The sequence below is a fragment of the Nostoc sp. DSM 114159 genome (assembly GCF_053470285.1).
Genome location: NZ_JBPFEH010000001.1, coordinates 1,155,929 through 1,213,599, shown reverse-complemented (window position 1 = coordinate 1,213,599; position 57,671 = coordinate 1,155,929). Strand labels below are relative to the sequence as shown.

48 protein-coding genes and 5 pseudogenes (1 of these 53 cut by a window edge) are annotated in these 57,671 nt (G+C 44.3%); 39 read left to right on the top strand and 14 right to left on the bottom strand.

The window, feature by feature from the left end; all coding sequences use genetic code 11:
* Window positions 1-58: 58 nt before the first annotated feature.
* From ACR5KR_RS04875 to ACR5KR_RS04865, 3 genes and pseudogenes are all read left to right on the top strand, one after another.
* A pseudogene (locus ACR5KR_RS04875) lies at window positions 59-247 on the top strand (hypothetical protein); the annotation flags it as partial.
* Between the two features lie 52 nt (window positions 248-299).
* Complete coding sequence (locus tag ACR5KR_RS04870; RefSeq protein WP_448265683.1) at window positions 300-7,358, top strand: PAS domain-containing protein; 7,059 nt, start codon at window positions 300-302, stop codon at window positions 7,356-7,358.
* Window position 7,359: 1 nt separating this feature from the next.
* Window positions 7,360-7,989, top strand: coding sequence for a response regulator (locus ACR5KR_RS04865; protein WP_448265682.1), 630 nt, complete (start codon window positions 7,360-7,362; stop codon window positions 7,987-7,989).
* Between the two features lie 66 nt (window positions 7,990-8,055).
* Here the strand turns inward: ACR5KR_RS04865 and ACR5KR_RS04860 are convergent, their stop codons facing one another.
* Window positions 8,056-8,475 carry a hypothetical protein gene (locus tag ACR5KR_RS04860; RefSeq protein ID WP_086832656.1) on the bottom strand — a complete coding sequence of 140 codons (420 nt, stop codon included), beginning with the start codon at window positions 8,473-8,475 and terminating at the stop codon, window positions 8,056-8,058.
* Window positions 8,476-8,991: 516 nt separating this feature from the next.
* Between ACR5KR_RS04860 and ACR5KR_RS04855 the strand changes: the two genes are divergently transcribed.
* From ACR5KR_RS04855 to ACR5KR_RS04740, 24 genes and pseudogenes are all read left to right on the top strand, one after another.
* Window positions 8,992-9,597 (top strand): DsbA family protein, encoded by a 606-nt coding sequence (locus ACR5KR_RS04855; RefSeq protein WP_448265681.1) that lies wholly within the window; start codon window positions 8,992-8,994, stop codon window positions 9,595-9,597.
* 184 nt (window positions 9,598-9,781) lie between these two features.
* Window positions 9,782-12,571 carry a PAS domain-containing protein gene (locus tag ACR5KR_RS04850; RefSeq protein ID WP_448265680.1) on the top strand — a complete coding sequence of 930 codons (2,790 nt, stop codon included), beginning with the start codon at window positions 9,782-9,784 and terminating at the stop codon, window positions 12,569-12,571.
* The gene (locus ACR5KR_RS04845; RefSeq protein WP_448265679.1) at window positions 12,568-13,197 is read left to right on the top strand and encodes a response regulator; all 630 of its coding nucleotides are present in this window, start codon (window positions 12,568-12,570) and stop codon (window positions 13,195-13,197) included. Before ACR5KR_RS04850 ends, ACR5KR_RS04845 begins: the two co-directional genes overlap by 4 nt.
* A gap of 206 nt (window positions 13,198-13,403) precedes the next feature.
* Window positions 13,404-13,964, top strand: coding sequence for a DsbA family protein (locus ACR5KR_RS04840; protein ID WP_448265678.1), 561 nt, complete (start codon window positions 13,404-13,406; stop codon window positions 13,962-13,964).
* Window positions 13,957-14,826 carry an alpha/beta fold hydrolase gene (locus tag ACR5KR_RS04835; protein WP_448265677.1) on the top strand — a complete coding sequence of 290 codons (870 nt, stop codon included), beginning with the start codon at window positions 13,957-13,959 and terminating at the stop codon, window positions 14,824-14,826. Before ACR5KR_RS04840 ends, ACR5KR_RS04835 begins: the two co-directional genes overlap by 8 nt.
* 83 nt (window positions 14,827-14,909) lie before the next feature.
* Window positions 14,910-15,497: a Dps family protein gene (locus ACR5KR_RS04830; protein WP_445627542.1), complete on the top strand. Its 588-nt coding sequence runs from the start codon at window positions 14,910-14,912 to the stop codon at window positions 15,495-15,497.
* 76 nt (window positions 15,498-15,573) lie between these two features.
* Window positions 15,574-17,133 carry a GMC family oxidoreductase gene (locus tag ACR5KR_RS04825; protein WP_448270094.1) on the top strand — a complete coding sequence of 520 codons (1,560 nt, stop codon included), beginning with the start codon at window positions 15,574-15,576 and terminating at the stop codon, window positions 17,131-17,133.
* Window positions 17,134-17,344: 211 nt separating this feature from the next.
* Window positions 17,345-17,884, top strand: coding sequence for an SgcJ/EcaC family oxidoreductase (locus ACR5KR_RS04820; RefSeq protein WP_448265676.1), 540 nt, complete (start codon window positions 17,345-17,347; stop codon window positions 17,882-17,884).
* 132 nt (window positions 17,885-18,016) lie between these two features.
* A complete protein-coding gene (locus ACR5KR_RS04815) occupies window positions 18,017-18,766 on the top strand; it encodes a glucose 1-dehydrogenase (RefSeq protein ID WP_448265675.1) in 750 nt (249 codons plus the stop codon).
* 262 nt (window positions 18,767-19,028) lie between these two features.
* Entirely contained in the window at window positions 19,029-20,468 is a 1,440-nt protein-coding gene (locus ACR5KR_RS04810) for an FAD-dependent oxidoreductase (protein ID WP_448265674.1), read from the top strand.
* A gap of 326 nt (window positions 20,469-20,794) precedes the next feature.
* The gene (locus tag ACR5KR_RS04805; protein WP_448265673.1) at window positions 20,795-21,790 is read left to right on the top strand and encodes an alpha/beta hydrolase; all 996 of its coding nucleotides are present in this window, start codon (window positions 20,795-20,797) and stop codon (window positions 21,788-21,790) included.
* Window positions 21,791-22,000: 210 nt separating this feature from the next.
* Window positions 22,001-22,396, top strand: a complete 396-nt coding sequence (locus ACR5KR_RS04800; protein WP_448265672.1) for a DUF6130 family protein — start codon at window positions 22,001-22,003, stop codon at window positions 22,394-22,396.
* A gap of 512 nt (window positions 22,397-22,908) precedes the next feature.
* On the top strand, window positions 22,909-23,388 hold the full coding sequence (locus ACR5KR_RS04795) for a nuclear transport factor 2 family protein (RefSeq protein WP_448265671.1): 480 nt from the start codon (window positions 22,909-22,911) through the stop codon (window positions 23,386-23,388).
* Window positions 23,389-23,440: 52 nt separating this feature from the next.
* Window positions 23,441-23,845 carry a DUF302 domain-containing protein gene (locus ACR5KR_RS04790; protein WP_445627548.1) on the top strand — a complete coding sequence of 135 codons (405 nt, stop codon included), beginning with the start codon at window positions 23,441-23,443 and terminating at the stop codon, window positions 23,843-23,845.
* A 106-nt stretch (window positions 23,846-23,951) separates the two neighbouring features.
* Window positions 23,952-24,317: a hypothetical protein gene (locus tag ACR5KR_RS04785; RefSeq protein ID WP_448265670.1), complete on the top strand. Its 366-nt coding sequence runs from the start codon at window positions 23,952-23,954 to the stop codon at window positions 24,315-24,317.
* A 166-nt stretch (window positions 24,318-24,483) separates the two neighbouring features.
* Window positions 24,484-25,878 (top strand): mercuric reductase, encoded by a 1,395-nt coding sequence (locus ACR5KR_RS04780; protein WP_448265669.1) that lies wholly within the window; start codon window positions 24,484-24,486, stop codon window positions 25,876-25,878.
* Window positions 25,879-25,941: 63 nt separating this feature from the next.
* Window positions 25,942-26,901, top strand: a pseudogene (locus ACR5KR_RS04775) (L-lactate dehydrogenase); the annotation flags it as partial.
* A 234-nt stretch (window positions 26,902-27,135) separates the two neighbouring features.
* Window positions 27,136-28,578 carry an alpha-L-fucosidase gene (locus tag ACR5KR_RS04770; protein ID WP_448265668.1) on the top strand — a complete coding sequence of 481 codons (1,443 nt, stop codon included), beginning with the start codon at window positions 27,136-27,138 and terminating at the stop codon, window positions 28,576-28,578.
* A gap of 345 nt (window positions 28,579-28,923) precedes the next feature.
* Entirely contained in the window at window positions 28,924-30,468 is a 1,545-nt protein-coding gene (locus ACR5KR_RS04765) for a prenyltransferase/squalene oxidase repeat-containing protein (protein WP_448265667.1), read from the top strand.
* A 16-nt stretch (window positions 30,469-30,484) separates the two neighbouring features.
* The gene (locus ACR5KR_RS04760) at window positions 30,485-31,189 is read left to right on the top strand and encodes an HAD family hydrolase (RefSeq protein ID WP_448265666.1); all 705 of its coding nucleotides are present in this window, start codon (window positions 30,485-30,487) and stop codon (window positions 31,187-31,189) included.
* Window positions 31,190-31,611: 422 nt separating this feature from the next.
* Window positions 31,612-31,974: pseudogene (locus ACR5KR_RS04755) on the top strand (ISL3 family transposase); the annotation flags it as partial.
* Window positions 31,975-32,007: 33 nt separating this feature from the next.
* Window positions 32,008-32,814: a methyltransferase domain-containing protein gene (locus tag ACR5KR_RS04750; protein WP_448265665.1), complete on the top strand. Its 807-nt coding sequence runs from the start codon at window positions 32,008-32,010 to the stop codon at window positions 32,812-32,814.
* 247 nt (window positions 32,815-33,061) lie between these two features.
* Window positions 33,062-33,955 carry a 4-hydroxybenzoate solanesyltransferase gene (locus ACR5KR_RS04745; protein ID WP_448265664.1) on the top strand — a complete coding sequence of 298 codons (894 nt, stop codon included), beginning with the start codon at window positions 33,062-33,064 and terminating at the stop codon, window positions 33,953-33,955.
* Between the two features lie 184 nt (window positions 33,956-34,139).
* Window positions 34,140-34,994, top strand: coding sequence for an SDR family oxidoreductase (locus ACR5KR_RS04740; protein ID WP_448265663.1), 855 nt, complete (start codon window positions 34,140-34,142; stop codon window positions 34,992-34,994).
* Between the two features lie 440 nt (window positions 34,995-35,434).
* On the opposite strand, the gene ACR5KR_RS04735 is transcribed toward ACR5KR_RS04740, so the two are convergent.
* Together ACR5KR_RS04735 and tnpA are read right to left on the bottom strand one after the other, a co-directional pair.
* Complete coding sequence (locus ACR5KR_RS04735; protein WP_448265662.1) at window positions 35,435-36,346, bottom strand: IS982 family transposase; 912 nt, start codon at window positions 36,344-36,346, stop codon at window positions 35,435-35,437.
* A gap of 334 nt (window positions 36,347-36,680) precedes the next feature.
* The gene (tnpA, locus tag ACR5KR_RS04730) at window positions 36,681-37,073 is read right to left on the bottom strand and encodes an IS200/IS605 family transposase (protein ID WP_445627553.1); all 393 of its coding nucleotides are present in this window, start codon (window positions 37,071-37,073) and stop codon (window positions 36,681-36,683) included.
* Window positions 37,074-37,222: 149 nt separating this feature from the next.
* Here tnpA and ACR5KR_RS04725 point away from each other — a divergent pair, with 149 nt between their 5' ends.
* Both ACR5KR_RS04725 and ACR5KR_RS04720 read left to right on the top strand, forming a co-directional pair.
* Window positions 37,223-38,428: an RNA-guided endonuclease InsQ/TnpB family protein gene (locus tag ACR5KR_RS04725; RefSeq protein WP_448265661.1), complete on the top strand. Its 1,206-nt coding sequence runs from the start codon at window positions 37,223-37,225 to the stop codon at window positions 38,426-38,428.
* 278 nt (window positions 38,429-38,706) lie between these two features.
* Window positions 38,707-40,203, top strand: a complete 1,497-nt coding sequence (locus tag ACR5KR_RS04720) for a S10 family peptidase (RefSeq protein WP_448265660.1) — start codon at window positions 38,707-38,709, stop codon at window positions 40,201-40,203.
* Window positions 40,204-40,297: 94 nt separating this feature from the next.
* Here the strand turns inward: ACR5KR_RS04720 and ACR5KR_RS04715 are convergent, their stop codons facing one another.
* Window positions 40,298-41,194, bottom strand: coding sequence for an alpha/beta fold hydrolase (locus tag ACR5KR_RS04715; protein WP_448265659.1), 897 nt, complete (start codon window positions 41,192-41,194; stop codon window positions 40,298-40,300).
* Between the two features lie 453 nt (window positions 41,195-41,647).
* Between ACR5KR_RS04715 and ACR5KR_RS04710 the strand changes: the two genes are divergently transcribed.
* The 3 genes from ACR5KR_RS04710 (at window position 41,648) to ACR5KR_RS04700 (ending at window position 43,425) form a co-directional block, all read left to right on the top strand.
* Entirely contained in the window at window positions 41,648-42,571 is a 924-nt protein-coding gene (locus ACR5KR_RS04710; protein WP_445627559.1) for a methyltransferase domain-containing protein, read from the top strand.
* Between the two features lie 43 nt (window positions 42,572-42,614).
* On the top strand, window positions 42,615-42,854 hold the full coding sequence (locus ACR5KR_RS04705) for a helix-turn-helix domain-containing protein (protein WP_448265658.1): 240 nt from the start codon (window positions 42,615-42,617) through the stop codon (window positions 42,852-42,854).
* A gap of 136 nt (window positions 42,855-42,990) precedes the next feature.
* Window positions 42,991-43,425, top strand: coding sequence for a hypothetical protein (locus ACR5KR_RS04700; RefSeq protein ID WP_448265657.1), 435 nt, complete (start codon window positions 42,991-42,993; stop codon window positions 43,423-43,425).
* 221 nt (window positions 43,426-43,646) lie between these two features.
* Here the strand turns inward: ACR5KR_RS04700 and ACR5KR_RS04695 are convergent, their stop codons facing one another.
* Window positions 43,647-44,099 (bottom strand): Hsp20/alpha crystallin family protein, encoded by a 453-nt coding sequence (locus ACR5KR_RS04695; protein WP_448265656.1) that lies wholly within the window; start codon window positions 44,097-44,099, stop codon window positions 43,647-43,649.
* Window positions 44,100-44,426: 327 nt separating this feature from the next.
* Window positions 44,427-45,458, bottom strand: a complete 1,032-nt coding sequence (locus ACR5KR_RS04690; RefSeq protein WP_448270056.1) for an IS701 family transposase — start codon at window positions 45,456-45,458, stop codon at window positions 44,427-44,429.
* Between the two features lie 124 nt (window positions 45,459-45,582).
* On the opposite strand from ACR5KR_RS04690, the pseudogene ACR5KR_RS04685 reads away from it, so the two are divergent.
* Window positions 45,583-45,936, top strand: a pseudogene (locus ACR5KR_RS04685) (IS1 family transposase); the annotation flags it as partial.
* Window positions 45,937-46,276: 340 nt separating this feature from the next.
* Here ACR5KR_RS04685 and ACR5KR_RS04680 read toward each other — a convergent pair.
* Window positions 46,277-46,954 carry a class I SAM-dependent methyltransferase gene (locus ACR5KR_RS04680; protein ID WP_445632173.1) on the bottom strand — a complete coding sequence of 226 codons (678 nt, stop codon included), beginning with the start codon at window positions 46,952-46,954 and terminating at the stop codon, window positions 46,277-46,279.
* A 211-nt stretch (window positions 46,955-47,165) separates the two neighbouring features.
* Here ACR5KR_RS04680 and ACR5KR_RS04675 point away from each other — a divergent pair, with 211 nt between their 5' ends.
* Window positions 47,166-47,393 carry a competence protein CoiA family protein gene (locus ACR5KR_RS04675; protein ID WP_448265655.1) on the top strand — a complete coding sequence of 76 codons (228 nt, stop codon included), beginning with the start codon at window positions 47,166-47,168 and terminating at the stop codon, window positions 47,391-47,393.
* A 608-nt stretch (window positions 47,394-48,001) separates the two neighbouring features.
* Here the strand turns inward: ACR5KR_RS04675 and ACR5KR_RS04670 are convergent.
* A pseudogene (locus ACR5KR_RS04670) lies at window positions 48,002-49,182 on the bottom strand (zinc-dependent alcohol dehydrogenase).
* 607 nt (window positions 49,183-49,789) lie between these two features.
* On the opposite strand from ACR5KR_RS04670, the gene ACR5KR_RS04665 reads away from it, so the two are divergent.
* Window positions 49,790-50,203, top strand: a complete 414-nt coding sequence (locus ACR5KR_RS04665; RefSeq protein WP_448265654.1) for a response regulator — start codon at window positions 49,790-49,792, stop codon at window positions 50,201-50,203.
* A gap of 170 nt (window positions 50,204-50,373) precedes the next feature.
* On the opposite strand, the gene ACR5KR_RS04660 is transcribed toward ACR5KR_RS04665, so the two are convergent.
* From ACR5KR_RS04660 to ACR5KR_RS04650, 3 genes are all read right to left on the bottom strand, one after another.
* Complete coding sequence (locus ACR5KR_RS04660) at window positions 50,374-51,546, bottom strand: zinc-dependent alcohol dehydrogenase (protein WP_448265653.1); 1,173 nt, start codon at window positions 51,544-51,546, stop codon at window positions 50,374-50,376.
* Between the two features lie 5 nt (window positions 51,547-51,551).
* Window positions 51,552-52,046: an SRPBCC family protein gene (locus ACR5KR_RS04655; protein ID WP_448265652.1), complete on the bottom strand. Its 495-nt coding sequence runs from the start codon at window positions 52,044-52,046 to the stop codon at window positions 51,552-51,554.
* 521 nt (window positions 52,047-52,567) lie between these two features.
* Window positions 52,568-53,134 carry a type 1 glutamine amidotransferase domain-containing protein gene (locus ACR5KR_RS04650; protein ID WP_448265651.1) on the bottom strand — a complete coding sequence of 189 codons (567 nt, stop codon included), beginning with the start codon at window positions 53,132-53,134 and terminating at the stop codon, window positions 52,568-52,570.
* Between the two features lie 280 nt (window positions 53,135-53,414).
* Here ACR5KR_RS04650 and ACR5KR_RS04645 point away from each other — a divergent pair, with 280 nt between their 5' ends.
* The 4 genes from ACR5KR_RS04645 to ACR5KR_RS04630 all read left to right on the top strand — a co-directional run bounded on the left by ACR5KR_RS04645 (window position 53,415) and on the right by ACR5KR_RS04630 (window position 55,759).
* Window positions 53,415-53,666 carry a hypothetical protein gene (locus tag ACR5KR_RS04645; protein WP_448265650.1) on the top strand — a complete coding sequence of 84 codons (252 nt, stop codon included), beginning with the start codon at window positions 53,415-53,417 and terminating at the stop codon, window positions 53,664-53,666.
* A gap of 127 nt (window positions 53,667-53,793) precedes the next feature.
* Window positions 53,794-54,912, top strand: coding sequence for a tetratricopeptide repeat protein (locus tag ACR5KR_RS04640; RefSeq protein ID WP_448265649.1), 1,119 nt, complete (start codon window positions 53,794-53,796; stop codon window positions 54,910-54,912).
* 255 nt (window positions 54,913-55,167) lie between these two features.
* Window positions 55,168-55,359: a hypothetical protein gene (locus ACR5KR_RS04635; RefSeq protein WP_448265648.1), complete on the top strand. Its 192-nt coding sequence runs from the start codon at window positions 55,168-55,170 to the stop codon at window positions 55,357-55,359.
* A gap of 154 nt (window positions 55,360-55,513) precedes the next feature.
* Complete coding sequence (locus tag ACR5KR_RS04630) at window positions 55,514-55,759, top strand: DUF7219 family protein (protein ID WP_448265647.1); 246 nt, start codon at window positions 55,514-55,516, stop codon at window positions 55,757-55,759.
* Window positions 55,760-56,227: 468 nt separating this feature from the next.
* On the opposite strand, the gene ACR5KR_RS04625 is transcribed toward ACR5KR_RS04630, so the two are convergent.
* The 3 genes from ACR5KR_RS04625 to ACR5KR_RS04615 form a co-directional block, all read right to left on the bottom strand.
* The gene (locus ACR5KR_RS04625; protein WP_448265646.1) at window positions 56,228-56,449 is read right to left on the bottom strand and encodes a hypothetical protein; all 222 of its coding nucleotides are present in this window, start codon (window positions 56,447-56,449) and stop codon (window positions 56,228-56,230) included.
* A 40-nt stretch (window positions 56,450-56,489) separates the two neighbouring features.
* On the bottom strand, window positions 56,490-56,708 hold the full coding sequence (locus ACR5KR_RS04620) for a hypothetical protein (protein WP_448265645.1): 219 nt from the start codon (window positions 56,706-56,708) through the stop codon (window positions 56,490-56,492).
* A 110-nt stretch (window positions 56,709-56,818) separates the two neighbouring features.
* Window positions 56,819-57,671, bottom strand: partial view of a potassium channel family protein gene (locus tag ACR5KR_RS04615; protein ID WP_448265644.1) — the 3' portion only. Its footprint extends 23 nt past the window's final position; 853 of the gene's 876 nt are visible here — the last part of the coding sequence; its start codon lies beyond the right edge, outside the window; the stop codon is at window positions 56,819-56,821.

Sequence of the window (57,671 nt, the reverse complement as noted above, 5' to 3'; positions counted from 1 at the left end):
CAGTGCAGTTAAGCCTACAGGTTCAAACCAAAAGCTTGATTTGGTAAGGAGAGTATAAATTTGGAGAACCCTAGCCTCCCAATGTAAATCTGCTCAATTATGCAAAACTCAAGTGATTACCTCTTCGGGTAATCTGTTATGGCTTGCTAAAGGACAAGTGATTGAGTTCTACGGTTATGCACAGTACTGGAATAATCTCAGCAAGGATTCTGTTTTACTTGCTCTACAACAGGGACAAGCTCTAACAGAATTGGTGTATAGTTTGAGTTATGCCAGATTATCCTCTCAAGAGTTGCTCTATGATTGCTCTACCTGGTATTGCCATCCAAGAGAAGATATACGAAAGTTCTAATTCTCTAGTTTATCGCGGCATCAGAGACGATGGAGTAGGGATCGTGGTAAAAATACTCAAGCAAGATTATCCCTCACCTCAAGAACTGACCCGCTACAGACAGGAATATAAAATTACCCGTTCCCTCAACTTGGAAGGAGTAGTGAAGGCATACAGCCAGCAAGAGTATCAACGCACTCTGGTGATTATCTTAGAAGATTTTGGGGGAGAGTCCCTAGAGCAATGGATGCACAAGCGCCCAGATATGTTTTGCCCTATGCCCTTATCCCAATTTTTAAGTCTGGCGATCGCCCTCACCGATATTCTAGGCAGAATCCACGCAGCCAATGTCATTCATAAAGATATCAACCCTGGAAACATAGTTCTCAATCTGGATACTGGCGTTATCAAAATTATTGACTTTGGAATTGCCACCCAATTTAACCGCACAAATCCGACTTTCAAAAGTCCTCATGTTTTAGAAGGCACACTTGCATACTTGTCTCCAGAGCAAACCGGGCGGATGAACCGTTTACTCGACTACCGGACTGATTTCTACTCCCTTGGTGTGACATTTTACGAACTGCTTACCGGACAACTACCATTTTCCACCACAGATGTGCTGGGGCTAGTCCATTGTCATATTGCCAAAAATCCTATTCCGCCTAATGAAATAAATACAACGATTCCCAAGCCAATTTCAGATATCATTCTCAAACTGATGGCGAAAAATGCTGAAAATCGCTATCAAAGTGCCTGGGGCATCAAAGCGGATTTAGAAATGTGTGCTGAACAATTAGCACAAATCGGTCAAATCTCTAGCATTCAACTGGCGCTTCAAGATGTTTGCGATCGCTTTCAAATTCCCCAAAAACTGTATGGGCGGGATAAGGAAGTTGCAATGTTACTGGCGGCGTTTGATCGTGTAGCCTGTCCAGAGTCAAATCCTGTTGCTGCTTTACCAAACAATTCAGAAACAACTTCACAAACCCAACAAACGGGCAACCCAAAATTCCAAGTTGAAATGATGTTGGTATCTGGCTATGCTGGCATTGGCAAATCTGCGTTAGTGCAAGAAATCTATAAACCAATTACCCAAAAGCGTGGCTATTTTATCTCTGGTAAATTCGATCAATTTCAGCGCAATATTCCCTACAGTGCGATCGCGGTTGCCCTGCAAAAATTGGTACGGCAATTACTTAGTGAACCAGACGAGTATGTACAACAGTGGCGATCGCGCCTACTTGCAGGGTTGGGCAGCAATGGACAACTGATCGTTGATGTCATCCCTGAAGTGGAATTGATTGTGGGCAAGCAGCCGCCTGTCTTAGAAGTGGAAGCTGCGGAAGCTCAGAATCGTTTCAATCGCGTCTTTGAGCAGTTTATCCGAGTGTTTTGTTCCAAGGAGCATCCGCTAGCGATCTTCTTAGATGATTTGCAATGGATTGACTCCGCGACGCTGAAGTTAATCGAGTTGATGCTGCTGGATGAGCAAAATCAATTCCTGTTTTTGATTGGAGCCTATCGAGACAATGAAGTGACTCCAACGCATCCACTGCTCTTAACGCTAGAGAGGCTGCAAAAAAAAGGGGCAGTGCTTCAAGAGATGATCCTGGCACCTTTAACGCTCTTGCCATTGAGTCAGTTGATTGCCGAAACGCTACATCGAGATGTGGACACTGTTCGTTCCTTTGCTGAGTTGGTGCTGCGTAAAACCGAGGGCAATCCTTTCTTTGTCAGTGAATTTTTGAGGATGCTGTATAGCGAAAATCTGCTGACCTTTGACCCCCCTCAATCCCACGCCAGATGCTACCCTGCGGGAACGCTAAGAGCGAACAAGTCGGCAGAGCCGACGACAGTCGCCTCAAGTCGGGAAACCCGCCCACGGCGCTGTCTCCCCAACGCACTGGCTCCCCTTGCTAAGGGGGGAAGTAAAGGGGGGTGGCAGTGGGACATTGCTCAACTTCAAACCCAAAATATCACTAATAATGTTGTGGAGTTGCTGCTCTTAAAGTTAAAGAAACTACCAGAAGAAACCCAGCAAATTCTCCGCTTAGCCGCTTGTATCGGAGCTGAATTTGATTTAGAGACGTTAGCGATCGTGTGTGAGAAATCACCCAAAACGGTTTTTCAGGATTTACTACCAGCGATACAAGAAGGATTCATTCAAACCCTGTCTGAATTAGACGAAGACTTGTTAGTTCAAGAGTATAAGTTCTTGCATGACCGAGTACAGCAAGCCGCCTATGCTTTGATTTCTGAGGATCAAAAGCAAGTAACGCACTACTGCATTGGACAACTCCTGCTGAACAAGCTGTCTGAGGTCGAACAAAGTGAAAAACTTTTTGATATTGTCAACCACATCAACTATGGTCAATCCCTTTTGACACAGAAAGATGAAAAAGAGAAACTAGCACGACTCAACTTGGCTGCCGCTCAAAAAGCCATCGCCTCTACTGCCTATGAAGCTGCGATTCGGTATCTTGAGACTGGCATTGGCTTGCTCAAAGAGGAGGCTTGGATGAGTCAGTACGACTTGATGTTCCACCTGTATCGGACTCTCTGCACAGCACAGTTGAGCAATGCTAGCTATGAGCAATTAAGCGCCACAACCAAGGTTGCTTTAGAACACATTTCTTCTGCTGTCGATCGCGCAGATATTCGTGTATTTCAAATAACTCAATATACCCTACAAGGCGAATGTGAGAAAGCAGTTCAAACAGGTCTAATCGGATTGCAGGAGCTGGGGATTGAGATTAAGGGCAAAAATTTGCCAGAATTAGTCCGGGAAGAGTTTGCTGCTGTTGCCAAAAGCTTAGAAAATCGCTCAATTTCCTCACTTTTAATTTTACCGACAGTGAGCGATCGAGTCATCCGAGCAATGATTAAATTGCTAATTGCTGTAGATATACCAACCTACATTACGGCTAATATTGAACTTTACTGCTTTGTCAGTTTAAGAGTAGTTCGTCTTTCCATTGAACATGGAAATATTGCTGAGTCTATTAAGGCTTATGCAAACTATGGTCTTCTTCTAGGTTTGATGGAAGGGCAATACCAACGAGGCTATGAGTGTGCAGATTTAGCGGTACAACTTAGCTACAAACTAAACAGTAAATCTCAGCAGTGTAAGGCACAGATGTTGTTTGGAAGCTTTATTCAAGTTTGGTCAAAGCCTATAGCAGGGGCGGCCACGATCAATTACAAAGGTTTTCTGGCAAGCATGGAGTCGGGAGACGTTCAATTTGCAGCCTATAACGTAGTCGGTAATATTTTTAATCGCTTATTTCAAGGAGAAAATTTAACAACCGTTGCAGAAGACAACGAAAAATATCAGTTGGTGGCAAAGCAGATTCAGGACGAGCTTGCGAAGGTGGCACTGGCTGGAGCTAAATTTTTTATCGCAAAACTTGCTTTAGGGCAAGCGGCACAGGAACACGAGCAATTGCTCAGGGAGACAGAAAAAATAGTTCATCGGGGTGAAACCTCACAAATACGGTTTTCAATTTGTCTTTATTACATCCTCAGAATGCATCTTTCCTGTTTAACAGCAGATTTTGAGCAAGGCTGCCATTATTTCGTTGAAGCGGGGAAGATTCTAAATTCTATCGTCGGGTTTACAACCTATAGTGGTTATTTCTACTATGGTTCTCTGATTCTACTCAACCTGTATTCCGGTCTATCTCAAGCAGAACAAAGTCATGCTTTGGAACAGATCCGATTAAATCAGGAGCGCTTGAAAGCATGGTCGGATAGCTGTCCAGAAAATTTTTTACACAAGTTTCATCTCGTTGAGGCAGAGAAAGCACGAGTCTTAGGGCAAGTTCTTGAAGCCGAGGAGTTCTATGAACAAGCCATTCAAGGAGCCAAGGACAACGAGTATCTTCAAGAAGAAGCATTAGCCTATGAATTAGCCGCCAAACATTACTTAGCTCGTGGTAGAGAAAAGTTTGCCCAAACATACATGAAAGAAGCTCACTATTGCTATAAACGCTGGGGAGCAATGGCAAAGGTTAAAGATTTAGAAACTCGTTATCCTCAACTATTTCCTCAGTTGTCTAACGTAGTTTCTACACCAATTCGCACCACGGCTGTAACTACCTCAAATACCTCACATATTGCTCTCGACTTAGCAACGGTGATGAAAGCAGCTCAAGCAATTTCGAGTGAGATTGAATTGGAGCGATTGCTTAGTTCTCTAATGCAAATTTTAATTGAAAACGCGGGAGCACAAACTGGATTTTTGATTTTGGAAAACTCAGGAAAATGGGCGATCGAAGCTTATTGCGAACTCAATGACGATGAGAATGTCTATGCTACGCAAGTGTTGCAATCGCTCCCAATTGCAAATCATTTACCTGAATCAATTATTAATTATGTTATCCGTACTCATGAATCTGTCATATTAAATGATGCAACTCGTGAAGGTCATTTTATCAATGAGCCATATATTCAGCAGAACCAAACGAAATCACTTCTTTGTTTGCCGCTATTGAATCAAAGTAAACTTGTTGGCGTGTTGTATCTGGAAAATCAATTAGCAACTGGAGTATTTACACCAGAGCGAGTCTCCGTTCGCGCAAGCGTGCCGGAGGCATTAGGAGACGCTACGCGATCGCAAGTTCTGAATCTACTTTCTACTCAAGCAGCGATCGCAATTGAAAATGCCAAACTCTACTCGAAACTACGCGACGGCAAAAATCAGATAAATCAATTTCTAGAAGCGGTTCCAGTGGGAATTGGGGTCTTGGATGCGACTGGTCGCCCTTACTATGTCAATCAGCAGGGAATTGATCTGATGGGTAAAGGCGTCGATCCTAACGCGACATCAGATCGTCTTGCAGAGGTTTATCAAGTTTACCTGGCTGGAACGGATCGAAACTGTTCCCCTGAGGATATGCCAATCGTCCGAGCGTTAAAAGGCGAACGTACAAGAACGGATGATTTAGAGATTCACCAAGGCGAGACTATTATTCCCATTGAGGCATGGGGAACGCCAGTCTTTGACGAACATGGGAACGTTGCTTACGCAATTGTAGCCTTTCAAGATATCACTAAGCGCAAACAAACCGAACATCTCTTAGCCAATTACAATCGTACCCTAGAGCAACAAGTAGCCCAACGAACGGCAGCTTTAGAGCAAAGTGAAGCGGAATTGCGCCATCGCGAACAGGAATTACGACTGATTGCCAACGCTCTACCAGTTCTGATTAGCTATGTAGATGCCAATCGATGTTATCAATTCATCAACCATACTTATGAGGTCTGGTTTAACCGTAGCCGCGATGAAATTTTGGGCAACCCTGTTCGCCAACTGCTCGGTGAGGCGGTTTATCAACGAGTTGAGCCGTACATTAATCGGGTGTTTGCAGGGCAAACGGTATCTCTAGAAACAGAGATCCCTTTTCCGGACGATCGGCGGTGCATCAGCGCGACCTTGATCCCTGATTTCGATGACAATGCTCAGGTAAGAGGCTTCTACAGTATCATGACAGATATTAGCGAACGCAAACAAGCAGAAGAAGTGTTGCGTCAGTCCGAAGCTCAATTTCGGGAACAGGCAATCCTCTCCGATTTTCGCGCCGATGTAGATAGTGCCTTGGCTCAAAGTGCTAGTTTGCCCTTGATGCTGCATCGCTGTGTCCAAGCCGTTGTTAAGCACTTTAATGCGGCATTTGCTCGGATTTGGACGCTAAATAAAGACAAGAATGTTTTGGAGTTACAAGCCAGTGCGGGGATGTATACCCGTCTTGACGGTGAGTACAGTCGAATTCCTGTAGGTAGCGTCAAAGTTGGACAAATTGCTCAGGAACGCCGTCCTCTGTTGATTAACAATGTGTTTGATGAATCATCCATCGATCGAGAATGGGCAAAACGAGAAGGCATGGTGGCATTTGCAGGCTATCCGATATTGCTGGATGAGCAGCTTGTTGGAGTTATAGCGATGTTTACTCGACATCCCATTCCGTCGTCCAACTTTGAGGCGTTGGAGTTTTCAGCCCGCGAGATTGCATTAGGAATTAGACGCAAACAGGCAGAAGAAGCGTTGCAAACCTCCGAAGCAGAACTTCGGGCGCTCTTTTGTGCAATGCCCGATCCGCTTTTGGTAGTAAATGCACAAGGGCGGATTTTGAGAGCAACCCTGCTTGAGTCAGAGAAATTATCTAACCCGATTGACGAACAGGTGGGTCGAACATTTTCCGAAATTTTTGAGCGATCGCAAGCCGATACATTTCTTGGCTGTATTCGGCAAGCATTAAGCACTCAGCAGCCCCTAACGATTGAGTATAGCTCGATTCTGGGAGGGTGGAAAACCTGGTTTGCAACTCGCATCTCGCCCATCTCAGAACATTCTGTCATTTGGCTAGCAAGAGATATCACCGATCGCAAACGAGCCGAAGAAGCCTCCATTCTAGAAGAGCGCAATCACATGGCACGGGAAATTCACGACACTTTAGCCCAAGCGTTTACAGGTATTATCATTCATGCTCGCTCTGCCTCCAATAAAGTAACGGCAGACCCAGAAAAAGCGCAAACTCTCCTCACTCAAATCCTCGACTTAGCCCGTTCTGGGCTTGCGGAGGCACGTCGTTCAGTAGAGGCATTACACCGCCCATACCTTTTAGAGAGCAGTAACTTACAGGATGCCTTAAGCCGTCTTGCTGCTCAATTAGATTCCTCCATCGCCACCCAAATTGTCTACGAAGTCATGGGTACACCCTATTCCCTATCCTCGGATCTGGAAAATAATCTGTTTCGGATTGGGCAGGAAGCTTTGACAAATGCAATAAAATATGCTAGAGCAAGTGAAATCCACATTGAACTGATCTATGAACCGACCCAATGCAGCTTGCGAATTAAAGACGATGGGCAGGGATTTAATGTAGAAAACCAGGCGATGCGGAATGGCTTTGGTCTACTGGGGATGGCAGAACGGGCTGAACGCATTAGAGCTGAATTAAAGATTCAAAGTGACTTAGAGCAAGGGACAGAGATCGTGGTATCTATTCATCGGGGACTAAGTTAGTATGAATCAGCCCGGTAGCATTCGCGTTCTGGTTGTGGACGATCATCCTGTTGTCCGCCAGGGTTTGATCGGAATGTTAGAGGAGGCTCCAGATATTGTCATTGTTGGTCAGGGGCGAAATGGGCATGAGGCGATCGCAGTTTTTCAGCAACAGCAACCTGATGTGACTTTGATGGATTTACGGATGCCTGAGATGGGAGGTGTTCAAGCGATTACGGTTATTTGCAATCAGTTTCCCAATGCCCGAATTATTGTGCTGACCACCTATGACACCGATGAAGAAATTTATCAAGGATTGCGAGCCGGGGCAAAGGGGTATTTACTCAAGGACTCTGAGCCAGAGGAACTATTGACAGCAATTCGGACAGTGAGCAGGGGACAACAGTATATTCCCCCCAACGTGGCTGCCAAGCTAGTCCAACGGATGACTGCTCCAGAACTGAGCGATCGTGAGTTAGAAGTTCTCCAGTTAGTCGGACAGGGCATGAGCAACCAGGAAATTAGCACTGCTCTCAATATTAGTGAAAGTACAGTGAAGACTCATATCAACCGAATTTTAAGCAAGCTAGATGTCAAAGATCGCACCCAGGCAGCCATTATTGCGTTGAAACGTGGAATTGCTAGCTTGTGAACTACCTACACCGACCTTATGGCTGCCTAACGAACCGACGTTCAGCGGCCGGTTAGCCGCAGCAAGTCATGCCACCTGATAGAACTCCTGCGCCTGTCGGAGGGCGCGCCCGACCGAGAAGTCGGCGAAGTCGCGGTCACATCGGGCGATGTACTCCAACGCATCCTGTGCCGGGTCACTGCCGTGGGCGCAGAGGAACTCCTTGGTCTGCTTCAAACCCGCTCCACATAGGAACTGGACATCAATCCCGCAGTGTGTATCGAAGTTGCAGGACTTCGCCTCCCAAACCAACAGGGAGTCTTCGACCACACCCAGCGAGAAAAGCTGGGCGCACAGAAGGCGCATCAGGAACTGGTCGCCGACCTCATTGGCCTCAAGTCGGATCTGCTCACGCAGTGCCGCGACAATCGCCGGGCGGTCGGCGTGCTTCGCCGGGAGCCCAAAGCGCCTCAGCGCCTCGTTGACACCTTTCCAACCGTCATCCATCACGCTGCCTAACTATTTATTATGCGGAAACTTTCTATATAACATTCATATTCGGGTATAATAGGTAACTTTTCCGTATAACTACCTTAAGAGGGTGTTTAAAAAATTATGTAGGGTGCAAAAAAGCTCTCTAGGTATAAGCTGTGAATGGATAATAAACAGCACTGAAAGAGCAACATGAGTAAAGCATATCCCAGTAACCTGACTCGCGATCATCAATAAGAATTTCTCCTTCTCGCTGTTTAAGGTAAAAACAAAGATGTACTTCTGCCTGGGTTAACCATCATATTTTAGTCTGTGAAGCAATCAAACCTGAGTTTGATTCGTTCTACTACCTCAAATTGACTCATCCTCAATCATTTTGTTGATTAAAATACAAACCCTGAATTGACGACAAGCCTAAGCAAATCCCATACATTAAACTCATACAAACAGATTATAGGCTTGAAGAGAAGAAATTTCAGAGGGCACACGATGAATCTCTTTTCTTCAAGGATTTAGAAATAAGAGTTTAGAATGAGCGATGTTATTCCTGACGACACACCCGGCGCCTCTTGCGGTAACTGCGAAGCAGAGCGCAATCAATTAGTTGTACTTCCTTCTGAGCAAGACCATCGACAAGGATCGTTGAATGCTCGCGTTGTGCTTGTTGAGTATGGGGATTATCAGTGTTCCCAATGTAGCGAACTTTATACCTCAATTCAGGCAATTCAACGCCAGCTTGAGGCGACCTTATTCGGGAGAGATTCTCTATGCTTTGTATTCCGACATTTTCCTCAACCTCAAATCCATCCTCAAGCTCAAAAGGCAGCAGCAGCGACAGAAGCAGCAGCAACACAAGGGCAGTTTTGGCAGATGCACGAGATGTTATTGAAGCATCAGCAAAAGCTAGAAGATGGGTATTTAGCAGAATACGCTGACAATTTAGGGCTTGATGTAACTCAGTTTATTCGAGACATTGCCCAAAAAGTGTATGTCGATCGCATCAATAGAGACATTGCCAGCGGAATGCATAGTGGGGTAATTAGCACTCCAGCTTTATTTATCAATGGTGTGCGTTATAGAAACGCTTTAGAGCTTGAGCCGCTACTTATTGCGATCGTTGGAGCTGCTCATGGCTAGTAGTTCGCCAAGTTCACTTGGCGGGGGAAAGGGGAAAGGAAAAAGGGGAAAGGTTTTAAATCCCTTACCCTTTACCCCTTGCCCTTTACCCCGCCCTCACCCAGCATTTTTGGGTTGGCAAACCATTAGTATTTTCGTCAATGGACTAACGCGCGCGAACTACCGTAAATGAGGAGTCTGATTGATGAGCAGTCTTCTCAAGCAAGTTGTAGCTCAAGTTTCCAGAACGGTGCCATTGCAGACGGTTTTGATTGTGCCGTTTGTGCTGCAAACTTTGGTGACAGTCGGCTTAGTGGGGTATTTTTCCTTCAAAAATAGACAGGAAGCCATCAACGATCTCGCCAGTCAACTGCGGCGCGAACTGACGAACCGGATCGAAGGCAAACTACAAACCTATACCGAGATACCCCATAACATCAATCGGCTCAATGCCAGCACCTTCGCTCAGGGAAAAATTGACCCTAGCGCAGTCAAAGGTGAGTTTCCACTCTGGCAGCAAATCCAGATTTACCCAATGGTGAGTGATATCTACTGTGGCGATCGCAATGGCTCTCTTCTAGGGGTACGACGTAGCCCTGCCGATCGCTCAATTGAACTGCGATCGAGTAATGTTGCTACAGATCGTAAACTCTACGGCTACAGCCTCGATCGCAATGGTCAGCGAGGCCAGTTAATCAGTCAAGGCAACAAAGCCTTCGATGCGCGGGTTCGTCCCTGGTATAAAGCAGCAGTGACGGCAGGCGAACCAATCTGGAGTGGAATCTATGCCGACTTTGCTAGCCAGTTGCCAACGATCACCGCCAGTACGCCTGTCTATAGCACTGCCGAGCAATCGCTGTTGGGAGTCTGTGCCACCGATGTATTTCTGCCTAATGAGATGAGCCGTTTTTTGGCTAGCCTGCAAATTGGCAAGACAGGCATCGCCTTTATTGTAGAGCGATCGGGACGACTGGTTGCGACCTCAACCGCAGAGGCGATTATGAGTAGCGAGGCTAATTCTACTCAGTTGCTTGCAATTAAGAGCCACAATCCCACTGTACGAGCCACTGCTGCCTATTTGCGCGACCATTTTGGCGATTTGCAGCAGATCCAGTCTGCGGAACAGCTTGACTTTAACCTGGACGGCAAGCGGCAGTTGGTTCAGGTCATGCCATTCCAGGATATTCGCGGGCTAAACTGGCTAATTATCACAGTATTGCCCGAATCAGATTTCATGGCGCAAATTAATCAAGACATTCACGCAACTATTCTACTTTGCGTTGTAACTTTGTTACTTGGCATGATTATCTGCATTTTGACTGCCCGCTGGATTACTGAACCGATCGTCAACGTTAGTCAATCGGCAAAGGCACTGACTCGCGGCGAATGGAAGCAGACGTTAGAAATTGAGCGATCGGGCGATTTGGGCGAACTGGCTCGATCGTTCAACCAGATGGCACAGCAGCTTCAAATCGCATTTGCTAAAATGCAGTCTTTAAACCAGACCCTCGCCCAAAGTGAAACCCGCCTCCAGAAAATTTTAGAGTCTGTTCCGGTAGGAATTGTGGTTATGGACGCAACAGGTCGCCCTTATTACGCGAATCAGAAGGCAATCCAACTCTTAGGCAAGGGCGTGCTGCCTTCTGTCACCCCAGAGCAAATTGCCGAGGTCTATCAACTCTATGTGGCAGGAACCGATCGCCTCTACCCAACCGAACAACTGATGATTAGGCGAGCGCTAAACGGCGAACAGGGCAGTGTGGATGATATCGAAATTCACCAGGGGAATCGCATCATTCCAATCGAAAGTTGGGGAACTCCAATTTTTGATGAGTCTGGCAACATTCTGTATGCGATCGCAGCCTTTCAAGACATCACCGAACGCAAACAAGCAGAGAAGCTTTTAGCAGAATACAATCGCACCCTAGAGCAACAAGTTGCCCAACGAACGACAGCATTGCAGGCAAACGAAGCAGAGCTGCGCGGTGTCTACGACGAGCTTCGCTTACAGGAGCAGGAATTACGACTGATTGCCGACGCTCTACCCGTTCTGATTAGTTATGTAGATGCCAATCGATGTTATCAATTCATCAACCGTACCTATGAGGTTTGGTTCAACCGTAGCCGCGATGAAATTTTGGGCAACCCTGTTAGTCAACTGCTCGGTGAGGCGGTTTATCAACGGGTTGAGCCGTACATTGATCGGGTGTTTGCAGGGCAAACTGTCCCTCTAGAAGCAGAAATCCCTTTTCCAGATGATAAGCGGTGCATCAGCGCGACCTTTATTCCTGATTTCGATGACAATGCTCAGGTAAGAGGTTTCTACAGTCTCATGACAGACATTAGCGATCGTAAACGAGCTGAACACACTTCTATCTTAGAAGAACGCAACCGAATGGCGCGAGAAATTCATGATACACTAGCTCAATCTTTCACAGGTATTCTGCTTCAGGTTGGAGCAGCAACACAAGTGCTGGCGGATGACCCCCAAGCAACCCAAGTACATCTGGAAATGATTGAGGAACTAGCACGCGCTGGGCTAGCAGGGGCAAGGCGCTCCGTAGCAGCACTCCGTCCGCGGCTACTAGAAGAAGGTAATTTAGAGAGTGCCCTGCATCGTATTGTGGCTCAAATGCGAGCAACGACCGACACGGCTCTGATTTGCGAAACTCAAGGTATAGCCTATTCCTTACCAACCGAAGTGGAGAATAACTTACTCAGAATTGGGCAGGAAGCATTAACCAATGCGATTAAATACGCAAGTGCTGGCGAAATTCGGGTTGAGTTGGCGTACAACGAAACACAGTGTATCTTACGGGTTAAAGACGATGGCAGGGGCTTTGGAGTAGGTAGCACTCCTTTTAGCGGTGGGTTTGGCTTATTAGGAATGAGCGAACGAGCAGAGCGCATTGGTGCACAACTAACAATTCAAAGCCAACCAGGTCAAGGAACAGAAATTATTGTCACTATCAATCGAGTGGGAGAATTACAATGAGCCAATCCACTACGATTCGAGTGCTGATTGTTGACGACCATGCCATAGTCAGAAAGGGTTTAGCAACCATCATTAACCGCGATCCAGAAATGACAGCGATCGCTCAAGCTGAAGATGGACAGCAGGCGATCGCCGCGTTTCGAGAACACCAACCTGATGTCACGCTAATGGATTTACGAATGCCCAAAATGGGGGGTGTTGAAGCCATTATGGCGATTTGTGCCGAATTTAAGCAGGCTCGAATTGCGGTACTTACAACCTACGATGGCGATGAAGATATCTATCGCGGCTTGCAGGCGGGCGCTCAAGGCTATCTGCTTAAAGATGCTAAACCTGGCGAGCTTTTGAATGCGATTCGCGCCATCTATAATGGTCAGAAATACATTCCGCCAGAAGTGGGCGCAAAATTATTGCAGCGAATGAGCAATCCAGAACTCAGCGAACGAGAGTTGGAAGTGCTGCGTTTGATGGCACAAGGAAAGGGTAATCAAGAAATTGGCACTGCTTTGAATATTGGTGAAAGTACCGTCAAATCCCATGTAAATCGGATTTTGAGCAAACTGGGCGTGAGCGATCGCACACAAGCAGTGATTACTGCTGTTAAGCGTGGAATTGTCAGTTTGTAAGCTGTACTCAAGTTGGTATCCAAATTCCAACTTTAGTTGGAGACAACCTTCCACTACGAGATGAACAGGTTCATCCATCACTAGATTGTATAAAAATGTCAACTCAGAGTGGATGACAACAGAAGGTCAATTATCTATATTAAATCCATAGCAACGTTAGCGCAGTTGGGTTGTAAGGCTTAAGTTTGCTTAATACAAACCGAAACATGACTTACGACCACGATCGTTATATTTCTTTATTCGTTCTGCCTTCAACCCAGGATCATATTCAAGGTGTACTGAATGCTGCTGTAGTCTTCGTCATGTATGGAGATTATGAATGTTTTCAAAGTGCCAACGTCTATCGATTGATTAAAGTTGCTCAACAGCAATTGAAGGTTTCGTTTGGAGAAAACAATTTAGGTTTTATCTTCCGTCATTTTCCTCAGATACAGATTCATCCCCATGCTCAACGGGCAGCGCAAGCTGCGGAAGCAGCAGCGGCTCAAGGACAGTTTTGGCAAATGCATGAGATATTGTTCATTCATCAACAAGAGTTAGAGAATGGCTATCTAGTAGAGTACGCCAATCGCTTAGGACTTGATATTTCTCAATTTTTGCAGGATTTATCGAGGGGAACGTATGTCGACCGCATCGATGCGGATATCGAAGGTGGACTGCGAAGTGGAGTGGAGGCCGCGCCCGCTTTGTTTATTAATGGAATTCGCTATCTCGATCGCTGGACTGTTGAGCAGATAATGGCAGCCATTGTTGCTGCAAATGATTAACGACAAGAATCAGAGATTTCAGCAATTTAGTAAGAATACAGAGGCGATCGCAATCATGGTTTTTACACTGAAAAAAGTTCAAAAATTATTGCTGTGGTTATTAGCATTAAGTGTTGTTGTTGGAATATCAATGCATTCAACACCAGCCACCTCCAAGGAATTACCTCAAGCATCCAACTCTAAACCTGCGATCGTTCTCGTTCATGGGGCTTATGCTGACGGTACATCATGGCAACACGTTATTCCATTGTTAGAGCAAGATGGCTATAGAGTGACTGCTGTGCAGATTCCCCTCACCTCGCTTGCTGATGATGTGGCAACGACGAAGCGGGCGATTAATAATCAAAAAGGTTCTGTTGTAGTAGTTGGACATTCCTATGCTGGAAATGTGATTACGGGTGCAGCAGCTGGCAATCCACAGGTGAAAGCTCTGGTTTATGTTAATGCTTTCGCACCAGATGTTGGTGAAAAGACGAGCGATTTGAATAAAAGGTACGCTGCACCTCCGATTAGTACGGCGATCGTGTCTGATGCGGCAAACTTTCTCTATGTCGATCGCGAGAAGTTTCACGAATTTTTTGCCCAGGACGTATCGAAGGCTGAGGCGCGAGTAATGGCAGCAACTCAAAAGCCGATCGCCAGCGCAGCCTTTGAGCAATCAGTGAATGAAATCGCCTGGAAAACGATTCCTTCGTGGTTTATCGTGACTCAAAGCGATCGCGCCATCAACCCTGAACTTCAACGATTTATGGCTAAACGGATTGGTGCTAAGACAACCGAAGTTAACTCCAGTCATGTTCCTTTTATCTCTCATCCAAAAGAGGTTGCCAAAGTGATTGAAGCAGCAAGCACGGCTCTGTGAAGTAATCCCAATCTTTAAGAGAAGCAGTTTCTCGGTACATACAAATAGAACATACCTAATTATTGACTCTAGGAGATTCGATCGTGGCGACTCAAAATACAGCTATCACTGAAGTCGATCGCAGTCAACCCTTACTGCATCAACATGGATATGAAATTCAGCAGTATGGTACTCTTCGTGATTTGCCAATTGTTCTCAACACTAGTACCCGCAGCGAAAGCTGTGTTTTAGTCAATCAAATTTTGGCAGATACGATTATTCTCTATCACCTTTACAAGAAACATCACTGGTTGATGCGCGGACATACGTTTTATCAACTGCATCTGTTGCTCGACAAACACGCCAGCGAACAAATTGAGTTAATTGATGCACTAGGTGAACGAGTACAAACTCTGGGAGGCGTGGCGATCGCTGACCCGCGTCATGTAGCAGAAGTCACTAAGATTAAGCGTCCGCCCAACGGCGTTGAGGAAGTACCCGTGATGTTGTCGCGGTTACTAGAAGCCCACGAGCAGATTATTGAGGAATTGAGATTAGCGATCGATAAAACAGCAGCGAATCAAGATAGTAGCACTAACGATTTGTTAGTGAGCCAAGTCCTGCGAACCAATGAGACGCAAGTTTGGTTTCTGGCAGAACATTTGGTGGATACACCTGTGGTACGCAGTTAGCCTCAGCCATTCAAAAGCTACATTCATTGGCATTGCACTAACCATTCGCACATCAGGGAGATGAACGATGAATGCTATGAGTCACTATGACTACATTGTAATCGGTGCAGGTTCGGCTGGTTGTGTGGTTGCCAATCGTCTAACCGAAGACTGTGACACAACCGTATTACTCCTCGAAGCGGGCAACCCAGCTACAAAACCAGAAATTCAAATTCCGGCGCAATGCTTTAGTCTAATAGGCTCTGAAGTTGACTGGGGTTACTTTTCTGAGCCGGAACCCTACCTGAAGGGCCGCAAAATGTTTTGTTCCCGTGGCAAAGTCTTAGGGGGCAGCAGTTCGATTAATTTCATGATGTATGTCCGGGGCAATCCTCACGATTACGATCGCTGGCAGGAATTAGGAAATCCCGGTTGGTCGTACCTTGATGTATTGCCCTATTTCAAGAAATCAGAACACCAGCAGCGAGGCGCATCAGAATTTCACGGGGTTGATGGGGAGTTGAGCGTTACCGATTTAATATCCCCTGCTGTGGTTTCTCAACGCTTTGTAGATGCTTGTGTGTCAATGGGATACAACTACAATCCTGATTTTAATGGTGTACAGCAAGAAGGGGTAGGATTCTATCAGTTAACGGTCAAAGATGGTAAACGGCACAGTGCTGCCTCTGCTTTTCTCCTACCTATTCTCCATCGTCTTAATTTGACCGTAACGACAGGGGCATTGGTGACGCGATTGCTGTTTGAAGGCACTCGCTGTGTGGGAGTGGAATATCTGCATGAAAGTACGCTCCACCAGGTTAGAGTCAACTCCGAAGTGATTTTAAGTGCGGGTGCGTTTGATTCGCCCAAACTGCTAATGCTTTCTGGTATTGGGGATGCAGAATATCTGCAAGCGATGGGAATTTCTGTCATTGCAGATTTGCCGGGTGTCGGTCAAAACCTTCAGGATCACATTCTCACTTCTGTCGTTCAAGAAGTTACTCAAGATATACACCCCGCCATCACTAGTAATGGAGTTGAAGCTGGATTATTTTTGCATAGCAAGGAGAATGCAAAGGTTGCGCCCGATTTGCAGTTCTTCTTCGGCCCGATTCAATTCTTGTCACCTGGTTATACTCCTGCTGATTTTGGATTTACGGGTGCAGTCTCTCTTACCCGTTTCCAAAATGTTGGCAGTGTTAGTTTGCGGTCAATCGACCCTAAAGATCCACCAACCATTCGGATGAATTATCTACAAAGTCAAGCCGATGTGCAAAAGCTGGTTGAGGGAATTAAATTAATGCGGCAATTGTTTAAGACCAGTGCTTTTGATAATTTTCATGGTGAGGAGATTGCTCCGGGTTCCCATGTTCAGAGCGATGCAGCACTCGAAGCTTACATTCGAGACACTTGCAGCACTGTATGGCATCCGGTTGGCACTTGCAAAATGGGTATTGACCGAATGGCAGTGGTCGATCCTAAGTTGCGGGTACATGGGGTTGAAGGATTGCGAGTTGTTGATGCTTCCATCATGCCAACAATTACTACGGGAAATACGAACGCACCAACCATCATGATTGGCGAAAAAGCGGCAGATTTAATTAAAGCGGAGCGTACCTCAAAAAGCATTGCTAATAAAGCCCTCTATGCTGCTTGAGAACTGGTTTATCACAAAGAAAAGGGTGTGGGGTGTGGGGTGTAGGGTGTAGAAATAAAAAACTTGAGTTCTGGGTCACAAGCCCAGTTTAAAAAAAAGATGTATTTCTCGCGCAGCGCGAGAAATACAGCGTCATTGCTTCAATCCCATGCTTTTAAACGTGGGTTCCCTACACCCCACACCCTCTGAATTAAAAGGAAAACTCAAAACTATGAATTTACAAACAGCTCAAACCACCACTATTGCTGACGAGTCGGCAATTCGTACTTTCCCTCGCCAGATGATTGATGCTTGGAATCGAGGTAGCGGCGAAGGCTTCGCTGCCCCGTTCAGCGAAACTGCCGATTTCATCACGTTCGAGGGCACGCATCTTAAGGGTCGAAAAGAAATCGCTGCATTTCATCAGCAAGCGTTCGACACAGTTGTTAAAGGAACACGCCTGGAAGGTGAGGTAAATTTTGTCCGCTTCGTGAACTCGCAACTCGCGCTCATGCTCGTAGCGATCGGGGTAATACTGCCCGGACAAACCGAAACTTCATCGTCACGAGATTCGCTGCCGCTATACGTGGTAACGAAAGGCGACGAAGGTTGGCAGATCGAAGGGTTACTTAATACCCGAAAGTTAACGCTAGAACGTCAGTTCTTCTTAGACGACTTTGACTCATTGAGCGCAGAAGCTCAACGTCAAGTGACTGACCTCGTTGTAAGTCTCAAGCAGCATCATCAAGCAGAGCAATCAAAGGAGATGTAAGGAATGGCACTAAGTTAAAATACAAAAGACGATCGCCCTTACTCCCCAATACGGGCTGACTATTCTTCCTCCTGACTCCGCTCTCCATAAGCAACTGACTGCTTTAAACCCAACAATCAAAGGATCGGCATAATGAAAAAATTAGAAGGAAAAATCGCCCTTGTCACGGGTGGCAACAGTGGTATCGGTCTTGCCACTGCCAAACAGTTTGTTGCTGAAGGAGCCTATGTTTACATTACGGGTCGTCGCCAAGCCGAACTGGATGCTGCTGTAGAAGCCATTGGTAAAAATGTTACGGCTGTGCAGAGCGATGTTTCTAATCTGGCAGACCTCGATCGCCTGTTTGCCATCATTGAGCAAGAGCAAGGACACCTCGATATCATCTTTGCTAATGCTGGCGTTGGAGAAATTGCCCCACTTGGAGCGATCGCTGAGGAACACTTTGACAAAACATTCAACACAAACGTCAAAGGTCTGCTGTTCACCGTACAAAAGGCATTGCCACTGTTGCCAGAGGGCGCTTCTATTATCCTGAATGCTTCGATTACTTCTATAAAAGGTACGCCAGCATTCAGTGTTTACAGTGCCTCCAAAGCCGCCGTCAGATCGTTTGCTCGGAATTGGATACTCGACCTCAGAGAACGCAAGATCCGAGTGAATGCCATTAGCCCTGGTGTGGTTCCGACTCCTGGTTACGATCATTTGGGACTCAATGACCAGCAGTTGCAAGAATTTGTGGACAGCCAAGCCAGCACCATCCCACTGGGACGAGTCGGCACACCCGATGAGATTGCCAAAGCGGTTGTTTTTCTCGCTTCAGATGATAGCAGCTTTGTGAACGGCATTGAGTTGTTTGTCGATGGTGGTATGGCACAGATTTGAAGTCCAAAAGGAGTTAAAGATGAAGGGAAAAGGGTAAAGGGTAAAGGGTAAAGGGAACCCCATAACTAAAGTTACGGGCTTAATACTATGAGGCTGTATTCCTCTTACTACGTATCTGGAAATACATCTTTTTTCCTTCTCTATGTTTAAAAACTCTTTCTTGCGCCCTTTCCCCCTTTCCCCTTTACCCTCTTTGGTCGTCAGGATGTGAGATAGATCGACCCGAATAAACAATCGCATTTCACTATCTGAGGAGATCGAGATGACAATAACGACTGATTCCGATTTTGCTGCCCGCGAGGCACTACGCCTGCTCGGCCCCGATCCTGAAAACTGGGTGCCCGATCGCCCTGGCATAGATCGCAATGTCACTATCATCGGTGGCAGCGGCAGCGGTAGCGCCTTTGTATTTGCGCTACGGCGTGCTGGTATCGGTCGCGTGACGGCGATCGATGCAGCCGATGACGAGGCTCATGCAGGCGTGTGGCTGACACGAGCGCGGATGGAAAAGCTCCGCACGCCGAAAAATGTGCCTGGCCCGGAACTAGGCATCCCAGAATTATCCTTTCAAGCTTGGTACGAAGCGCGGCACGGTACGGAAGCCTACGCAGCGATCGATCGCATTGGGCGAGTGATATGGGCTGAATACCTTAGTTGGTATCGGCACTTCCTCGGTATCCAGGTTCGTTACCGGACGAAGTTGGTGCGGATTGAGCCTGCCGCAGGTTTCTTCCGCATACACCTTGAGGTAAACGGTGTCCAGCAGGTAGAGACTACGCGCAAAATTATCTTCGCCAATGGTGTGGCTGGCACTGGTGGTGCATACATACCTCCAGTACTGGCTGACTTACCACGCACGCTGTACACACATACCGCCGATGCCATCGATTTTGAAGCACTGCGCGGTAAGACTGTGGCGGTGTTGGGTGGGGCGGCTTCAGCTTTCGATGCAGCAGGAGTGGCACTAGAATCGGGAGCTAAGGCAGTACACCTATTTGTACGGCGGTCGGCACTTCCATCTCTACCAATCCTTCGGATACGGGAATACCCTGGTGCTTACTGCAACTATCCCCAATTACCCGATGCAGCCCGCTGGTTTCAAGCTTGGCGCTTTCGTCAAGAAGGCTCCACGCCATCACGGAACGCGATTGAGCGAGCGATCGCCTTCCCGAACTTTCACATACACCTATCTGCACCTTGGAAATCGGCACGGGCAATGGGCGAACGCATTGTCATTCAGGTGAATGATGATGTTTTCGAGTTTGATTTTGCGATCGCTGGCACTGGTTACTTCGTTGACCCAACAAAGCGTCCCGAACTAGCCGACTTTGCCCAGCACATTGCCCTCTGGCGCGATCGCTACGAGCCACCAGAAGACCTGCGCGACGACTATTTGGGGACGCACCCTTACTTGGGTAACGCCCGCGAATACCTAGAAAAAGTACCTGGCACTGCCCCTTATCTCAAAGACATTCACGTATTTAATCCTGCTGGTTTCGTCAGCTTTGGCTTGCCAATTGGTGACATATTTAGCATCCGCCGCGACATACCTGGAATAGTATCGTGCATCAGCCACGACTTGTTCTTTGAGGACTGGGCGCATCATGAGGCACGTATCACAGGCGATATCGCCCCCGATTTTGAGAACTCGCTCTATGCTGCTGCGGTGTGGAAACAACCGATCGAGGCAGCGAACCGCTAGGTCAAAAGAGGCAGGGGAGCAGGGAGCAAGGGGGAAAACTGAGACAGAGCTTGTACTCCGCCCCAGTAAGAACGCACTAGAAGGGCGGGGCTTCTCTCCGAGACGCTCCGCGAACGTACCCATGCTCCGCTTCTCTACCAGACGCACTCGCGTTCGCTCCGCGCAGAGGAGAAGGGCTTGTTCCCCCTGCTCCCTGCCCCCTTCCCCTCTGCCTCTTCAGTGATTGCCATTCCACAATCACTGCTGAATCAAGTATCACTGTTAAATCAATTCACTTAACAGTGTCATTTCAACAGATTGTTTACTACTTATCAAAGGAGAATGTCATGGTTGCTCAAACAAACCTGCCAGCAGCAAAAATTTTGGAAGTTGCTGACGATCCACGTCTTTCTAGTGGGGTGAAGGAATTTTTGAAAGTGCTGAATTCAGGAGGTGTGCCGCTGGAGACACTCACTCCACTCGAAGCACGTCAAGTACTCGTGGATGCACAGGCTTCTGTTCCAGTAGACCTTTCAGGGATTGAAGAGTCTGAGAAGAAAATTATCGCTGACGGTTATTCGATTACGCTCAATATCGTGCGACCGGAAGGCGTTAAAGGCACGTTGCCTGTTTTCATCTTTATTCATGGCGGTGGTTGGGTGTTGGGTGATTATCCAACACACAAGCGTATGGTGCGCGATCTGGTTGTGCTTTCAGGGTTTGCAGGTGTCTTTGTCAACTACACGCGCACGCCAGATGCTCAGTACCCACAGGCGATTAATGAGATTTATGCTGCGACCAAATGGGTTGCCGAGCATGGTGAGGAGATTGGAGTGGATGGTAGGAATCTGGCAGTGGTCGGCAACAGTGTCGGCGGAAATATGACAGCAGTCACTGCTTTGAAGGCCAAAGAAAACGGAGGGCCACACATCAAGCTACACATCATGATGTGGCCGATCGTCGATGCCGATTTTGAAACGAATTCTTATCATCAATTTGGCGACAAACGGTACTTAAGCGCACCCGCGATGAAGTGGATGTATGACATGTACATCGCTGACCCAGAAAAGCGCAAAGACATCTATGCTTCTCCCTTACAGGCGACGGTTGAGCAACTCAAAGGCTTGCCTCCAGCATTAATTGTGGTTGCAGAGAGCGATATTTTGCATGACGAAGGCACAGCCTACGGACGCAAGCTTGATGAAGCTGGGGTAGAGGTGACAACGGTGCAGTACAACGGCATGATTCATGACTTTGGACTGCTCAATGGTTTAGCCGATCTGCCACAAGTGCGCTCTTTGTTTGTTCAAGCTGCTGCCCAATTGAAGAAATATCTGCAATAGGATGCGATCGATATTTTTGGGAAAAGGAAAAGACTCTCCTCCATCGCTTTGCTGCTTACGGAGTTAGCGTAGGAAAAAAGGGTAATTCGCAACTGCGGTCTGGGAACTCGCATCAAAGAAACGTTAACGTTTCTTTGATGCGATAACCCTGTGCCGTTTCACCTTCAAATGGCTCGTTATATTTAAACTACTATCAGGTACTTACCTGCTATGAACAGCCACACACCGACTGCTAGGGACATTATCGGATCGTCACCGTTGATTGCGATCGCAAACGAAGCACCACCCAAGTTGATTGTCGATCCACCGCTTCCCGAACCACTAGCTCAGGGTCGCGTCTTTATCCAGTACCGGACGGAGAATTTGCGTGTGTTGCCAGTGTTTGGCAAAGGTGCTCTCGAAGTATCGCCGCGCATCGGTCATATCCACATCACCGTTGACGATTTGCCGTGGCACTTTGTCGATTCCAGTGGCGAAACGATTATCCTGGTCGGACTGGAACCTGGCGCGCACAAGGTGCTGATCGAACTAGCTGACCCCACACACAAAGTCATCACTAGCGAAACTGTGGAGTTCACGCTGCCCGATCCTAAGAAATCATCATGAAAAAACTAGTAGTCTACCAACCCAAAAATGTTAGATGGAGGTTGGGTAAAGGTTAAAGGGAAAAGGGTAAGGGATTTAAACCCTTTCCACCTTCCCCTTTTCCCCGCTTGCGTTGCCTTGGCGTACCATTAGAGGGAAAATTGCAGTTGTGACGGAGGCATCTGGAAAAATGCTGCACATCGCGGGTGGTATTCATCGATCTGTATTAAACTGCTTTTGAGGTAATTCGGTCGGCAGGCACTTACAGCAGAATCCAGAAGTAAAACAAAGTTCATACCTGGCTTTGGGACTTATACCAATTCTCCAAAAGACAGCAACAGATGGAACCAAGGAAAGCCTTGCTAAATCTGAGTTTTTCAATTGCGAATTGCGAATTGCGAATTGCGAATTGCGAATTGGTATTAGTTTGTCTACTTCACCAACTTGAAATCTGCTGTAAATTTAATTCAACCGTGCTGAGACGCTGGCAAAGCCTCTCGAAACGAGAATCGCAATTCTAGCGCTTACATACTATGAACAACCCCGAAAATCCTCGACCACCCCTGCCACCTTTCGATCGTGAATCCGCCATCCAAAAAGTCCGAATTGCAGAGGATGCTTGGAACACACGTAACCCTGAACTAGTATCACTCGCTTACACGTCGGATAGCATTTGGCGCAACCGCTCAGAATTTCTATCTGGTCGTGAGGCGATCGCTCAGTTCTTAACACGTAAGTGGCTTAAAGAATTGGACTACCGTCTGATCAAAGAGCTTTGGGCTTTTCAAGACAACCGCATTGCTGTCCGATTTGCTTACGAATGGCATGATGATTCCGGCAACTGGTTTCGCTCTTACGGCAATGAGAATTGGGAGTTTGACGAACACGGATTCATGCGATGGCGTATTGCCAGCATCAACGACCTGCCAATTCACCAAAGCGATCGCAAATACCACTGGATACTAGGTCGTCGTCCCGACGAGCATCCAGGATTGTCAGACCTCAATCTTTGAAAAGCTCAACGAACCAGATCGTCCAGTTTTATCCTACAAGAAATCCACTGCTATGAATGCAAACAACGGCATCATTAGCCAGCTCAGTCAATATTCAGTGCCTGTAACCATCGATCGATTAGAAGCCGTCCTTCAAGTAAAAGGCATCACCATTTTTGCCCGCATCGATCAACAGGCTGAAGCCGCAAAAGTCGGACTAAGCCTGTGTCCTACACAGTTGTTGCTGTTTGGCAACCCGAAAGCCGGAACTTCCCTCATGGTAGCAGAACCCACGATCGCCCTGGATTTACCCCTGAAAGTACTGGCATGGGAAGCGACTGACGGCAAGGTTTGGGTGAGTTACAACGATCCTAATTACTTAAAACAGCGATTTTCTCTCTGTGATGAGTTGGTGAAAAATATCGCTATCATTGCACCTTTAATCGATCGAGCACTTAATTCTGCCGATCGCCAATAAGTCGCAGAATTAGCACGCGATCGCACCTTGGCGTTTTTGAAACAGCATTTAGCCACTGGTGTCAAAGTCTCAAATAAATGTCAAACTTATTAATTTTGCAAGATTTATGAAAACATCCGCGTTACTCCTGGCTCTGCCAATCAGTATCTTAGCTAATTTTTCCTTAAGAGCTTCTGCTGATTCTACTGCTGGCCTCCTCCTGAGTACAAAATGCCAGGGTGGGTACAACATCAATATTTGGCAGAATTATACTTCTCGTGAACTGCTTTATCGCGCGACCAGTTCCAACGGTAATTTAAGTTTGGGCAAAGGAACAAGCCAACCGACAGAAGGTGTTCGAGTGTATAAGTTTCGGAGTGGAATTTATGAATATTGGGTGTGGGATGGCACGTTAGATAACCCGCAGTCTGGTACTTTAGAGGTGTATAAAAACAAGCGTATCTTGATGAAGCAAGCTTGTACGAAAAGTTGAATCCTAAGCGCGGGTGTTATGCACTTTTTTGAAACCCAGTTACGGCAAGCATCTTGAATTACGCTACCCAAATACGTTATCGCTAAAACCCTCTTAGTAAGCCAGTTTTTTCTGAAATTCAGCACACCTTCTAGAAGTCGTATTCACCCGCTCGAACTCAAAGGATATGGAAGTGAACGCTCAACACTATGACGACATTATTATCGGCGGCGGCAAAGCAGGTAAAACACTTGCACCGGCGTTAGTCGCTGACGGACGTAAAACCGCTTTGGTTGAACGCAGCTTAAATATGATTGGTGGCGGGTGCATTAATATTGCTTGCATTCCTACTAAAACTATGGTGGCGAGTGCTAATGTGGCAAACACAGTACGAAATAGTGCCGTTTATGGTGTTAAAGCTAATACACCCATCGTTAATTTAGCAGAGGTGATCCAACGTAAACGATCGGTTGTGCAATCTGCGCGTGAAGTGAACTTGCACAATCTAGAAACGGCTCTGGATAACAACTTGATTATTGGCGAAGCAAGGTTTGTTGCTCCCAAAACAATTGAAGTGACGACGGCTGAGGGGAACAATCGCTTACTCACTGCCGAACGCTTATTTATTAATACAGGCATACGACCGTTAATTCCATCCATTCCCGGACTCGCTGAAGCTGGATTTTTAACGAGTGAGTCGATTATGGAGCTAGAACATTTACCTGAACACTTGATCGTTCTCGGTAGTGGCTATATTGGTTTAGAGTTTGCCCAGATGTTTCGGCGTTTTGGCTCTAGTGTTACTATCATTGGGCAAAATGAGCAAATCCTGTCACAGCAAGATCCAGATATAGCGATCGCAGTTCAAACACTGCTAGAAAAAGATGGTATTGAATTCTGGCTGAAGGCGAAGGTGTTGAGGGTTACTCGCACTGATAATCAAACCATCCTGCAAATCCAAGTTGGCGATCGGGAAATCACCCTCCAAGGGTCGCATTTGCTCGTCGCCGTTGGTCGTGCGCCCAATACCAATAGCTTAAATTTAGCTGCTGCTGGTGTGGCAACCGATATACGTGGATTTATTCAAGTCAACGATCGCTTAGAGACGAACATTCCGGGGATTTGGGCGTTAGGCGACATCAATGGCGGCCCGCAATACACTCATATATCGCTCGATGATTATCGCATTATCAAAGCTAATTTAATTGATGGAGGCAACCGGAGTACGCGAGATCGATTAGTTCCATCAAGTCTATTCATCGATCCAGAACTGGCTCATGTGGGTTTGACTGAAACTGAAGCACAGCAACAAGGATATGCTATCCGCGTGGCGAAGGTGGATGCATCAGCCGTTCCCAGAGCGAAAACACTCGGTCAAACCGATGGACTTTTGAAGGCGATCGTGGATACAGATACAGGTCGTATTCTAGGATGTTCCCTGTTGTGTCATGAAGCAGGTGAAGTGATTTCAACGGTGCAGATGGTGATGCAAGCTCAGATGCCCTACACCGTTCTGCGCGATGGTATTTTAACTCATCCCACGATGACCGAAGGATTAAATATATTGTTTTCCAAGTTGTAAAAAGACAGCAATTGCAGATCCAAAGATTTACCAAACAAACGACATTTCACTCTTGCAAAAAGTAGATATAGCATGATGAGTAAAACATCTAAAGTCGGTATTATTGGTGCAGGTAATGTAGGTGCAGATGTTGCAAATGCTTTAGTTTTACTTGGCAGATGTGTAAGGGTTGTCCTTTTTGACCGAACCTTATCAAAAGCTGAAGGACAAGTATGGGACATTGAAGACAGCATTCCCCTACTTAAGGAGATGGAAATCATACCATCAAATCAGTATGAAGACTTAGCTGATTCAGATATCATTATTGTGACTGCTGGGGTGCAGCCGAAACTTGGACAGACCCGATTAGATACATTGAGCAACAATGCAGAGATTATACGTTCAACAATCAAAGAATTGGATCGAGTTGCACCGAATTCAATTGTAATTATCATTAGCAATCCAGTGGATGTACTCACGCGGATTGCGATCGCTACTTCCACCAGGGCAGAAAACCTAATTTTCGGTTCGGGAACCGTTCTTGATACTGCTAGACTGAGATATCAACTTGGAAAGCAACTGAATGTTGCAAAACAAGACATTCATGCTTATGTAATTGGAGAGCATGGAGACAGTCAATTTGTGGTTTGGTCTAGTGCATTTATTGGGGGAATTTTGTTAACTGAATTTCCCATACCACAAGGAGCAACGCTAGAACAAATTCAGCAAGAGTACGCACAGTTAACTAGTAAGCGAGGATATAACATTTTTGAACGCAAAGGAAATACAAGCTATGGCATATCAACAGTAGTTTGTCAGTTAGTTGATACCATTCTGCGAGATGAAAAGCAGATATTTCCAGTATCCGTCAGAGCAGATTCTAACTATGGAGTTGGCAGTGAAGTTGTTCTTGGACTTCCATGTATCATTGGCTCAACAGGTATTGAGCGCCAACTGCTGTTATCAAGAAATGCTCATGAACAACGCTTATTAGAAGAATCAGCCAACAAACTCAATGAAGCCCATAATTTTCTGCATAATTAAAATTAATTGGGTGCAGTTGTGGTTGAAAATATAGTATCCTAAACAATACCTTTGCCATCAAGTAGAATAAGGCAGTACATGAGTTTAATATTCAGTAGATACTACTCAGGAAACAAATAGCTTTAGTTTCACTATTTGATAGATTTAAACTTAACATCCAGTGCTTGTTGATAAAAATGACTAAGTATACTTTCATTCTAAAGTTTGAGAAAGTTGTCAATAAGGAACCTTGTAATGATTAAGTTTTTAGTACGCGCGCTGTTTGCTACATTATCGTTAACAATATTTTTGAACTTGTTCACTTCTGTTGCCCTTGCACAAAGAACTTATGAGCCAACAACTGAATCGCTATCGAAGCATGAAGTTCCAGACTGGTTCAAGGATGCGAAACTCGGAATTTTCATCCATTGGGGGGTATATTCTGTACCTGGCTATGCACCACTAACTGGGGAACTGAACAAAGTCGTTGCAGAGCGTGGTTGGGAATATTGGTTTGAGAACAACCCTTACTCGGAATGGTATTACAACTCCATGAAACTTGAGGGCAGTCCAACCTATAAATACCATCGTACAACCTATGGTGAAGGCTTTACCTATGATGACTTTATTCCCAGATTTAATGCAGCCATAACAAATTGGAACCCCTCGAAATGGGCAAAATTATTCTCTAAAGTGGGTGCGCGGTACGTTGTATTAACAACGAAGCATCATGATGGCTTTTTGTTGTGGCCTAGTAAAACTATAAACCAGCCAGGGCGAGTGGCAACACGCGATATTGTAGGCGAACTAACACAAGCTGTTCGCAAAGAAGGTATGCGGATGGGTGTGTATTATTCTGGTGGTATTGATTGGTCTTTTAAAGATACAACAATCACAGACTTCAATACGTTAGTGGGAGCAATTATTCAGGAAAAAGCCTATGCAGATTATGCGAATGCTCATTGGCGCGAATTGATTGACCGCTATCAGCCATCTATATTATGGAACGATCTTGGCTACCCTATTGGGCAAGCGAATGAAATTATGGCCTACTTTTACAATCGCGTACCCGATGGTGTAGTAAATGACCGTTTTGATTCAGGTGGTCAGTTAGGGTTGCACTTTGACTTTTCCACACCTGAGTATAGCCAATCTACACAAATAAAACCTCTTAAATGGGAAAGTACAAGGGGTTTAGGTTACTCATTCGGCTATAACCAAAATGATACTGATTTGAACATGATTTCGGTAGATGAACTAGTTGATTTATTTGTAGATATTGTTAGTAAAAATGGGAATTTATTGCTGAACATTGGGCCAAAGGCTGATGGTTCAATATCCAAAGTACAACTTGAAAGATTAGAAGGCTTGGGTAAATGGCTAGATGTGAATGGTAAAGCAATCTTTGGCTCACGCTATTGGATACGAGCAGAAGATTTAACTCCAGAGCGTATTCGAGTGCGCTACACCACTAATAAAGGAAAATTATATGCAATATTGCTTGATGAGCCAACATTTGGGAAGGTTACTATTCCAGGAATAATTTTGCCGCAAAAAGCAAATATTACGATGCTAGGTGTTGGAGGTACACTGGAGTGGCAGCAGTACGGTCAGAATTTATCCATAACACTACCACACAAGTCTTTAGTCAAAAAATCACCAGCTTACACATTAGAGATCAACTGTATGCTTCTATAATCTGATTCAGAAGTTAGAAACATCTTTGATTAAAAAAGAAACAAGGCTTAAAGCTTCTTTTTTAATAGAAGATGTTTCCTGAAGCTAAACTTTTCAATTAAATATCATACTTATCAGTCAATACGGTTCAGTTAAGGCTATACAGTGCTAAGAATTAGGAAAATAGAGCAACAATTACGGTTACGGCTGTTGAAGTTCCAGAGTTGATAGAAGAAGAACAGCGCGATCGCTTGAATTTTTCACCCCGTAAGAGCGATGCCTTGCGATCGGAATTACACCTAACCTATTGACAAATCTATGGAAACTTTTAAAAAATTCTCTGATCCTATAGTCAGCTCTTCTGTTTTGCAACCTTTAATACTGGGTGAGCCAGAACTGCGTGGTCAAGTTATAGACTGCCAGAAGAAACTTACACGCTATCTAAAAGACCAAGTTAAAACAGACGGATCTGTTAGAGATGTTTGCAAGAGCCGTGTACTTGAATCCTCATTGATGCTCCACTTGCTTACTATCCAAGAAATATATCCAAATTGTCAGTATCAACTCACTCACTACTTAACTACTCAACTTGATAAAGAGCATAATAACAAGTTCTACAAGGCTCTAATTATTGGAGCATTGCGTAAAAGTACACCTGAAGATGCACAAGTTGTTGAAGATTATATGACAGGCTTTCAGCATTTTACAGCAAGCCGTAAGCGCGTGCTGTTCCGTGCAATCCTAGCAGAACTAGGGGTAATAGCGTATGACAGCCAGTATCAGATAGAACACTTCTTTTATCGAGGTTATCAAAGTTGGGTTGCAGCTGAAATATGCGCTCTCAAAGTTCTATACGCTTTTGGTTTAAACTACCGAAAGTGGATAAACCCTGATGACGTAGAATTTCTACTGGCAACGCAGAACAATAACTCGATTTGGGAAAAACACGTTTTAGCCAATATTATCATCTTATTGGCACTTCAAAAGTTTCCAGAACACCACCATGTAGTGTTGAAGGGAATTAACAATTTGCTAAGTTGTCAAAACTCAGATGGCGGTTTCCCTTTTATTGCCAGTTTTGAGATTTTCTGTACAGCAACTGCTGGAATAGCGTTAACAGATAGTGGATCTGACATAGAGACTTTATTACAAATGGCTGAGTACATAGTGAGGCAACAGCAATCAGATGGCGGATGGTCATACGCAGAGGGTACAGGTCAGACTGACGTAGATGATACTTCTTTCTGTGTAGAGTTTTTACAGGCAGTTGAGGTTGACAAATACAAAGAATGCATTTCAAAAGGGGAGGCGTACCTTCTCGCTATTCAGAATGAAGATGGTGGATTTCCTACCTTTGTGCGCGGTAATTCCTCTGAAATTACCATGACAGCAGCAGCTCTTAACGCGTTGGCTCCTCGCTGTACTGAGTATACAAACGTCTTCGAGTTAGGACTGCGCTACATCACTGACCAACAAAAGTTCGACGGTTCTTTTGAAAGGAGCTGGAGTCTGAGCGAAGCACAGGCGATTTTCCGTTCAGTGTTAGCAATGCGTACCTGTAAAGTTATTCGATCCGCGCAGCTTTTAGAAAATATTTATACAGCAGAAGCGAAAGCATTAGACTACCTGCGTAAATCTCAAAACAGCGATGGAGGTTGGGGTCATCAATTAGGTGACGCGAGCGATGTTATCAGTACCTCATATACCCTGATTGCCTTAAGCAGCCTTGGTGATGCCGAAACATTAAGGCGAGGTACACATTACCTGATGCTACAGCAGGATGAAGAAGGAAAATTCGTCTCCATACCAGATCAAGTAGCTCCCCGACCCATACCTTATGATGTGCCTATTCTCACTAGTATCTTCGCGCTACTCGCTCTGAAGTACACCGCTGCCGTTATCAGGGAATAATATGCAAAGGAACGATATGAAAGTTGCTGCCTTAGATATTGACGGAACTCTCTACCCCGGTGCTTTAGGGCTTCAGTTACTACAAGCATTGACAGCAAATGGTATTAGTGATAAATCAAAGATCGAGGATATTTTTAAAGTAGTTGAAAAATATCGCCTTAATGAAATTGACTTCCAGATCATGGCAACTACCGCTTATAATCTCTTTGCAGAGGCGATTGCAGGGATATCACAAACTGTAATGCAGCGTATTGCTAGGCAAGTATGGCAGCAAGAACGAACCAAACTATTCCCTTTCGTTCCGAAACTCATCGAGATTCTCAACAGCCAAGGATATTCCCTTGTATTAATTTCAGGTAGCCCGAATGAAATCGTGTGTTGCCTAGCTGAGGAGTTTGGAATTTCAAAATACCAAGGCTCAATTTTCGCCATTCACCAAGGTAAGTACACTGGAAAAGTAAATCTCTTGTCAGGATCTCTCGGCAAGAAGTATTCTATTTTTCTACAGATGGTTAAGGATTGGAGTGTAAATCTGGAGGAATCCCTTGCCATAGGTGATTCAATAACTGATACGGCGCTCCTTGAGATCGTCGGAAAACCTGTAGTGTTTGAACCTCATCCATCATTAATGTCGATCGCACAAGAGAAAGATTGGCTTGTTACCAACCGGAATAATATTGTCAAACATATCATGGAGTTAGAAAACCCATTTTTGACTTAAACAATAACATCGTGGGTTTTAATAAATCCAACGATATGATTAATAGTCAAGCAGGTAACATCCCGTAAGGGCGATGCCTTGTAATCAGAATTACACCCAGCCTATTGACAATAAACCTCGTCTACGTTAAAAACCGTAATTTTTGCTCATCTTCTTCAAAATGATTTTTCACCCACAAGCAATCACTAATTTGGGGTAAAGTTACGGAAGCTGTCACCAGGGGCAAGCTAGCCTGTAATTACTACGCTACAAACGTTTCAGCCTTTATGATGATTGGGGATAGCGATCGCTCACCATTGCTAAAAAGTTCCGATTTCAATTGGAGTCGGAACTAAGGAACGATTTTTATGTGCCTTTCAAACTTTTTTATTTTTATTTTCTGTGTGTACACAATGATTAGTTTAAATTCTCCAGTCTTCTTCAGCTTAAATGAAGAGCAAATAAATAAACTTTCTGAAGTCAAGAATGTATCTCCCGTCTTAAAAGAAATGCATGAATTAAAAGAAAAATTTAGAAAGATTTTTAATAAGACAGATAATTGGTATCCGGGAGTTTTTAAACTCGGTATGTGGTTATCGAAAGCTAAAAAATGTTTTCCCAAGAGTAACAATACTATTATCCGTTGGTTTTATGAGATAATTGCTTACTTTGATAATAGGACAAATAGTGGTGCTGTGGAAGGCATTAATAACAAGAACAAGTTAATTAAACGTTCCGGTTATGGATTTAGAAACTTTGACAATTTCCGAGTTAGATGCTTATTGAATTGGCATTTTAACTATTAGTTAAGCATACTATGTACTGAAGAACCAAAAAAAATGATACATGATGACCGTTACACACTAGCCACTGGAAAAGTAGGCGCAAATCGATTGCAAATTCTTCACCAAATCCATAAGCCATATACAGAGTTTTTACTTGGGCGAGTTGGACTCAGTGAAGGAATGCATATAGCTGACATTGGTTGTGGTATTGGAAGTGTTTCCACTTGGTTAGGCGAGCAAGTTGGATTCAACGGTTCAGTTATTGGTGTAGATGTGAGTACAGAGCAGGTAGAACAGGCACGAGGAAATGCAGACGCACTTAACTTGAGCAATGTAAAATTTGTCTTGGGCAGCGCTTACAATACAGGATTACCTCATAACTCCTTTGACCTAGTTTACTGCCGCTTTTTGCTAATCCATCTGACGCGCCCTAAAGATGCACTGGAAGAAATGCTGGCACTACTCAAGCCGAGTGGGTTTTTAGTGTGTGAGGAAGCCGATTTTAGCACTGCTTTTTGTCAACCTGCTAACCCTAGCTACAACCGTTGTTTTGAGCTTTTCCTTAGACTAGGTAACACTCGTAGCCAGCATTTTTGTATGGGAAGCAAGCTTTACCAAATATTTCAAAAAGCTGGCTTGCGGACGCGAGAAATTTTTTTAGTGCAGCCTGTCGCAATTCACAAAGAAACTAAGCGTTTCATAGATTTGTCACTCAAAGAGGCGACTGATGCCTTAATTGAAACTGGAATAACAACACCAGAAGAGATTAAGCAAACTATAGAGCAAATAAGAGAGTTGGCAGAGGACGAAAAAACACTGTTTGGCATCCCTCGTGTGACACAAATCTGGGCGCAAAAATAACTATGCAGTTTATTGAGGCTTTACAGAATTATTCGATTGTGAAGAGAAAATCAATTCTCTAAAGAACAACTGAAAGCAGATCGTAGTTGATTAACCTTTGAAATGCGATAGATTTGCTGTTTATCATTCTCAGACAGGATAATTAATACCAATTGGTAATTCGTAATTCAGAAATTAAGATTTAATCTGTAGGCAAGCTCAAGATGAACTTGGCATTAGTAACTACAAATGCAGTGGGAGCAAACTTATGCTTACTCAATCAGAATCTCAAAGAAAAAAAGAGCCTTTTTGGCATAAAATTGTTCGACTTCTAAGATGGGAAAAGCCCACTGGACGGTTAATTTTAATAATTCCAGCTCTTTGGGGTACTGTTTTATCAGCAAAGGGGATGCCATCAATACAACTTGTTAACCTAATCATTTTTTTTGCTTTAGCTACCAGTGCTACAACTTGCGTAATCAACGACTTATGCGATCGAGATATTGATGCACAAGTGGAAAGAACGCGTGAGCGTCCCTTAGCTTCTGGGGCGCTTTCTATCTCTGTCGGAATCGCGGTTGCTCTAATCTCTGTGGGCTTGAATGGAATGCTGGCTTTTGCTTTAAAACCCCTCTCGTTCTGGTTATGGGTTGGAACACTTCCGGTAATTATTTTATACCCATTATCTAAACGGGTATTTCCAGTTCCCCAGTTATTACTGGCAATAATTTGGGGCCTTGTAGTTTTGACTAGCTGGACTGCGGTGAATGAGCAGATAGAATTTACTACTTGGTTGCTGTGTAGCTCAACTGCGCTGTGGGCCGTGGGATTCGACACCATTTACGCTATGTCTGATCGCAAGGATGACCGACGGATTGGCGTTAAGTCCAGTGCTCTGTTTTTTGGTAAATATGCTCCTGTTGCTGTTATGGTTTGCTATGCAACTAGTGCCTTACTATTGGGTTTGCTAGGCTTTTATATGCAATTGCAACTGAGTTTCTGGATTAGTTTGATAATTGCAACTACTGCTTGGATTTGGCAGTTTATACAACTGCTTGACTCCGAACTTCCAAATACTGCCTACAATCAAATGTTCAGTCAAAATGTCTGGATTAGCTCTGTATTGCTTTTTGGGATGATTTTCGGGTTTTTAAAATTATAAATTTTCCTCTCTTCTTAAGCTGCGCCAACGAGACACTACTCGCGTTCGCTTGAATTTTAGCTAAACCACAATTCATCTCATCACCTCTCTTGCGCGTAGGTGAGAGGCTTCTTGCGGTTTAGCTAAAGTTAGAAATAGGTTGAAAAAATGCGCCTCTTAATTAAACCAAATCGGCAAACAAGGAATGTTGAAAATTTTAGTGACGGGTGCGACTGGGAATGTTGGCTGTGAGGTTATTCGCTTGCTACTATCCCACGATTGTCATGTCTGTGCCGCACTCAGAAATCCCGACAAAGCTCAACAAATATTAGGCAGCAATATTCATTGTGTCTGGTTCGATTTTATTAACCCCGAAACGTGGGCAAGCGCTTTTGAAGGAGTCAACAAACTTTTTTTAGTACGTCCGCCTGCACTTGCCAATGTGAAGAGGCAAATTGCCCCGGCGCTGAATGCGGCAAAAGAAGCAGGTGTTGAGCATATCGTTTTTGTTTCACTTTTAGGAGCCGAGCGCAACCGAGTTGTACCGCACGCCAAGATTGAGCGCTACATCGAGCAATTGGGCATTCCTGCCACGTTTTTACGCGCTAGCTTTTTTATGCAAAATCTTAACACCGTACACCGAGAGGATATCAAAACCCGTGGCGAATTGTTTATGCCAGCAGGGAATGGTAAAACCAGTTTTATTGATGTGCGTGATATTGCTGCTGTTGCGGTACGTGCTTTGCTTGAAGATGGGCATTTGGGAAAAGCTTATGCGCTCACAGGTAGGGAAGCCTTGACTTACTATGAAGTAGCAGAAATTTTTACAGAAGTTTTGGGCAAACCAATTCGCTATACTAATCCCTCATTACTGAAGTTTATTTGGCAAATGTGCGATCGCGGGCTGTCGTTGGGCTTCATTTTGGTAATGGCAGCAATTTATACAACCGCTCGTTTAGGATTGGTAGGTGGCATTACACCAGATGTAGAACAATTACTCGGTCGTCCGCCACTGACGATGCGGCAATATGTTGAGAATTATCGAAAGTTTTGGTTGTGAGAATATAGAGCGATCGCTCTTTATCGGTGTCACTTTTTACCAATCAAATCCCGCTTCACAGCAAGAGCATATCACCCGCCGCAAATACTTCCCTCGTATCTTCTGCATTAAGCGATTGCCCCCCCCAGTCCTCTAAGAAAATGCCCTACCCAAACGGTTGCCCCCAGCGCTCCCAATTTTCTTTGTTGAATGGACTACGCCATTTCAAAATCAAGTTCAATTCCAACTCTTGCCGTGCGCGTCGGTCTATGGGTGCATCCCACCAAACGGCAATACCTATACTTCTTTTACTTCTTTCTAATTCATAACGCTGGTGTAGTGAATGGTAGCTATCTAGGTAGTGTTTTGCCTGACCTCACCAAATCGCGTTGCTCCCAGCTCTAAATGGCTTTCAGCGATTGGGTTCGCCCAGAATGACTAAACTAACGTGAGTTCGACGGTTAGAAAACGGCAGGAGGTAGTGCAGGTAAATCTTTTGGGTAAATATCAATCGATGGTTTTTTGGGTAAATAGGTGTAAGCAGTTAAACCAGCCATCAGATTGACCAAAAAGTTAAACACACTACGATGCCGAGAGTGTTCTATTTGACACATATTTTTGAGATGGTCATTGACTGACTCAATTACAGCCCGTTTGCGTAAAAGAATTTTATCAATCAGTTTTACCAAACGATTTTTCATTTTCTTCTTAGATTTAGTAACTAACTCTAAACCTCGTTCGTATAACTCTTCAAATAATTTTTGCGAGATATATCCTCTATCTCCAAAAAGTTTACCAATTAAGTCACGAGTCATATCTGGAACTGGTTTACGGTCATCAACATTTGCCGGAGTTAGTTTGAATGCCAGTAATTCTCCTTTATCGTTAATAATTAAATGAAGTTTAAAGCCAAAGTGCCAGCCCACAGCATTTTTACCCCATTTCACTAACCCTTTAAAAACTTTATGGGCGTGTGCCCGGCAATTGTGACAAACATCAATTGGGGTGGAATCGATAAAACTAATCCCTGTAATTTCTCCTGTCCGTGTATGCAAAAAACAACACAGCAACATTAAACTCCAGGGCAGAAGTTCCACAAATCTTGTGTAACTGACCAAATTTGGAAACGCTCCACGCCAGCTTTGTAGCACATGCAACGTGTAGAACTCCTTGAAAGTTTTATAACCACTACCATGAAATGCGATCGCGATTGTCATCACCTCTGATAAATGCATTCGGGAAGTGCTACGACGCTCTCCCTTTGTGGATGGTAACTGTGGTACTTGTTCCCACAAATTCTCCCACTGGTTACAAAAATCATCTACGTCACAGAATATTTGTACGATATCGAGGCGAGATACAATGGTAGACATAGCCGAGACCCTTATTTTTCTGAGATATTTTTAGTCTCGGCGTTTTTTTGTGCCTTTTTTGCTCATTCTCAATTAATCTTAGCGATCGCCACCACCAGGTGCTTCGCGCCATCGCAACACCTACCCAGTTTCTCATGTTTCATATCTAGCAAGCTTTTTGCCGTTTTCTATCCGTCGAACTCACGTTATCTTAATGGAGCAAGAGGACTCCCGTTACAGTCGCAGACTTAACGGGAGACGGCAGTTGCTTTATGCCGGGGAACCCGTCCACCGCACTGCCTCATGAATTGCGACCAATATGAAACAGAGCGCAGCGAATCATTGTTTTGGTTGTTCAAGGGTTCTCAACGTAATTTTTTAATTGCTCAACTGTGACACCACCACAACTAGCCACAAAATACGCACCAGTCCAAAAGTAGGGCTTGTTGTAAAAGTATTTTTTAGCCAACCAAGGAAATTCTTTACGTATTAACCTGCTACTCACTGTTTTGATATTTCCAATCAATGTTGAGAGGGGTTTATCAGGTTTGTAGTCAATTAATATGTGAACGCGATCTGGTTCACCGTTAAACTCTAACAGTTCACAATCCCATTTTTTAAGGGTATCCGTGATTATTTCTTTTAACCTGTTTAGGATTTCTGCATTAATAGCTTTTCTGCGGTACTTCACGACTAGAACGATATGAGCGTTAAGTCTGTAAACAGACCTAAAACTATTATCGTACATATATTGACAGGGTATGCGGTAAGTAGTATATTATCACGTCAGTTGTTCATGGGGGAAACCACGCCAGATGCTCCACTTGGGGAAACCCCAAGACCGCACTGGCTCCCCAAGACCACACTGCCTCACAATAGTTTCTCAATGTTGTATTGATGTTAGATGTATTGAAAGTCAGAATTTACCCCAACAGAGAACAGGAAATATCCTTGGCTAAAAGCTTTGGATGTTCCCGCTTTGTTTGGAATTTCTACCTCAATAAAACCAATACTCAATACGAAGAAACGGGTAAGGGCATGACTTATTGCCAGATGGCTAAAGACCTTACCCAATTGAAAAAACTAGTTGATTATGAATGGTTGCAAGAACCAACTGCTGCCGTTCTACAACAATCACTCAAGAATCTGGAAACTGCGTTTAAAAACTTTTTTGCAAAGCGCACTGGATTCCCAAAATTTAAGAGCAAACATTCCAAGCAATCAATTCGATTTCCTGAAAGTTGTTCAATTAAGAATGGTGGATTAAAACTCCCTAAACTTGGTATTGTTAAAGCGAGTCTTTCAAAGAATGTTAATGGCAAGATTAAATCTGTAACTGTTTCTAAAACAAGTTCAGATAAATATTTTGCTGCCATCTTATTCGAGACTGAAGATTTAGCAGTTAATAAAGAAGGCAAGATATCAGGAATTGATTTAGGATTAGCCAGTTTAATAACTGTATTTGATGGTGAAACCTGTTATAAAGTTGACCCAATCAAGCCTACTAGAAAGTATGCTAAACGACTACGAATTAGGCAGAAAGCTTTGTCTCGTAAAGTGAAGGGATCTAACAATAGGCGAAAAGCAGTTAAAGTAGTTGCCAAAGTTCACGAAAAAATATCTAATACTAGGCAAGATTTTCTCCATAAACTCTCACGAAAGTTAGTTGACGATCGCCAAGTTATAGTAGCTGAAAACCTCTGTATTAAAGGATTGGCACGTACCAAATTAGCTAAGTCAATACATGATGCTGGTTTTGGTATGTTGCTTAACTTCATCAGCTACAAACTAGAAAGAGAGGGAGGTAAATTTGTTCAAGTTGACAGATTCTTTCCTAGCTCAAAACTTTGTTCATGTTGCGGCCATAAAAATGATTTACTGAATTTGAGTATCCGTGAGTGGATTTGTTTAGGTTGTCAAACAACTCATGATAGGGATGAAAATGCCTCACAGAATTTGAGAGCGGAAGGGATAAGAATACTAGCAACAAATACTGCTGGGCAAGCAGAAATTCAAGCTTGTGGAGAAACAGTAAGACTCGTTGGTACTTGTACCAAAAAGCGTGTTTCTGAGAAACAAGAATCTCCCGCTACATTGCGTTAGCAATTAGCGGTGAGAGTGTCAACACTTGACTCCAGCATCTGTCACCCTGCTGTTTGTTAGCCAAATTAGCGGCTACATTTTGGCGGCATTCATTAGCAGTCTGGTGAGTAGCCGTTTGGGGTTAGCACGAATGCTATTGATTGCTGCGGTTGCGCTGACAATATGTGTTAGAAACTGGTGTTGTTATATATTATTAGTGTTTAATACTGAATTCTCAAAAAAAAGTTTGATATTACTGCCAGTTTGCACTGTTTTGTTACTTAACTACTATATATAAGATGCCTGATACTTCTAACTCACCCGTAAACCGCAAGTCCAGTGTAACTGAGCAAACGCTATCACTTAATGATCGCCAGATTCGCTACACTGCTTTTGCAGAATGGCAAACCTTGTTTGAGAATGAAAAACCCGTTGCGGAAATGTTCCATGTGGCTTATTTAGCCGAGGTTGAACAAGCCACGCTACGACCGCTTACTTTCGTCTTCAATGGCGGTCCAGGAGCAGCTTCTGCTTATCTGCACATGGGAGCATTAGGGCCAAAGCGCGTTTGTTTCGGATCTGATGGTAGCCTACCTAAACCTCCAGTTCGGGTAGTGGACAATGTTGAAAGTTGGTTAAGCTTTACAGACCTGGTGTTCATCGACCCAATTGGCACAGGCTTTAGTCGTAGTTTACCTCAAGATGATAAGGATACCAAGCAGAGCGAGAAAGCTAATTCTGGTGAGGCAGACAAACCCAAGGAAACAGAATTTTGGGAAGTTGAGCGAGACTTGAAAGCGCTGGGAGAATTCATTGGACGATTTCTCTCTGGTCATCAGCGATGGCTGTCCCCGATCTTTATTGCCGGAGAAAGTTATGGCGGCTTTCGGGTTGCTAGGTTAGCCCGCAAGCTGCAACAGGAATTTGGTGTCGGTCTTTGCGGTGCTATTGTGATTTCTCCTGCTTTGGAGTTCAGCCTGCTGGCTGGTAGCGATTACAACCTTACCGCTTGGGCAACCCTGATTCCTTCCTTTGCGGCTAGTGCCGCTCATCATAACCGCGTCCAATGGGTAGCAGAACAAGGGAATTTACAAGCTCATATAGCAGCAGCAGAACAATTTGCTCGCACAACCTTGATTCCACTTCTGGCAATGGGAGATACCATGACACCCGATGAGCGCCAAATTGCCTATCAGCAGATGGCAGGGTTAATCGGCTTGCCCGTAGAACTGGTTGAAAGACTTGCAGGAAGGATTGGCATTGAAGTCTTTGCCAGGGAACTGCTGCGAGATCAACAGCGAATTGTAGGACTTTACGACGCGTCAATTACGGCTATCGATCCTTTTCCGGGCCGCGTGAATTATGAGGGCAGCGATCCGACTCTTGATGGATTAGATCGCTTGTTTACCGGGGCAATCAATAGCCACTTGCGGGACACGTTAGGTGTTGAAACCGACTTATCTTACCATCTGCTGAATTTGGAAACATTCAAAGCTTGGAAATTTGAGCTCAAAGGCGAGTTCAAGCAGGGTTTTCTAGGTTCGGTGGACGATCTGCGCGTCGGGATGGCTTTGAACCCCTATATGCAAGTGTACATCGCTCATGGATTGTTCGATTTGGTCACTCCTTATTTTGCCTCAAAGCATCTAGCAGATATGATGAAATTAAATCCCCAGATTCGCCCCAATCTGACTGTAAAACATTTTCAAGGTGGGCATATGTTTTACACTTGGGATGAATCGCGCTGTTTATGGTTGGCTCAGATGAAAGCTTTCTACCACAATGCAACAGCCTGACTTGAGGAGAGAAAGTTCACATAAAACAGACTTATCTAACCAAGATAGAAGTCAGCATTTTCTAACCACTGCCGTTTCATATTTCTCAAGATAATTATAATTTCCGATAATTTAGAAACTGAAAAATATGTTGAGATGTCATTTGTGGCTGTTCAATTTGGGGTGTATGACCGCAATTTTTCAGCTTGATTAACCGAGAATTGGCAATATCTTGATGGAACTTTTCTGCATCTTTTAGTGGAAGCATATCATCAGTCTCTCCCCATAAAATCAGTGTTGATTTGTCAAGTAGGGAAATTGAATCCGCCAATTCACTATAACCTCCGCTTTTCACATAAGAAATCATAGCTTCATGCCAACCAATCATTTCTTGATGCAGCATCGCACATTGAATAGCTAACAAGACTTTTGGCTCTAAATTAGGTAAAATACTACCGATATTTAATGCCCAGATGTGTCGTTGATGTAGATATTCTACAGCTAAAGAATTAAAAGGAGGAAATAAGTATTTGCTCCAAGTAGGGGCATAAGTATAACCCAAACTATTAATCAATACGAGTGCTTTTACAACTTCCGGATAAGTGAGAGTAAAGTCAATCGCAGTAGCACCTCCCATTGATGCACCCACTAGTACGATAGGTTGATTGATTAAAGTTTTCCAAAATTTGTAAAGATGAATTTTGATGCTATTTGGACTATATTGGATTTGTTTTTGTCTTTGTGTAAAGCCAAAACCCAATAAATCTACTGCCCATGTTTCATTTTGAGTAGCAAGTAATGGCAACAGCAGACGAAACTCTAAAATCGAACTGTCGAAGCCGTGCAGCAGTAAAATTGGTGTGATTCCCGAACCTTTGTGAATGTAGGTTGTCAAGATTGGCTCTTGACTAAGAGAAGTTGTCAAGGCAATTCTTTCAATACTTTTAACAAAAGCGATCGCCTCTATGTCTTTGAGTTGGTTAACTTGTGATGGCAGAAAACTGGGGAACATTATATTTATTCATAAAATGCGTTATGGCTCTATCCTCTAAACTATGCTAAATCAGAATAAATTACGAGAGAAAGCATACTAGAGAAGAGTTTGAGCTACTTTCCGAATAAAAAAAATGCCTTTTTGCTTGAGTTCTTTGGCTAGTAAGGGTTTCAAGCTAATTGAAGCTTAAATTAGCATAATAGAAACGATATAGCTTGGGTTATTCACAGACTTCACCTGATGTAGAATCAGCACTTGTCTTTGATAAAAAGTTTAAGTAAACTTAATGCTAGCGATCGCAATGCAATTTTTATGCTCCAATACTTGATCGGGCATTGCAGAATCAAGAAAAGATTTAGCAATTTATAAAATTCTCCTATCTTCCTAAATTCATCCTACTATTGTGCAACGCCCGATTTGAGATAACTACTGTATCTACAGAGATTGCGAATTCAATACAGGTAAATTCTCATGCAGTTGCAACAAAAACAAGTCAATCCAAACAAGCAACGCCTTGAATGCGTGATTTGTGATTATCGCATTGACCCAAAAGATGAATCTGCATTTTCTACGTTCCCCTGTAATGTTAGAGCCTTTATGGGTGAAAAGTTCAAGGTTTGGAGATGTCCCGATTGCAAGACGATTCATTGTCTAGATGTCGTGGATCTCGACCATTACTACGCAAAATATCCTCTTGCTCAAGCTAAATTAACACAGGGATATCGGATTTTGTGTAGCAATGTATGTCGTCAGTTGATTAAGCATGGGTTTTCTAAGACTCACTCTTTGCTCGATTATGGTTGTGGCGGTAACGGTCTGTTTGTACAATATTTCCGAGAACGTGGCTTTAGTAATACCTACGGTTATGACCCTTACGCATCCGAAGACAGCTTTGGCGATCCAGCAGTTCTTGGGCATGGGCTATTTGATTATATCTTGCTCCATGAGGTCATCGAACACGTTGAAGACCCTAATATACTACTAAGCAAGTTAAATAGCCTGTTGTCTCCTAGTGGTTATATTTTGATCGCCACACCTAACGCTGCTAATATCAACCTCAACCGATCTGACTTAGCCGATCATTATAACCCTGTCCATGTCCCTTACCACATTCATATATACACTCATGAAATTCTCGAATCTTTAGGCACAAGTCAGGGATGGGAGCCTGTAGATTTCATTGAGCGCCGATTTGGTGATACACGCTGGTTCGGCTTTAATGTTCGAGCTTGGAACGCTTACGTAAGGCTGTTTGATGGTTCATTAGACATTCTTCTTGAGCCGCTCCAAATAGCGAAAGCATTAAGCTCTTATCAATTGCTTTTTTACGCTATTTTTGGCTATTGGCTAAGTTTTCGGTGTGGGATGGGCATCATGTTCCGCAAATGTGTTTAATCAAGTAATCGCTTGAAGTTGTATAAATATGCAGGAATACGCAATGTTGTTGAGACAGCAAAAAACTGGATATGGTAAAGAACGAATACAGGCATTGTATTTACTCAAAACGCGACAGGTAGAAACGGTACAGCACTTAGCAGTAGTGCTAGGTAGAGGACGTATAACGGTGCAGAGGTGGTTAAAACTCGAAAGAGTTGGTGGATTAAGCACCCTGCTTGAACTTCGTAAAAGTCCAGGACGACCAAAAACCATTTCCCTGGAGGTGCGAATCGCACATTAAAGAAGAACTAAAAGACTCACAAGGATTTCAAAGCTATGAGGAAGTGCGTAGATGTTAACAGAAGTTGCGATCGCAACTATTGAATTACCGATTTTCCTCAACTGAGGCGCTTAGTGACTTTAGTCATGTTTAAGTGATGACATTTGCTAGATATCTTTTCTTGATTATGCAGAATATATTGGCAATATACAAGTTAAGTAAAACAAGGATTAAAGGATATATGAACCGCTTAAAATCTATTCTTCTTGGTGGTTTATTAGCTTCTGTTTCAATTGCTGCTCTTTCAACTCATGCTAATGCTTCTGTTGTAAATTTTCGCAATGAACATTTAAATATTAATACTATTGCTTTTAATAACACTAAACTAATTCGTGAGCGTCAACTGCATGAACAGCAGGTTCGTGAACAAAAGGCTCGTGAATTACGTGAACGCCAAGCTCGTGAACAAAAGGCTCGTGAATTGCGTGAGCGTCAAGCTCGTGAACAAAAAGCTCGTGAATTGCGTGAGCGCCAAGCTCGTGAACAAAAAGCTCGTGAATTGCGTGAGCGCCAAGCTCGTCTTCATCACTAAAATTTGAATTTTTACTCGTTCTGCGGTAAGCCAAGCTATGCCGTAGGCTTATCGCCCCACCCAATCCAGCGAACGCGAGTAGCGTCTCGTAAAGTAGAGAGGAAATCCAAGCGACATCAATCGTCGTAGACATCGTATACAAAAAAGCCCAGTCATCTCATAACTGGGCTTTTAGCTATCTCAATCAATTATTGGAGGTAGAATAGTTTTCTCACAACCAATTAGGCAGCAGGAAGTTCAAGATTAACCTTGACAACTTTGTTCTTTTCTTGCTCAGTTTTAGGCAGTGTCAGATTCAAAATGCCGTCTTTATAATCTGCGGTGACATTGGTATTTTGAATTCGAGCAGATAGAGGAATTACACGTTGGAATTTACCGTAGTAAAATTCACTTCTTGTAGTGCCATTGTTTTCAGTTTTAGTTTGGGACTTGTGCTCACCGCTAATGTGAACAGCATCTTGGGTGACTTGAATATCTAGGTCTTTAGCCTCTAGTCCTGGTAGTTCTAGCAATAGAAGAATCGCATCATCAGTTTCGTGCAACTCAGCCGCCGGAACTTTGATAAAATCTCTATCAAGCCGTGCAGATGGGACTTTGGTATCTCCCAATAAACCGTTGATGTGACGTTCAAAAGCGTTCAATTCTTGCCAAGGATTGTAACGAACTAGTGCCATAACTCTTTCTCGCATTAATTAGCTCTGTTTAATCGTTTTTGCACTTGTTTTTGTGCTTATGTATTCATAATAAGTATGCTTAAAACTCATGTAAATTCGGTTATCCTCACCTAATTAAATGATGATTACCGCACTAAATTAAACAGAAGAAAAGATTACGGTTTCCTTTCATTTATGAGTACGGTAAACCAGAATAATAACTATCAATATCACTAAAAATTAACTAATTAATCTGCTGTTAAAGGGCATGGTGCAGTTAGAGAATTACTTACTTTTTCATAACTAACTAAATGGTTGTAGAACTTACGCATTGACAGAAAATTGGTATTATGCAATCTGGATCAACTTCTGTGATAGGTGTTCTAAAATAAAGTCACGGGCTACTTGAAGAGATAAATTTCTTTGGAGTTCGTACCAATTTTCTATTAACTCTTCTGCTCGCATTAATTCTAGCTGTGTAAAAGCTCGAATTGCGCTAAAAAAATGAGTTCTGATGGCCTCAGTTGTCCTCACCATAAATTTACCAACACCACAAACTTGTTTAATAGCTCTGTGGTAACACTCAATACCCCAATGTATTGAGTGTAATTCTTTGAAGTCTGCTCTAGAAATTGATAAAAGTGCATCTTTTTCAGGAATATACATAATGTAATATCTGTAAGCTTCGTTTTTGAAACTTCTGCGAAATACCTTTACCTGACCAAAGTTTTTTAGATACACTACTAAACCAACTTCTGGAATTTCTAAGTTTTGGACTTGAGTATAATTTTTCCCATCGACTGAACATGAACGATTTTTAGCTACTCCTGTTAAAAACCTTAATTCCTTGTCTTTAAAGAACTTGAGGTTTTTCTGACTGGAGTACCAACTATCAGTAGTCACTGTTTTTGGACTAAGACCCCAATCCAAAACCTCAGCAATCATTTCTTGCAAATAATCATTTTTAGTCTTTCCATCCTGTTTGTTATAAATGCGATAATTTACTGGCACAGACTTAAAAGATACATCCGTGTAATACAAGGTAATTAATTGAATTCCTTTAACGGCACGATGGTGTCTACCTGAGTAATAGTAACCAATTAATTCCGTTATTTTTGGATTGCTATGAGGCTTATCAATTACTGTATCGTCACCACTTAAAGTACCTCCAATTAAGTTGATGTGTGGTTTGATTTCTTCAAATAAATCCTTGGGTTCGTACTGCTCACGCAGCAAAAATCTATTGACGCTATCATGAGACAAATTTTTCATTATCTGCGCCAAACGTTGGCAACCTGAATACTTTGATTCTGCTAGCAAGAACAAAGTGTAAGTGTTGAGGTCACACTTGGCAGTGGATGGTTTTGTAATTGCTCTGATTGTCCGAACCCTAAACACAAACAGGTAAATTATCTGTTTTTCATGCCTCTATTAACTAGCGATCGCTGGTATTTTTCTACATTTTCGTTATACACTTTTTGTTCCACTTGTCAATGCGTAAGTTCTATGGTTATGGACTGCGGTAAATCACTTTCGTGAAGGGATTCTAGCTTGGGTTTTGGGAGATCATAGCGCCGAAACATTTAAACCTTTATGGGAGATTGTTTGCTGTTGGCAATGTTATTTCTACGTGACAGATGGATAGAAAGTTTATGCCAGTTTTATTGAACCAGGAGACCATATTGTCAGCAAAACATATATGACTAGGGTAGAAGGTGAAAATACTCGTTTACGTCATTATCTGGCACGACTACATCGAAAAACATTATGCTATAGCAAATCTGTAGATATGCTCAAATACTCGATTCGATTGTTACTTCACTACCTAAAGTATAGAGACATACCTGTATTTAGCTGAATCATCCCGCATTTATGCAACGCCGAAATTAACTCTTGCAGGACTCTTGTGTAGACACAACCATCCAACAACAATTCTTTTACCACCTTGAGTCAGAACTTATAAAGTGATTTAAAGCACAATGTAACAACTATTCATAGCCAGCAAAAAAGATTGCTCTCAAGAATTTTACGCTGCCCTCAATCAAGCGAACGCGAGTAGCGTCTCGTAGAGAGGAAAATAGAGCGTTGGCGAAGCCCGCCGTAGGCATCGCCAACACCTTCACTTTCCTTTTTTTCCTCTAAGAAATTTTGGGGTATCCATTAATACAAGCGGTTAGCGCTCAGAGGACATCAAAGAATTATGGTCTTTGATATTCAATCCGCACTTGCTTAATGTCAAGAAGCTCAGATTCTAAAAATACGAGTTTTTCTACTTGCTGTAATCCCACATTTTCAAACTGTTTGAGTTCCGAGTCTGATAATGGCCAAGGTGGACCATCCGGTTCAGCTTCTGTATCTCGAACACGAGTAATCAGCAAAAGTGTACCACCAGGAGCAACAAGCGAGGCAACTGAGGAGATAACCAAAGAACGCACATTCAACGGCAAAGCTTGAATATTACGACATTCAAAAACAAAGTCAAAAGCTTGATGCCATTGTGAGGGAATTGCTAACAAATCTGCAACTACATAGCTGACAGTCGAATCTGGGAATCGCTCTTGACACCAAGCGATCGCTGTCGGTGAAATATCAAAAGCTGTTACCTCAAATCCTAGATTTGCTAAAGCTTCAGCATCATCTCCCAAACCACAACCAATGACTAGCGCCTTTTGCCCAGAAGCGAACGGTTCATGATTCGTCAACCAATTTTGTAGATAAGGATGAGGAGCTAACTTTGCCCAAGGAATTTTTGCTGTATCACCTTTAGCTTCGGTATATAACACCTCAAACCATGCCGATGGTTCTGATTTTTGTACAGCTTCAGTAGCTAACTGTTTAACATAAAATCGTAAATCTTCAGGTTGCTGTTCAAACATAAAAACTGACATTATTAACAATTGTGCAAAATTTCTGAATCCCCTAAGTATTGTAGATGAAGAAAAGCGATACTTACGGTTCAAGATGCCTACGCTTCACTCTCTTACACTTAGATTCTTCAAATCAACATTACACTAATCCAGAAGATAGATACATTTTTGAAAAGTTGAAGCACACTTGTAAGAGCAACTTTAACTATTCAATAATGGTATGACGATGTGGCTAAAATATGGTGTAAATGAAGAAGGTATCTTGATATGTATTGAAGATATCAACAGGGGGAAGACTTCACTTAAGTGTCCTTACTGTAATGGTGGTCTAACGGCTAAAAAAGGCAAGGTCAAAGAGCATCATTTTGCTCATAATGACCAAACTTGCCGCCCCATAGCTAACCGAGAGTTCCCCACTCTGCCCAGGGCAAACGCATCTAAATATTGACAAAGTGGTAGGTAAGGTGTGTACAAAGTAGTACAGATAAACTAGATGAGGGGATCTGGAGCGATCGCTCACTTTCGAGGAGATAAGGAATCGAACTTTGATGGTAAAGTCATTGTAAAAGTAGAACAAAGCCCAAGGAAGGCGTGAAACTGAAGGAAAATCTAAGGGCTTTCTGAGGAAATTGTGCTGGATTCGCAGGAGTTGTTGAGTCGCGATCGCATCTTAATGAGCCTGTTCAACTACATTCCTCATCTATCTCACAAAAAATTATGAGTTTATTTAAAAGGAATCATAGCCAAACCCTTTGACCCGCTGACATTGCACCGGGCGATCGGATCTGCTTTGAATTGGGAGCTAGGCACCTAGTAAATAGGGTTGTGTCGTACTCGTGACACAACCCCCATTGTTTATTCTTAACGCCAGTTTGCTCGCCCAGCTTTCTGTGGGCGAAGGACAGGTGTTGCTTAACAAATTATCTGAGTCGTTAACAAATTAACTGCGTTGAAGGGTAAGGGGTTGGAAGCCAATAGCCCCGAAGCATTCCAGCAATGAGACAGTTCTGAGACGATCGATATCATCAGCAATTCTCAGGTTGCCTCACTGGAATTTCAGGTACTCTGTCCTGGCTTGAGTACGACCTTGATGCAGCGATCCTTTTTGTGCTTAAAGATCTCGTAACCATCCGGGGCTTGATCCAGCGGCAGGCGATGAGTGATCACAAAGGAAGGATCAATCTCGCCATTTTGGATGCGATCGAGCAGCAGTCCCATATAGCGATGAACGTGTGTTTGTCCAGTCTTAAAGGTCAAAGCTTTATTCATTGCAGCACCCATTGGAATCTTGTCTGCAAATCCAGCAAATACACCTGGAATCGATACCGTGCCCCCTTTGCGACAGGCAACGATCGCTTGTCTGAGTGCGTGCGGGCGATCGGTTTCTAACCGTACAGCTTGTTTCGCTTTGTCATAAAATCCTTCTAGACCCAAACCGTGAGATTCCATGCCCACGGCATCCATGACTGAATCGGAACCGCGTCCGCCAGTCATTTCTTTGAGGGCTTCACCCACATCGACTTTTTCAAAGTTGAGCGTTTCTGCCCCACCCTTTTCTGCCATCTCCAGGCGTTCAGGAATGCGATCGATAGCGATGACACGTCCAGCACCCAGCATATAGGCACTGCGAATGGCAAATTGAGCTACGGGACCACAGCCCCAAATGGCAACAATATCACCCGGCTTAATATCGCAGTTTTCTGCTGCCATATAGCCAGTGGGAAAGATGTCTGAAAGGAACAGTACTTGTTCGTCTGCTAATCCATTTGGAATCTTGAATAGACCAACATCAGCATGGGGAACGCGGGCATACTCGGCTTGACCGCCTGCATAGCCTCCTAGCATATGGGAGTAGCCAAAAATGCCGGAGGGTGAATATCCCATAAGCGCTTCTGCCATAAAGGCATTGGGATTGGTGTTGTCGCAGAGAGATGTAAGCGTTTGTTTGCAGAAGAAACAGTGACCGCAGGCGATCGGGAATGGATTGACGACGCGATATCGCCCACCTTAATCCGCTTGACTTCACTACCGACTTCAACAACTTCTCCCATAAATTCATGCCCGAGAATGTCGCCCTGCTCCATCGTCGGAATGAATCCATCGTAGAGGTGTAAATCAGACCCACAAATTGCGGTTGACGTAATTTTGATAACGGCATCTCGTGGGTTAATAATTTTGGGATCGGGGACCGTGTCAACTCCCACTTTATTAGCCCCTTGCCAGCAAACTGCTCTCATAGTTTTTTCCTCTCTTGCTTATCTTGCTAAATTTGCTTTTATGGCACTTTATTGAAACTCTAGAAGGAAAATCTAAGGGCTTTCTGAGGAAATTATGGTGAATTCGCAGGAGTTGTTGAGTCGCGATCGCATCTTAATGAGCCTGTTCAACTACACGCCTCATCTATCTCACAAAAAATTCCGAGTTTATTTAAAATGAAAGCAGTGTAGCTTTCGCATTTTGGGTTTTATAAGCACTTAACCAGACACGATATTGGTAGTAACCTATCTTTAGAACGGAGAGTAGAACAGAGTTGTAGCCTGGTGATTCTAATCGCTCAGAATCTCCTCACAATTTCCTTGAACTATTGATCTTTCATAGGTAGTTACTTCAATGGTTTATAGTCGAATGGCACTAAGAAAAGGTAAAATCGTTGAGGCCACAGGGGTGCAGAGGAGCGGAGGAGCAGGGGAGAAAGAAAAAATTTTAGGCATTGCGTTCAGATATTTAGAAATTCCCCTCTGCCCCCCTGCACCCCTGCCCCTCTGCAATCCTTACGCCGCCTACCCTTCAGCTTAACTTAGTGCCATTCGGTTTATAGTCTTTTCTTTTAAGAGAGGCGGCACAGTGCTGTTACAGACGATGATGGTGACCTCTGCATCAAAGCGCATCTTGTTAATTGACGACGAACCCGATGTGCAACGGATAGTGCAAACCTGCTTGGAAAAATTAGCCCAATGGACTGTCATTACCGCGACATCGGCAGAAGAAGGGTTACTCAAGGCGATCGCTGAACAACCAGATGTGATCCTGCTGGACATTATGATGCCAGAAATGGATGGCTATATGTTTTTGGATGCACTGTGGGTTAAGCCGGAAATGCAGTTTATACCTGTGGTGTTTTTGACTGCACAGGCTGGATTACTCGAACCCCATCATTATGAAACACTAGGAGTTAAAGGAATCATAGCCAAACCCTTTGACCCGCTGACATTGCACCGGGCGATCGCATCTGCTTTGAATTGGGAGCTAGGCACCTAGTAAATAGGGTTGTGTCACGAGTACGACACAACCCCCATTGTTTATTCTTAACGCCAGTTTGATCGCCCAGCTTTCTGTGGGCGAAGGACAGGGAAAACTGGGCTATTAGGGACGCTGTGCGGCGCGCGGCACCCCTTTATCGAATTCACGTATTCTTAAGTTAGATGAGCCTAGTCCGGCTGCAACATCACTTTGATGCACTGGTCTTTCTTGTGCTTGAACATCTCAAAGCCCTGCTTTACTTCAGCTAGAGGCAAGCGATGCGTCAGCACAGCCGAGGGGTCAACATCGCCGTTCAAAACATGCTCCACTAACTTGGGAATATACTTTGGACCAAACATCTGACCCATCCTGAAGGTCAGGGCTTTGTTCATGGCTGCGCCCATTGGCAACTTATCCACAAAGCCGCCATAAACTCCCATGATGGCTAAGGTGCCACCTTTGCGACACGCCATCATCATTTGCCTTAACACATGTGGGCGATCGGTTTCTAAACGTATGGCTTGTTTGGCTTTGTCATACAGCCCCTCTGGACCTTTGCCGTGTGCTTCCATACCGACTGCATCAATACAGGCATCGGGACCCCGTCCTCCCGTCATTTCCTTGAGTGCTTCGAGGACATCCACTTCTTCGTAGTTGATGATCTCGGCTTTGGCAAAGTCCCTTGCCAGTTGCAGGCGTTCCGGGAAGCGATCGATGCCAATGACACGCTCTGCGCCCAGTAGGTAGGCACTCTTCATTGCAAATTGTCCCACTGGACCACAGCCCCAAACCGCAACCACATCTCCTGGGTGAATGTTGCACAAATCTGCTCCCATATACCCTGTGGGAAACGCATCCGAAACAGGCAGGAATTTTTCATCCGGAATGTCTTTGGGAATCGGAATCGCTGTGAAATCTGCAAAGGGAATGCGGATATAGTCAGCAAAAGATCCTGCATAGCCGCCAAAGGCATGAGAGTAGCCGAAGATTGCCCCTGTGCCATGTCCGTATACTTTCTCCTGGAGCCAGCCATTCGGATTGGAGGTATCGCACAGCGACCACTGCTGCTGTTTGCAGTACCAACAGTGACCACAGCCGATCGCTGAAGACACAACCGTGCGATCGCCTTTCTTCAGCTTCTTGACTTCGCTCCCCACTTCAACGATTTCTCCCATGAACTCGTGACCGAGAATGTCACCGGGTTCCATTGTGGGAATAAAGCCATCGTAAATGTGCAAATCAGAACCGCAAATGGTTGTGGCGGTTACTTTGAGAATGGCATCACGCGGGTTGAGGATTGTGGGATCAGGCACAGTTTCTACCCGCACATCTTCCGTACCATACCAACACACTGCTTTCATCGTGATTAGTCCTTTGAGTTACGGCGTCCCGATGGCTGACCATCGTTTGTGGCAATTTCGCCTGCTTCCATTAGCATCTTGAAGCGGGCAAGATCGTCTCCAATTTGCTGTTTTGGGTTTTCGCCAAAGAGTGTAGCGATCGCATCTCCAATGGCTCCAGCAGGTGGATTGTATGCCGTGACCACTCTGACCTCGGTTCCACGATCGCCAGGAGCAGGTTTAAATTGCACAGAGCCAGCATTATCAATGTCTGCTCCTGCAACCGATTTCCAGGCAATCAATTCATTTGGGCGATCGTCAACAATTTCTGCATCCCACTCAACACTGCTATCTAATGGGGCACTGACAATCCAATGCGATCGGCGATCGTCGTACACTTTCACGTTTTTAAGGTGTCTTGTAAAACGCGGTAGGTTCTCAAAGTTATGCCAAAAGCGGTAGAGTTCTTCTGCCGGTTTATCGATCGTGACTGTCTTTTCAACTTTTATAGGTTTGTTCATTGCAATTACCTCTTTTTGGTAACACTGATCTACTGCTAGTTTTCTGCTTTTTGATGGGGGTTAATAAACGATTCAGATGCAGTGGGTGCATCTTTTGTAGGATGTGTTTAAAAACCATTTGATCCTCCCTATCCCTCCTTAAAAAGGAGGGAACCGGACTGCTCAAAGTCCCCCTTTTCAAGGGGGATTTAGGGGGATCTTCAAGGTTAGAGCAATCTATCCTAGGTCTTTAAAGCACGCCCTGGGATGCGTTGCGCTAGCGCGACGCATTACCTGCGGTCTTAGTGTATTAACGACAGCTAACACATCCTAGTAGTCTACTAACCCAAAATTGTTAGGTGAGGGCTGGGGAAAGGGGAAAGGGAAAAAGGTAAAGGATTTAAAACCTTTCCCCCTTACCCTTTACCCCGCCAAGTTTCCTTGGCGAACTACTAGAGATTGCCAGTCGCAGCATTTGATCGCTGAATCTTGCTGAGATAATAGAGCAGAAATCTAAGGGTTTTCTGAGGAAATTACGATCGTTACGCCATCTGCCGCACTTTTCCTGCCTGACTGAACAATTCGATCGTTTCCCGATTAAACGCCGGGATATCGTCGGGCTTGCGGCTTGACACGAGGTTGCTATCCACCACAACCTCCTGATTTACCCACTCTGCTCCGGCATTCTGTAGATCGGTTTTGAGGGAGGGCCACGATGCAAGCCGTCGCCCGCGCACGCCATCTGCCTCAATCAGTGTCCAGGGTCCGTGGCAGATTACGGCTATGGGTTTGCCAGCTTCAACGAAAGACTTGACGAAGGCGATCGCCCGATCATTCACTCGCAGTTGATCGGGATTAGCCACACCACCTGGAAGCAGCAGGGCATCATAGTCAGACGGATTAGCTTGCTCTAGGGAGACATCTACAGGGAAAAAATCGCCTTTATCAAAATGATTCCAACCCTGAACGCGATCGGACTTAGGGGAAACGATATGAGTTTCAGCACCTGCCTGCTTTAGAGCTTGCTGGGGTTGCGTCATTTCTACTTGCTCAAAACCATCTGTTACCAGAATTGCGACTTTTAGTGTGCTAAGGTCTTGATTTGCCATCTTTCTGATCTCCTTGTTCAATTACTTAACAGGTCTGTTTTGGGATTTACTCACCAACAGAATTCCCCTGCGACATAGTCTCAGTACTTGAGTGCTACATCTTGTCGAAACAATAGAGAAGAAATCTAAGGGTTTTTCGAGGAAATTGTGATTGCTTGCAGAAGAACCGATGCTTGAAGGTTAGGGAACGAACTTAAAAACCTCAATATTCCATCAGACTTTGCTTAGGATTGCTCGCTAAGTTAAAGCAAATTCATTAACCCGTTTAGGCTCAACAACCATGGATTGCATAACTTGGGAAGAATGGAGGCAACAGAGCTATGAACTATCCAGTGGACGTATCGAATTTCCAGAGGATGAAGATGTAATGAGGAGAGATTATCCAATCACTTATTACTACTTCGTTCATCGAGTACCACCAATCGACTATCTATCAAATTTCTTCGTTTACAGCGATCGAGGAAATAAAACTGGTGTTTTTTGTGATCCAGATTACTCAGATATGTTTGATATGTTTTGGGGTTCTGAATGAAAGCAACGACACAGCTTCAGCAGAAGATTTGGCTGAAGTGGATGTTACGACTGTAGCATTTATTTTCACCTAGCTACTTAGTACACATGAGAAGAGTTCCAAAATAAGTTCAAAGGAGTAAAACAACATGTCGGATAACACGATGGATTTTTGCCAACCGAATCAGCAGCAAGCATCAACCGATCCGAATCAAGTACGAGATCCAGTTCAGACCGTAGCAACAGGATTTGGTGTTGTCAGCGGGGGTTTAGCAGGAGCTATTATTGGTCGGTTAGTCGGTGGGCGATTAGGAGCCGCATTTGGGGCTGTTGCTGGTGGTGTAGCGGGTGCGAATGCTGGGCGTGAGGTGGCTGAAGGGGTGGATCAGAACATAGGAGGTGTGGTTGATACCGTTAAGCGAAACATTCAGCAAACGGTTGATGAGATCAAGCAGCCTGCCATTGACACAGTGAATGCCGTTAAACAAAATGTTGAATCGGCTCAGCCTTTGATATCAGAGGCAGTTGATTCAGTTCGAGGGACAATTGATGAGGTTCGTCCGGCAGTGTCAGAAGCAATTCATTCAGTTACAAAACCGATTGATAAAGCTCGTCCGGCAGTGTCAGAAGCAATTCATTCAGTTACAGAAACAGTTGATCAAACTCGTCCTTCCATCGTTCAAACCGTAAATGCGGTGAAGACAACGGTTGAAGATTCACGACCTGCCGTTAACGAAGCGGTGCAAAGAACGTCTGAAAGCGTTCAGTCGTCTGCTTCAAGCATTGCAGATTCAGTGCAAGGAGTGTCTCAGTCGGTCAAGGGAGCAGTTCAAGATGCTCAACCTGAAATGACCGAGGCGGTAAAGCAGATGTCTGGAGATGTGCAGTCGTCGGTCACATCGGTTGCAGATTCAATTCAGAATTTAGCCCAAAATACGGCTCCAAGATTAACTAGCGACATTGGAACAACCAACCTTGAAACAGCTCAAAATGCCTTTGATCAAGGGGTCATACTGAGTAGCCAAGGTGACTTTGCTGGTGCTGAGAAGGCTTTTACCGAAGTTATTCAGATTGTTCCGGAGGCTGCTGAAGCACATTTTAACTTAGGCATTGTATTGCTTCAGCTAAACAGAGAGACGGAGGGAATTGGTCATATCCAGCAAGCGAGAGATCTGAGCCGTTCTCATGGTGATTTTGAGGCTACAGAAAATCTCGATCAACTTCTCCAACAGCTAGCAGCATTTGCTGGGGACGAGCTTTCAAACTGATTGGAAGGGTTGAGAAGGCAGCGTTCTATATCTGTGTAAAGATTGCAGAAAGCTATTTAACTCAATCTACCTCGCTTTTTAGGATAGAGCCATATCTTATGACTCTGTCCTGTTCCACTGCAACACAGTCACTACGGTTGTGTCGCAAAAACTGGTGGGTAGTAAGGTAAATAGGACTAGCCTTGCCTTTTCTTCCTCCGATGCTTACTGCTTCTCTGTACCCTGCGGGAAGCAAGCTACAAGTGGCGGCACTTTTTGCCCCAAATTATCCTCCAGCGCACGATGAAACCGATGATGGGATTCGAGTTGTTCAACAGCGAAAAAAGAACATTGAGTGGAATCGAAGCGATGAATATGATCAGGAAAGGACAGGTAAAAGGAGTCAAACAAGGGCATAGTGTCTCTCAAGCCAAGTTTATTGAAGCACTGTTTGAAATTACTGCTTAAGAGAATACAAATTCTACCGATCGTTTGTCCTTGAACAGTTTTTGCGACATAACCCTCATGCGAGTGTACGAACAGGCGCACAAGTTTGATGTTATTCACTCTTATGTTGGTTACCCTGCTCTACCTTACGCTAGCTTAGTGGAGACACCGACTGATGACCAATAGCAAAGACGACTTTCTCTACCCGCGTAGCCGCTACCACGGCAACTTTAGCCCGCAGCACCTTGCATTTAACGCCAATCTCCAGGAGTTCGCTCAGAAAGTAAGCTATATTTGTGCGCTCGAAACCAACGGCAAACTTCCCCCTGGTGCCGCTTATGAGCAAATCAAAGCCCTGTGGAAACAACTGGAGTCAAGCAAAAAAACACTTGGCATTGGGGAAACGCCACCAGAAGCTTAGGTCTCTCGGCACACACGAAACTATATAGCGGCTAAAGACAAGATCAAACTTTCCTGCTCCGTGTCGATCAAGACCAGCCAGCGGTCCGAAAAACCACCATGACACACCTCTTCTCGCTGAAGCAGCCGTCCTCGCTGACCGCAGTAGATCAAAGGTTTGAGGATTTCAACTTTTTCACCTAGCAGCACGACACCCTGTTTCTCCAAAGCCCGCTTGTTAACCAATGATAGCTACCGACTCACAGGCTTTTCCTCTACAGGCAAAACAATGTGCTACCGCTCCTGTCACAAGACTTAAAGGGATATGGCAACGGCTCGTGTAAAAACGAGCCATTTACCCTGAATTCCCTACGGAAGAGAGGATTCAGGGTTTGAGACGACTTAACTTGTCGCGGTCGGAAGGATCGGTGCTTCAAAATTAATCGTTGGCGGACAGCGATCAAGGCTCAGTATGCCTCCGGTCTAAGCTCTAATCATCTAATAGGTTTAGAAGTGTTTTGAGGTCTTGCACATTGCGAACTTGCTGCCAGTCCACCCCCGTCGCTTTCAATAGGTCGATCGCTACCTGAATGAGATGCTGTGGGTCGGTTCGCTCATTTGCTTGCACAGGTTCTGTATTGTTATCGCGCACCAAGTGAGCAGTAACGCACCAAAACGACAATGGGCGATGCGTTACGCTACGCTCACACATCCTATGATCACTAATGAAAAACGAAAATCATTTAGAAATCTCATGATTGATTTAGTGAGGCAATATCTACTTCGGAAAGCCAGATCGTGGTTTCATATCCTATCCTACCCACTTCTAGCTCTGGCTCCATCTCCATCTCTACTAAATAATTCCAGGTTCCTGACTGAAATTGATAGTCACGAATGATGCCAGTTCCACCCACAAAACGAATTGTTTGACCTTTATGAAACATTGGTTTAGTTAAAGAATTAACGCGCATGGTTTGATGTTCTCCAAAAACTGGGACTTTATTTTTTCGCAAGTCCCTTACTACAGTGTTTTGACCAAATAAACAACAAATACTGACTTATAGATGAGTTAGCAACCGCCTCAATCGAGGCTGCGTTCAGATAACCAATTTAGAATCAGTCCTGCAATAACGCCGGTGGTGAGTACACCTAAAACACCCAGTATTCCTGCAAGAAGCTTTCCTAGCCCGGTTACAGGTGCGATGTCACCATACCCGATTGCCACGGCTGTAACGATCGCCCAATACAACCCATCAAAATACGAGAGGAATTGTTGTGGCTGGCTCTGAAATATAGACTGAGCCGATCGCCCAATGTGTTGTTGAAGTGCTTCATTTTCAGCGTGAATAAATAGAAGGGGAAAGACAACCCCAATCAGTACAATTTGGAAGACGAGATAAATGTAGAGACAGCGGCGATTTTGATTGACTCGTCGCATTTCATAAAGGTAAGTGCGGTTTTTAAGCCGACAGAGTTCTGCATCGGTCATCGATGGCGACGTGGGTGCTAACTTTAACAGCCGAAACATCTTCTCGTGTGCCCCTCGCCGCTCATACTGCTGCAATGCGTAACGCAACAGGATTTGTTCTAGACAATGGACATGCTCTGCCATTGAATCGCTGTGAAAGCGAACGCTGTAAAGCAATTCACAATAATTGATCACTGCTTCCGGCGTTTCCCACTCTAACTCCGCAAAATCTTCTGATTCAATGCGATCGGCCAAAAATTGGGAAAACCGCTCTTCCCGAATGATTTCTGGTGCGTATTCCAGTGTCAGCAAAAAGGCTTTACGGATAGTTTGTGCAGTTTTTGTGTCCGCAGGAGTTAGGTCATCATACCAGTCGAGCAGCTGGTCTAATTGTTTGATGCGCTCTTGCGTACAAATCTTTTGACGGTTGCGACTCATCAAGTTCGCTATGATTTTCTTCTTTCGA

Bases quoted from the DNA above. Each gene is read 5' to 3' on its own strand.
- ACR5KR_RS04870 (WP_448265683.1), top strand. From the start codon at position 300: ATGATTGCTCTACCTGGTATTGCCATCCAAGAGAAGATATACGAAAGT.
- ACR5KR_RS04865 (WP_448265682.1), top strand. From the start codon at position 7,360: ATGAATCAGCCCGGTAGCATTCGCGTTCTGGTTGTGGACGATCATCCT.
- ACR5KR_RS04860 (WP_086832656.1), bottom strand. From the start codon at position 8,475: ATGGATGACGGTTGGAAAGGTGTCAACGAGGCGCTGAGGCGCTTTGGG.
- ACR5KR_RS04855 (WP_448265681.1), top strand. From the start codon at position 8,992: ATGAGCGATGTTATTCCTGACGACACACCCGGCGCCTCTTGCGGTAAC.
- ACR5KR_RS04850 (WP_448265680.1), top strand. From the start codon at position 9,782: ATGAGCAGTCTTCTCAAGCAAGTTGTAGCTCAAGTTTCCAGAACGGTG.
- ACR5KR_RS04845 (WP_448265679.1), top strand. From the start codon at position 12,568: ATGAGCCAATCCACTACGATTCGAGTGCTGATTGTTGACGACCATGCC.
- ACR5KR_RS04840 (WP_448265678.1), top strand. From the start codon at position 13,404: ATGACTTACGACCACGATCGTTATATTTCTTTATTCGTTCTGCCTTCA.
- ACR5KR_RS04835 (WP_448265677.1), top strand. From the start codon at position 13,957: ATGATTAACGACAAGAATCAGAGATTTCAGCAATTTAGTAAGAATACA.
- ACR5KR_RS04825 (WP_448270094.1), top strand. From the start codon at position 15,574: ATGAGTCACTATGACTACATTGTAATCGGTGCAGGTTCGGCTGGTTGT.
- ACR5KR_RS04820 (WP_448265676.1), top strand. From the start codon at position 17,345: ATGAATTTACAAACAGCTCAAACCACCACTATTGCTGACGAGTCGGCA.
- ACR5KR_RS04815 (WP_448265675.1), top strand. From the start codon at position 18,017: ATGAAAAAATTAGAAGGAAAAATCGCCCTTGTCACGGGTGGCAACAGT.
- ACR5KR_RS04810 (WP_448265674.1), top strand. From the start codon at position 19,029: ATGACAATAACGACTGATTCCGATTTTGCTGCCCGCGAGGCACTACGC.
- ACR5KR_RS04805 (WP_448265673.1), top strand. From the start codon at position 20,795: ATGGTTGCTCAAACAAACCTGCCAGCAGCAAAAATTTTGGAAGTTGCT.
- ACR5KR_RS04800 (WP_448265672.1), top strand. From the start codon at position 22,001: ATGAACAGCCACACACCGACTGCTAGGGACATTATCGGATCGTCACCG.
- ACR5KR_RS04795 (WP_448265671.1), top strand. From the start codon at position 22,909: ATGAACAACCCCGAAAATCCTCGACCACCCCTGCCACCTTTCGATCGT.
- ACR5KR_RS04790 (WP_445627548.1), top strand. From the start codon at position 23,441: ATGAATGCAAACAACGGCATCATTAGCCAGCTCAGTCAATATTCAGTG.
- ACR5KR_RS04785 (WP_448265670.1), top strand. From the start codon at position 23,952: ATGAAAACATCCGCGTTACTCCTGGCTCTGCCAATCAGTATCTTAGCT.
- ACR5KR_RS04780 (WP_448265669.1), top strand. From the start codon at position 24,484: ATGGAAGTGAACGCTCAACACTATGACGACATTATTATCGGCGGCGGC.
- ACR5KR_RS04770 (WP_448265668.1), top strand. From the start codon at position 27,136: ATGATTAAGTTTTTAGTACGCGCGCTGTTTGCTACATTATCGTTAACA.
- ACR5KR_RS04760 (WP_448265666.1), top strand. From the start codon at position 30,485: ATGAAAGTTGCTGCCTTAGATATTGACGGAACTCTCTACCCCGGTGCT.
- ACR5KR_RS04750 (WP_448265665.1), top strand. From the start codon at position 32,008: ATGATACATGATGACCGTTACACACTAGCCACTGGAAAAGTAGGCGCA.
- ACR5KR_RS04745 (WP_448265664.1), top strand. From the start codon at position 33,062: ATGCTTACTCAATCAGAATCTCAAAGAAAAAAAGAGCCTTTTTGGCAT.
- ACR5KR_RS04740 (WP_448265663.1), top strand. From the start codon at position 34,140: ATGTTGAAAATTTTAGTGACGGGTGCGACTGGGAATGTTGGCTGTGAG.
- ACR5KR_RS04735 (WP_448265662.1), bottom strand. From the start codon at position 36,346: ATGTCTACCATTGTATCTCGCCTCGATATCGTACAAATATTCTGTGAC.
- tnpA (WP_445627553.1), bottom strand. From the start codon at position 37,073: ATGTACGATAATAGTTTTAGGTCTGTTTACAGACTTAACGCTCATATC.
- ACR5KR_RS04725 (WP_448265661.1), top strand. From the start codon at position 37,223: ATGTTAGATGTATTGAAAGTCAGAATTTACCCCAACAGAGAACAGGAA.
- ACR5KR_RS04720 (WP_448265660.1), top strand. From the start codon at position 38,707: ATGCCTGATACTTCTAACTCACCCGTAAACCGCAAGTCCAGTGTAACT.
- ACR5KR_RS04715 (WP_448265659.1), bottom strand. From the start codon at position 41,194: ATGTTCCCCAGTTTTCTGCCATCACAAGTTAACCAACTCAAAGACATA.
- ACR5KR_RS04710 (WP_445627559.1), top strand. From the start codon at position 41,648: ATGCAGTTGCAACAAAAACAAGTCAATCCAAACAAGCAACGCCTTGAA.
- ACR5KR_RS04705 (WP_448265658.1), top strand. From the start codon at position 42,615: ATGTTGTTGAGACAGCAAAAAACTGGATATGGTAAAGAACGAATACAG.
- ACR5KR_RS04700 (WP_448265657.1), top strand. From the start codon at position 42,991: ATGACATTTGCTAGATATCTTTTCTTGATTATGCAGAATATATTGGCA.
- ACR5KR_RS04695 (WP_448265656.1), bottom strand. From the start codon at position 44,099: ATGGCACTAGTTCGTTACAATCCTTGGCAAGAATTGAACGCTTTTGAA.
- ACR5KR_RS04680 (WP_445632173.1), bottom strand. From the start codon at position 46,954: ATGTTTGAACAGCAACCTGAAGATTTACGATTTTATGTTAAACAGTTA.
- ACR5KR_RS04675 (WP_448265655.1), top strand. From the start codon at position 47,166: ATGACGATGTGGCTAAAATATGGTGTAAATGAAGAAGGTATCTTGATA.
- ACR5KR_RS04660 (WP_448265653.1), bottom strand. From the start codon at position 51,546: ATGAAAGCAGTGTGTTGGTATGGTACGGAAGATGTGCGGGTAGAAACT.
- ACR5KR_RS04655 (WP_448265652.1), bottom strand. From the start codon at position 52,046: ATGAACAAACCTATAAAAGTTGAAAAGACAGTCACGATCGATAAACCG.
- ACR5KR_RS04650 (WP_448265651.1), bottom strand. From the start codon at position 53,134: ATGGCAAATCAAGACCTTAGCACACTAAAAGTCGCAATTCTGGTAACA.
- ACR5KR_RS04645 (WP_448265650.1), top strand. From the start codon at position 53,415: ATGGATTGCATAACTTGGGAAGAATGGAGGCAACAGAGCTATGAACTA.
- ACR5KR_RS04640 (WP_448265649.1), top strand. From the start codon at position 53,794: ATGTCGGATAACACGATGGATTTTTGCCAACCGAATCAGCAGCAAGCA.
- ACR5KR_RS04630 (WP_448265647.1), top strand. From the start codon at position 55,514: ATGACCAATAGCAAAGACGACTTTCTCTACCCGCGTAGCCGCTACCAC.
- ACR5KR_RS04625 (WP_448265646.1), bottom strand. From the start codon at position 56,449: ATGTGTGAGCGTAGCGTAACGCATCGCCCATTGTCGTTTTGGTGCGTT.
- ACR5KR_RS04620 (WP_448265645.1), bottom strand. From the start codon at position 56,708: ATGCGCGTTAATTCTTTAACTAAACCAATGTTTCATAAAGGTCAAACA.